We start from the raw sequence: 57,671 nt of genomic DNA on the forward strand, positions 1-57,671 counted from the left end.
ATTAGCAGGTCACTTAGTTTCAAGAAGTGCTTACTATATGGGCGTTAGACCTAGTGAAAGAACAATACGTGATGATTTAAAAGATGCAAAATAACAAAATAAGAGCATGGGACAGTTAGTCCCATGCTCTTATTTTGTTTATCTTTTCTTTTTGATAGCAATTGTTGCGCGTATAACAGAGATGAGTTCGTCTTGTTCGTTCGTAACTTTGACGTCCCATACTTGAGTTGTACTTCCGATATGAAGGGCTTGACCTATTGCGCGTACTGTACCTGATCGAGTTGACTTTATATGGTTTGCGTTGATTTCTAATCCTAATGGAATTTCATCTTCACTTGAAGCATAATGAGCTCCCATAGATGCTGCTGTTTCAGCTAATGCTATTGTTGCACCACCATGTAAGAATCCGAATGGTTGTTTAACTTTATCCGTTACTGGCATCGTCATTTCGATATAACCATGTCTCGATTCGATTGTTTCTATTCCAAAGTTCTCTATTAAATCCATATGATTAATCCCCCTTAATCATACTATAATACCATTGCTGCAATAAATCCAAAAATAATTAGCGGGATATTATATATTAAGAAGTTCGGTATACACGTATCTCTAATATGATCGTGTTCACCATCAACATTTAAACCAGCTGTTGGCCCTAATGTTGAATCACTTGCAGGGCTTCCTGAATCACCTAACGCACCAGCTGTTCCGATAACGGCTATTAATGCCATAGTGCTAAGTCCAATTTCTTGTCCAAATGGAATAAATAAACTAGCAATAATCGGGATTGTCGCAAATGATGAACCTATGCCTAGTGTAACAACGAGACCAATAGCGTACATCATTATAATACTGAATGCTTTATTATCTCCTGTAATTGATGCAAGACTTTCAACTAATGAACCTACTTCGTTTGTGGCACTCATCACACCTGCAAATCCGTTTGCTGTTAAAATTACAACACCAATGTATGCCATGATTTGAATACCTTCAACTAATTTAGCATCTAAATCTCTCCAGTTATATAATCCTGAGAAGAAGAATATTAAAATCCCTGCTAATGCACCAAAAATCATAGATTCCGTTAATGTTTGAACAATGAATGTCCCTAAAATCGCTAAGCCAGTCACAATTAATGGATATGGCTTTAATGTTTTCATTGCTTCGTCTTCTCCCACTTTAATTGTTTTATATGTTCTAGGTTTCCAGTACATAATAATTGCAACGATTAATCCGAATACATAACCCATTGAAGGAATTAACATCGCTTTCCAAATACTATTGAATTCTATATCTACGTCTGCTTTTCCAAATGCATCAAAGATAATAGATTGGAATATGTGACCATAGCCGTATGGGAATAAAATATATGGAAAAGATAGTCCGAAGCCAATAACCGTAGCAATTAATCTTCTATCCATCTGTAGTTCATTAAATAAGCTTAATAATGGTGGTATAAGAATAGGTATAAATGCGATATGGACAGGTGTAATATTTTGACTGAGCACTGATATGACTAGTAATACAGCTACTAATATTATTTTTATTTTTACTCTACTTTTTTGTGAATTTTCTTTTTTCATTGATGTAATGATTTTTCCAACGATGTAATCAGTTATACCACTATATGAAATCAGTGCTGCAAATCCTCCTAATAATGCATAAGATAATGCAACTTCTGAACCATCAACGATTGTTTTACCAAATGTGGAAATGACTTTATCAACAGACATTCCACTTAATAAACCGCCTGTTAATGCACCTATGAATATACTTAGTACAACATTTAAACGCATTAAACAAAGTATAATCATCACAATAACAGCTACTAATACTGCATTTATTTCCAAAAAGACCCTCTCCATTCTTTAGCTCTCTACCATGATAAAGTGAAATAATGAATTTATCTTATCAGTTGAGAAATATCATGTCAACATCTCAAGAATTAGTCCGAATATTCTGAATCAAATTTCGTCATAATTAAAGCGGGATCTAAACCTAGCATTTTACATAGATTTTATATCCCGCTTTATATGTGATTGATTTTATTTATTTTTTAAGAAATGTAGTATTGTTGGTATCATAGCACCTGTCGCACCCTTTGGTCCTTTGAATGAATCCTTTTCTGTTTCCCCTGAACCTGCAATATCAAAGTGTAAGTGAGGTATTTCATCACTAAAATGCGTTACAAATGCTGCTGCAAATAATGCTTTACCGTTTTTATTTAAAATACAGTTAGTTAAATCTGCCACTTCTGAAGATTTAATGTCTTGTTTCTCTTCATCTGTTATCGGTAATTCAAAACTTACTTCATTTGAATATTTTGCAGCTTGTTTCACATCATCAATGTATTGATCAGCATCGCTTGAGAATATCCCCGTTTTACCTAAACCTAATGCTGCAACAACTGCTCCTGTTAATGTCGCAAAGTTCATAATAAGCTCTGGCTTATATTGTTTAACGAATGAAACAGCATCACCTAATACTAATCTTCCTTCAGCATCCGTATTAGTTATTTCAACTGTTTCACCACTTAATGCTGTATATACATCATCTGGTTTCATTGCATTATTTGAAATCATATTTTCAGCTAATGGTAATACGGCCACTACATGAATTGGTAATTGTAATTGATTGATAGCATGCATCATACCAACTACGTTACTTGCACCACTCATGTCATATTTCATCGTTAGCATACCTGTTTTAGATTTAATTTGGTAACCACCTGAATCATATGTTACACCTTTACCTACAAGTGCAATTGGATCTTGAGTTGAACCTTTATATTCAAGCACGACTAAACGTGGTGGGTTTATAGATCCTTTACCAACTGCATCTAATAAACCAATACCTTCTTCTCTAATTTCATCTTCATTTTTAATCGTGACTTTTACTTGTGAATCTTTAAAGTGTTGTTCAATTTGGTTTGCGAAATAATCTGGCGTTAAAATATTCGGAGGTGTTTGTGAATATGTTCTCGCTAAATTAACACTCTCTCCTAAAATTTCACCTTGATTAATAAATGTCGTAACATCTTCATTTGTCGTTGTAACATAATTAATGACTGTATCAACATTTGCTGATTTGTTTGATTTATACGTATCAAATACAAATGTAGCTTGTGTGAATAACCAGCCAAAACGATAAGCACGTTCTTGATGAGATACATTTTGTGATACAAACGTATCATCTAATAAATGTACTTCTTCAATTCTATTACTTTGTAAATATCTGCTTAAGTTTCCGTACACAACTTGATAGTCATTTTCTTTAATTTCTTTTAAGTTACTTAACCCTACAGCAATTAATTTAACGACCTGTCCATTTACGATAATCGCTGTACTAGTGATTTTACCAAGTTCGCTACTAATAATTTGTTGTTTTTTTAAATTTTCAAGTTGTCCGCCTAAAATTTGATCAATTTCATCAAAATTGTGCATTTGATTTAAATGACTTGGACAACCGATTACAATCGGATGTTCATTATTAGAATATGATTCTTTAATTTTTATATTCATCATTATTATCCCCCTTTTGTTAAAACATTGAATAACCGCTTCTTCGTAAATTCCTTATAACAAATCCTGCGACAATTGCGCCAATCCATCCTGAACCAAGCATTAATATATCCGCAGTATGTATATGTGTTAAACCTGTAATAAGTTTTGAAAATGCAGTTGCTGAATCTGTAAAGTACATAGCTGTGGAAATTTTATCTACAATTGCAAAAATAACAAATGGATAAAGCACGACCATTAACCAAGTACCTTTTAATAGCATATTTAATATAAAAGCGATTCCAAAAAACAGAACAAAAAATAATGCCATTGATATGATAACTTGCGGTAAAGATATCATAGCTAACCTCCTTTAAAAAAAGAGACCCGCCTAATAGCAGGTCTCTACACTTAATAATGAATCAATTAGAATTTACCTTTTTTATAGGCTAATCCGATACCACCAATTTTGAAAATTGCACGAGTATCGATAACTTTTTTCATGAATGCTGCTTTTTTACCAGTAATTTCACGACCCATAACAACACCAACACCATCATGGCTACCTAATGAACATACAGTACCTTTGTCATCGTATACGAATGGTTCTGTTTTCTCACCATTGAAGATGTTTTTGATGTTTTTAGCAAGGTGTTCACCTTGTTGCATAGCAATTTGTGCTGTTGTTGGAAGTGGACGTTTGTTGTCTCCTTCACCAGCCATAACAGCTGAACAGTCACCAATAACGAATATATCATCATAGTTGTCGATTGATAAATCATCTTTAACTACGATACGACCACGTTTAACGCCGTCAAATGATTCTTCCATTAATTTGCTACCTCTAACACCTGCAGCCCAAATAGCTGTGTTAGCTTCTAAAGTTTGTTCTTCGTCATTAACTTTAACTACGAAACCTTTTTCATTACAAGCAACGATTGGAGTAGAAATTTTGAATTCAACACCACGGTCTTCTAAATATTTAACAACGTAGTTCACTAAGTTTTCTGAGAACATAGGTAACATTTTTGGAGCAGCTTCAACACAAGTGATTTTAACTTTAGATTGATCTACACCGTATTTTTTACATAATTCAGGAATGCGTTCTGTTAATTCACCTAATAATTCAACACCAGTGAATCCAGCGCCACCTACTAAGATTGCTAAATCATTTTCATCTTTTTCTTTAGATGCAGCATAATTAGCAAATTTATCTTCGATGTGTTTAGCAATACGACGAGAAGTGTTAATGTTTTCGATTTGTAAAGCATGTTCTTTCATACCTTCAATACCGAATGTTTCACTTTCAAATCCTAATGCAACAACAAGGATATCATACTCGAAAACACCGTTAGATGTTTCAACAGTTTTAGCATCTTTGTTGATTTTTGTTACTTCTGCTTTAACGAAGTTTACTTTATTTCTATCGATTACATTTGTAATTGGGTATAAAGCATCCTCATAGTTTAAAGTACCAGCAGAAGCTTCGTGTAACCATGTAGCTTCGTAGTGATAATCGTTTTTGTTGATTAATGTAACATCAACGTCTTGGTTTGAAACTAATTTTTGCAATTTAGTTACTGTTTGTAAGCCAGCGTAACCTGCCCCTAATACTAGAACTTTTTTACGTTCAAATCCCATTATTTTCACCTATACTTTCTAAATTTTGTTTGACACTTATAGGAAAGTTGTGTCACTTTGTGTTTTTCCTCACAAATAAAGATAATACTATTTACATACAAGTTTTATTGTATATTTTTATAAAGATAAATTCAAGTGTGACATATCAATTCCTTAGCATTGTTCTGGTGTACCAGAAACATCTCTAGTCTTAAATGAGCTTCCGCAACCACAAGCTGCAATCGCATTAGGGTTGTCAATCGCAAATCCGCCACCCATTAAAGATGTCTTAAAGTCAATTGTTGTCCCATTTAAAATTGGTGCATCATTCTTATCTACTAACACTTTCACACCATAAAACTCTAAAACTTCATCATTCTCTGCTGGTTCTTCTTCTGCTGACATCCCGTAAGAAAGTCCCGTACAACCGCCACCTTTAACAGATACTTTCAAATAACCATTTGGCATATCGTTATTTTTCATCATATCTTTAACTTCATAAGCTGCTGCTTCAGTTAATATAACAGTTGACATATTTATTCCTCCTAAAAAATCCAATTTTCTTCTATATGACTATATATATTTTCAAGTAATTCTTCTGGTGTTTCTCCCTTGACCATATCTCCATTGACTAATGCATATAACCCTCTTGCACATGGTCCACAATTTTGTAGACAACCGTATTCCAATACATCTACTTCTGGATCATTGTCGAGCTTGTTAAACACTACATCAGCACCTTTGGCCAAGTTTGAAATACAAAATTCGACAATTGGGTTCAATGTGTTCACCTACTCACTTTTTATTCATTAAACTATTTTAACATTCATTGTAGTTTATGCCAAAAACGATTATACTAAAAGTATACTTATATATTATAAAATATATACATACAAATTTGTAGAAATTTGATTTATGGACAAAGGAGAATAACGATGAAAAGCTTAGTATTATTAGGGGGCGGATACGGTAATATGCGCTTAATGAAAGAAATCTTACCTAGCGCATTACCTTCCGATTATTCAATTACGCTGATTGATCGTATGCCATTTCACGGTTTAAAAACAGAATTCTACGCATTAGCAGCAGGCACAAAACCAGATAAAGATATTCGAGTTCAATTTCCAAAAGATAAAAAAATTAATACAGTATATGGGGAAATTACTGATATTGATTTAGACAATCAAATTGTTTCAGTTGGAGATACACGAGTTGATTATGATGAACTTGTAATAGGTTTAGGTTGTGAAGACAAATACCACAACGTACCTGGCGCAAAAGAATATACTTATAGTATTCAAACTGTACAAAACGCACGCAAAACATACCAAGCAATATGTGACTTACCAAGCGATGCAACTGTTGGTATCGTTGGTGCAGGGTTAAGCGGTATAGAACTTGCAAGTGAATTACGTGAAAGTAGACAAGATATCAAAATTAAACTTTTTGATAGAGGTGCACGAATCTTACCTGCATTCCCAGAAAAATTAAGTAAATACGTAAAAAAATGGTTTGATAAACATAATGTAGAAGTTGTACCAAATTCAAATATCACTAAAGTTGAACCAGGACAACTTTATAACAATGAAGATATTCATAACGTTGATTTAGTCGTATGGACTGCCGGTATACAACCAGTTGAAATCGTTAGAAATCTTCCAGTTGATACAAATGACGGTAGAAGGGTTATCGTAAATCAATATCATCAAATTCCAACATATCCAAATGTATATATTGTAGGCGATTGCGCAGCATTACCACATGCACCAAGCGCATATTTAGCAGAAATACAAGCTGATCAAATCGCTGAAGTCATGAAATTACAATGGGCAAACAAACTACTACCTGAAAAGATGCCAGAATTGAAACCACAAGGATTTGTAGGTTCACTTGGTGAAAAACAAGGATTCGCATATTTAATGGAACAAACCGTAACAGGTCGTTTAGCAAGAGTCATTAAATCAGGCGTCTTATGGTTATATAAATATCATAACGGATAAGAAAAAAGTAGCAGATTACTCTGCTACTTTTTCTGTTGTATGCGAGGGTGGATGGAAGTGAAGATGTGAGTTTGTTGTGGTTTTTAAGGAACGGGATAACTTTAGTATTTTCTTGGCTTTATTCAGGCATTAAGCCATGACTTCAACCATTTCTGTACTGAACCCAAAAATCTAAACCTTAATTAGTATATTATTTCAAAGGTTTGTCTCCTGTAATTTTTGGGAGATAAGCCTTTTAATTTTGATTTGATTCTTTCGTTATTATAAAAATCGATATATCGATGAATAGCTTGTTCAAGGTCCTGAAAATCTTTAAATTCTTGGCCATAATACATTTCTTGTTTAAGTAACCCAAAAAAGTTTTCCATAACTGAATTATCTAGACAATTACCTTTTCTAGACATACTCTGAAATATTTTATGGTCTTTTAATAATCTAGTGTATTGTGAATATTGATAATGCCAGCCTTGATCTGAATGAATCGTTAAACGATGATCTAGGTTTGGACGACGCTTTATCATTTCTTTTAATGGATTGATGACTATATCTAATGTAGGACGACTTGAGATTTTAAAGCTGATAATCTCTGAACTATATAAGTCCATAAAAGGTGATAAATATAATTTCTGACCATTCATTAATTTGAACTCTGTAATATCTGTTACGACTTTTTGAAATGGGAGACTTGTTTTAAATCTACGATTTAATATATTTTGAGCTACTTTACCAACTTTACCTTTAAAGGAACGATACTTACGACCTCTATGTGTGAACTTTGTACAAGTTAGATTATGTTCTTTCATAATTCTTAGTACTTTTTTATGATTTACGATAAGACCTCTATTTCTTAGTGCTTGTGTAACACGACGATAACCATAGGTATGGTTTGATTCTTCACATATTTCTTTTATTACTTGAATCAATGTTTCATCTTTATCAGCTTTACTAAATTTATTTATCCAATAATAGTATACAGATTTAGCTATTTGAGCGACTTTAAATAAGATACTTAATCGTATATTATATGTTTCATTTAGTTCCTTAATGACCTTTACTATTTCTGATTTTTGCTTCCGTAAATGTCGGTCAAGGCTTGTAACTTTTTTTGATAAGCTATACCTGCCTTTAACGTCTCATTTTCATTTCTAAGTCTTTCAAGTTCTTCACGTTCATTTTCATTTAAAGGTAAATTTTTATTATCTGATTTAGATCGTTTTTTAGTCATAGTGTGAGATCGTCCCTTTTGTTTATTATCTATATCAAGACGACACTTTTCATCAAATTGATGTTGCCAATTGGCAATGATAATAGGATTAATAATTCTAAAGTGATTCGCAGTATCTTGATAAGACAACATATTTTCTTGTCTAAATTTTAAAACAGATAATTTAAATTCGCTAGTATAAACAGTATTTCTACTTTTTATTTCTAAACCTTCTTCTCCAAACTCTTTATATTGATTGACCCAAATCCGAAGGACAGACCAACTTGAAATACCATATTTTAAAGCAATTGTTCTATAACTTTGATGTCCTTCTAAATATTCTTTTACAAGTTTTAGTTTGAATTTAAATTCATATTTTTTCCTCATTAGAATGCACCCCAATATTTTGATTTGTTTAGTTCAAATATTTGGGTTCACATCATTCTTGGCTTTACTCGGACATTAAGCCACAACTTGGACGATCTCTTGGCTTTACTCGGATATTAAGCCACAACTTCAGCTATCTCTTGGCTTTACTCGGACATTAAGCCACAACTTGCCTCATATCTCACATCTACACTCTACTCAACTCACCTGACCCAAATAATCTTCACAATATTATTCATTTTTATTGTTCTACTGCTACGTGTTCATCTATAAATTTTGTTACTGGTTTTAATTGTACATAACCATCTGCTACGTATTCATCATTTATTGTTACAAGTGGATAGAATAGTTCGTCTTCGTTTATTCTTTCTATAAATTGTTGGTCGTGATCTGTTAAATTTTCAGTTTGATTCATAATATCAATATATGTGTATTCAAGGGTTAACTCTGGATATTTTCTTCCTAAAATTGCTTGTAACCACTCAAATGTATCTTTTGATGATGGTGCATTTACACAACTTGCACATACTACATCGGCCCCATAAATTACTATACTTGCCTTGGACATTTTAGCATCCCCCTAGTTTCATGAATAGATTTTTTACCTTATTTCTATTATAATAGATAAATAAGATTAATGTATCTAATAACACTTGATGAGAGGAGTATTAATATATATGGCTACCGAACAACAAACAATGTTTGATCAAGTTAGTGATGTACTCGAAAAGTTAAGACCATTCTTATTACGTGATGGCGGCGACTGTGAATTAGTAGATGTTGATGACGGGATTGTTAAATTACGTCTACTTGGTGCTTGTGGTACTTGCCCAAGTTCTACTATTACGCTAAAAGCCGGCATAGAACGTGCTTTATTAGAAGAAGTACCTGGCGTAGTGGAAGTAGAACAAGTATTCTAATTTCATAATTAATAAAAAGCAGGACATCGTTTCTAAGACGATGTCCTGCTTTTTTATTTCCTAGGTAATATTAATGATACTGTCTACTCACTTTTCCATCATATGTTCCATTGATGTGTTGTATCATTTGTTCATTAATATATACCCAGCCTTTCCATCCTATATGAACGGCATCTGTTATAACATATGGTTCATATTCTTTATCCGTTAAATCATATACTTTCATATCGTTCTTTTGAATCATATGATTAATTTTCTCATATACCGCTTCACGTCTTTCTTTATCAACATGGATATGATCATACCATTTTCCATTTGCTGGAATAACGATAAATAATGGGTCTGATTTGGCTTCTTTTAAAGTATCAATTAATAATTGTAAATCATCAAATTCTTTCGAATGAATATTAAACTCATAATTACGATTATATCTTTTACGTTGCTGCTTTAATAAGTGCCAATATTTATCATTCATACCAAATTTATTTGTTCTTGAATGTTGTGCGCCATATTCTGAAGCGTATAACTTCAAATCATTCCAATTCATATGATTAAAATGATGCTGTTCTTTTCTATGTAACTTTGCTTTTTCTTGTCCAAAAATTGATTTTAAAGCGTCGTGTTTTTCATAGATGTTTTTTTCAAAATCATTCATAAATGTACCTTCATCATAATGATGATTTTCTTTTTCTATGACTGATTTTAAGTATGGGTCTGATTTTAATTGTTTAAATTGCACTAACCTTTTAGCAAAACGACCTTTAATTTCTGGACTTAACACTTTATTTTTAAATAAGTGATCAGCTTGTAACGGAGAAAATCGGGCACTAAAATTATCATTAGTCAGTCCATGATTTGTAAACCATTGTGGCGAAATAATAATCGCTATTTTTTTGCCTTTCAGATTATGTGCTTGGCTCCCCATATTAATTGCATGAATTAAATCAGTGGATCCACCCGTACCTATTAGATATGGTTGCAATTTCGCTTTTTTATCATTCAAGATATATGCTGGATGAAAGATGTCTTGTTTCTCTAATTCACTTGATCCAAAGATTGGATAGAAATTTTTACTTAATAACATTTCTTCTTGTGAGTGCACACCTTTTAGTACTGTATCATCTAAAGATATCGCTTCGTTATTAATACTGTCATACTTTGAAAATGATTTAATCCATTCTACAGGTACGAGTAAAAATAAACCGAATAATAAACCACTTATTAATAATGGTAACAATAACTTTAATTTCATTGTAAATCCTTAAGTACTTCTATAATTTTATTTGGTGTTGCCCACTCATCTCTATCAAAATCAGTAATTGTTACATCAATGCCTAAATTATTTTGAATTTCTAATAATAATCCAACTGTCGCAAATGAATCGATAATACCTTCTTCAAATATTTCAATATCAGGATTTTCTTTAACGATATCATTTTCTGCAACTTCTGCTAAAATATTTAAAACACTCTCTTCAAAATTCATAATATAACTCCCTTATTTAATGTATTAACTTGCCTGAGAAAAGTAAAAATCCAAACGCTATACAATGGAATGTAATAAGAATTGCTACTATGTTCATAATGCTTGGATTCATCTTTATAGGATGTTTTTTACGCCATTGTTCATAATAGCCATATCCAATAAATAGCATTGCATGATATAAACCATACAAAATATAATGCCATTCAATACCGTGCCAAATACCCATAATAAAGAAATTTAAGAAAAATCCTAAATTAGATATTAATAATTTATCTTTTAATAATTTTTCTTTAGATACCCAGAATACAAATCGCATATATACACAATCTCTAAACCAAAATGATAAACTCATATGCCATCTATTCCAGAAATCTTTAATATTTTTAGCTTTAAATGGTTGGTTAAAGTTAACTGGTGTTTGTACACCAAATAAATAACTAAATGCAATAGCAAATAAACTGTATCCTGCAAAATCAAAGAATAAATAGAAACTATAACCATACATATAATATAAGTAATTTAAAAATGTCGGATCCGTATCTATAGGTACAAGTTTTATCACGTATTCATTTATGTAATAAGCAATAATATATTTATACAAGAATCCCATAAAGACCATATGTATTGCTTTGATAAGCATGTCATAGTACTTTTCAGGTTCTATTGTCTTCTCTTCATCTTTAATAAATCGTTTATATCGATCTATTGGACCAGATGAGATGGTTGGAAAGAACGTAATAAAATCTATTAATTTCAACGTATCGATAGATTTAATACGACTATCACGAATTTCCATAATGAGTTGAATACTCTTAAATGCAATATAAGAAATTCCTAAGAATCCAATAAATTCAATAACTCTATTACCATGTATTGTAAGTTGATGTGTTCCAAGCCAACTACTTTGTAATACTTTGACAACAATTAACGGTAATATAGATAACAATATTGCACTTAAATATAACTTAAAGTTATTCATTTTCTTCACGAGCGTATTATAAGTTCTAATCAATACAACTTGGTAACATACGTACAATGCAAAGAAAATAAGTTGATAACTCAAATATTGATTATCGAATAAATTTTTACTGTCATCCGAAAAAATTAAAACAAGCATAATTAAGGTTATTAACCTATTGTATATAAGACTTTTCTTACCGATTAATCCTAAAATAATAACGGGTAACATTAAGATTAAACAGATGTAGAAATAAGTAAAATCGCCATATGGTGTCATGAATTTAACCTCTCTAATACTTTGTTGCGATCTAATTTACCGTTAGCTGTTAAAGGTAGCTGTTTAGCATAACTGAATTTTCTAGGAATCATATATTCTGGTAAATGTAATTTCAATTCATGTTTCAAATGCATTGTCATGTCATTTTCACTATCTAGCTCATCAGCTACTAATACAATTGTTGCATGTAAATATTGGATTTTCTCACCATGTTTAATTGGTGAAATGACAGCTTGTTTAACGTCTGGTAAATGTTCAAGCACGCTTTCAATTTCTTCAAGTTCCATGCGATAACCATTAATCTTAATTTGGAAATCAATTCTTCCGTTAATGAACCAATAGCCATCTCGATAAGATGCCTTGTCACCTGTATGATAATTTAATTGGCCATCAATGATTTTAAACACTTTATTATGTTTTTCTTCATCTTTTAAGTAACCTTGGCTCACACTTTTACCAATAATAATTAATTCACCTTCATCTGTTAACCTCAATTCACTATTTGGGCGTACTTTGCCTATTGGTAAAGGTTTAAATTGATCCAATATTTCTTGCGTGATTTGTATACTCGTTACAGCAACTGTAGCTTCAGTTGGTCCATATGTATTATAAATAGTTGATGTCGTAAACAAATCATGTAATTTCTGTGCTGTTTTATGACTTAATATCTCTCCACAGAAGAAGAACTGCTTTAATTTCGGATGATGTGTTTCATTAAAATTAGGCAATAACAGACACATTTCTAAAAATGAAGGTGTAGACACCCAGCTTTCTACTGCTTTATGTTCAAGTAATTCATATAATTGTTTAGGCTTTTCAATCATTTTCTTATCAACAAGTTGAAGTGTACCACCAGTCATTAAACATGGATAAATGGCCATTACAGACAAGTCAAAAGAAAACGGTGCTTGATTTAACCACATTTTGTGATCGCCTATTTGATTTAATTCCAACATCCATTCTGTAAAATCAATAAGACTTTCATATCTAATTTGTACACCTTTAGGGAACCCTGTAGAGCCAGATGTAAAAATTGTATAAACAATATCTTTATCAGATATTCTGTCGAAGTCTTGCTCCACTGATTCAACAGCAAGTATTTCTTCTATCGTTATTTGCTTTACATGTAAATTATTCAATAAACTTCCAGTTGTGTTCAAAATAAAAACAGGCTCAACCTTCTCAATGATATGCTCTATTCTTTCTAATGGAATAGAAGTATCAATTGGAACGTAACCAATGCCTGCTTTCATACTCGCAATCATTCCCACAATCATATAAGGTGACATATGACCATAAAGTACTATAGGCTTTTCAGAACCTTTAATTAAAGTAGCTAATTTATTAGAATAAATATCTAATTCACCATAAGTCATTACTTCATCTCTATAGTTTATAGCAACCTTATCAGCATGCCACTTATTCATAAATGTTACTTTTTCTAAGATGTCCCTCATAAACTTTCTCCTTCATTAAAATTCATTATATATAAAATCATTACTTGCACTTCCACCAGCATAAATCCAAAATAACACAATCATGATTAGTAAATAGAAAATCGTCAAACCAATCAGTTTAAAATTTTCAGAGTTTATAATATCCCTAATTTTTTCCATTGTTAATCTCCTTGTGTTTTAATTTTGTAATTATTCTATTTCATCATTATATTCTATACATAATCGAATATCAAGAATTATATGTAAAAAAATTAGCAATATATGTAAATAAAAAGGGGGTAAATCAGAAATCTACTGCCAAGAAACTAAAACAGGCTGAGACATTTCATTATGTCCCAGCCTGTCTTTTCTATTTATTAATTTAGTTTGATTATTTTAACTTAACCGGTGTAATTGGATCTTGGTTCGACATAATTTGTTTAGCATTATCTACGCATAGTTGCACCATTTTATCTCGCGTTGCAATTGAACTACTACCAATGTGTGGCACAACGATCACTTGATCCATTTTTAAAAATGGATGATCACCTGAAATAGGTTCATTTTCAACAACATCTAATGCTGCACCTAAAATTTCTTGTTGCTCTATTGCTTCAATTAAATCAGATTCTACGATGTGACCACCGCGTCCGATATTAATTAAAATTGCTGAGTTTTTCATTTTTTTAAATGTTTCTCGATTGAATATACCTTTTGTTTCAGGTGTTAATGGCGCTGTACAAACTACGAAATCACTCTCATTAAGCAATTTATCCAATGTACGATATTCAACGTTTAATTGCTGTTCAGCTTCTTCTTTTCTAGAGCGATTATGATAAAGTACTTTGCAATTAAAGCCTTTCAATCTTCTAGCAAAAGCTTCTCCAATTGAGCCCATACCATAAATACCGACTGTTGAGCCGTGGACATCTTTTCCTGCTAAAAGATATGGACCCCAGCTTTTCCATTCACCATTATGTACATATTGAACCGCTTCAACAATTCTTCTTGCTGCTGTCAACATTAATGTAAAGCCTAATTCGGAAGTCGTTTCCGTTAATACTTCTGGTGTATTTGTTACAACAACACCTTTTTCTTCAGCAAGTTTCACATCAATATTGTCAAAACCAACAGCCAAATTGACGACACCTTTTATGCGCGTTGCATTGTTAAAAAATTCATCATCAATTTGCTCGCTTAATGTCGTAATCACAATTGTAGCGTCTTGAGAACGTTCTAAAAATGCTTCTCTAGGCATTGGTTCTAATTCGCTGTTCCAAACATCTACTTCTGCATATTCTTTAATCTGATTGATAAACTTTTCTGGTAATTGTCTTGCAACAAGTACTTTCTCATTCATGTTCTCAGCTCCTTATGTGAATTTACTTAATAACTTCAAATAAATTCTTAACGCTATATGTTGGTAATACTTCTTTTTTATTAATTTCTTCTAATAATGTTACACCAGTTTGTACATGTAATGTATCAATGCCACTATTGATTCCAGCTAAAATATCAGTGTCATATAAGTCACCAATCATGACACAATCTTCTTTAGCATGACCAATTTTTTCAATAGCTTGTTCCATAATAATTGTTTCAGGTTTACCGATGAATACTGGCGTCTGTCCAGTCGATACACTCACAACGCTTGTCAATGAACCATTTCCAGGCAAAAATCCTCTTTCATTTGGAATAGATACATCTTTATTTGTAGATATGAATTTCGCACCATTTCTAACGGCTAAACATGCTACTGAAAGCTTTTCATATGAAATATTCACATCTAAGCCCATTACGACATAATCAACATGTTCATCTTCTTTCACAACTAAGCCAGCATCTTTTAAAGAAGTTTCTAATCCACTTCCTCCTACCATATACACTGATGCGCCAGGAGAAGCTTCACTTATATATCCAGCCGTTGCCATTGCAGAAGTAATCACATGTTCACTTGAAGTATGAAAACCCATATTATTTAATTTTTCTGCTACTTCAGCAGGTGTTTTTGAAGAGTTATTTGTAACGAATAAATAATCTTTATTATTTTCATTTAAATAATTTATAAATTCGATTGCACCTTCAATAACTTCCGTACCTTTATACATTGTGCCGTCTATATCAATAAAATAACCTTTATAATCTTTCATTTTTATCTCCTTCACCAAAAGCTGTTACTGGAACATTTTCATTCACTAAAAAATGTTTTGTATCTTCAATTGCTTGTTTATAAAATGGTGTCACAATTTCAAAAGCTTTTCTTAATTGATCATGATCAAGATTTTCATAATTTCGAATAAGTTCTTTTCTGTAATCAATAGATGCTCTAATCGCTTCAGCAGTTGAAGGTTGGAATACTTTTTCAAGTTCCATAATATCAATTACATCTTTATAATTACCAGGATCTCTTAAAATAAATGCATCAATAATCAAATTCCCAATATCGACTACAGATTCAATCATCATATGTGCGATTCTTTCTAAAGCATATGGAGAATTTTTCTCGCTTTCAAAATCTACCGTCAATTTTTCTAAATAATTTAATTTTAAAGTTAAAGTTTTGCTATCTACGAAATACATGTAGAAGACCTCCTATCCATATATCATCATATCATAATTTTGAATTGTAGGGCATTGCTCTGTATACTATACAAGTAAAGAAAGATTTTTAAAAAGGAGTCGCTAAACATGATAGATATGTTCTTATATGATGAGCAAGATGAAGCGAAAATACAATTTGTAGGATTTGTCGGTGAACACAGTCGCTATGACTTAACACTGATTTATACAGATAGACATTATGGAAAAACAATGGTACTCAATACTCAAAACAATACATTTGGTATTATTGGTAAAGATGACTTAGAAGAAGAAGGCTATATTAGTCACATACTCGGTTTAACAGAAGAAGAAGGCGAAGAAGTAACAGAATATTTACATGATGTTATAGATATATAAGTTTGTATTAAGTATGTATTTTTAGTGCGTTCGTTATTAGCAAGTTTGGCCTAAAGTGCAAATAAGAAGTCCAGTAATTACATTTCTTAGTAGTTTTGTAAATAAGACACTCCATAGTAACACTTCGACCGACTTTTGTAACTAACGCACCTAAATTATACAAACAACTTCATACAATAGTGTTCACAATACTCGCTATAGCTCAATTAAAAAAAGAGCCCGGAATTTTCCGGGCTCTTTCGTTTATAAATAATCTTTTAAAGTATTTTTAGATGTAGTTTGTTCTTCTATTACGTCTTCTTCTATTACGTCTTCTTCTATTTCTACTGCTTCAGCTTCTTGTTGTTTGTTCTGCTGCTCTTGTTTAGTGTTTTGCTGAATTGTTGGCTCTATTTTAACATCTTCTAATTTATGTTCTTCGTCTATGAAAGTTGCTTCTTCTGCTGTTAATTTAGATATCTCAGATTTAGATAATCGTCTCAACACAAAATATTTACATCCAAAATTACAATATTCTAATATATAATCTTGAATGGCAGAGAATCGCTTATTTGCATCACTTTTTTTATTAGAATCATGATAAAAGCCTTTTAAACGAAGTTGCTCGTACCCAAAGTCACCAACAATAAAATCATATTTATCTAGAATTTCAGAATAACGTGATGTAAATTGTTCTTCATTGAAAGATTTCTGATCATCTTTAATCACTTCAAAATAGTTATTTTCTATTTTAGTTAACATTCAATCACCTTATTAGTTATTAAGTGCTTGTTCACCTAGAATATGTTTTTGTTTAGCAGCTTCATTAACTTGTTCATCTGCGTGATAAGAACTACGTACCATTGGACCAGCTTGGCAATGTTTAAAGCCTTTTTCCATCGCTACTTTTCTTAATTTACCAAATTCTAAAGGTGTGTAGTATTTTTGAACATTTAAATGTTTACGTGATGGTTGTAAATATTGACCGATTGTCATAATATCTACGCCGTTTGCACGTAAATCATCCATTGTTTCATAAATTTCTTCAACTGTTTCACCAAGTCCAACCATTAAGCTAGATTTTGTAGGAATATCTGGGTACATTTCTTTAGATCTTCTTAAGAATTCTAATGTACGGTCATATTTTGCACGTGCTCTAACTCTTGGTGTTAAGCGTCTAACTGTTTCGATATTATGGTTTAAAATATCAGGTTTAGAAGCCATTAATGTTTCTAATGCTTCATAACTACCACCCATATCTGATGGTAAAATTTCAATCGTTGTATATGGATTTAACTCTCTTACTTTACGTACTGTTTCTGCATAAACGTTAGAACCAGCATCTTTCAAGTCATCTCTTGCTACAGCTGTAATTACAACATGTTTTAAGTTCATAAGTTGAACTGATTCTGCTACACGTTGTGGTTCATCTAGATCTAACTCATTTGGAAGACCTGTTTTAACAGCACAGAAACGACATGCTCTCGTACAAACTGCACCTAAAATCATAAATGTAGCCGTACGTCTTTCACCCCAACATTCGTGAATATTTGGACATTTAGCTTCTTCACAAACTGTATGAAGATTCTTCTTACGCATCATTTTCTTCAAACCTGTGTAATTCTTATTCGTGTTTAACTTTATTTTTAACCAGTCTGGTTTACGTAATATTTCTTCATTTTTAGTAGCCATATACGTGAACACCCTTCTATTATTAATTTTCATCTTTATATATTATAACGAATATAAGTATAAATTTAAATGCTCATTACACTTTCTTTTCATGTTGTAATAACTTTTGTTCAAAAATATTTCTTAAAAAATCTGGCATAATATAATTTATATTCATATCTTTCAATATTGGGAAGTATCTTCCGAATGTGTACATATCAATTGTACCGAGCTTATATTGTTCGTGATCTTCAATTTCTTTACCATTCACAAAACATTGACCTGTAGACTCAATATAGCCGATATTTTTAAATACATATCCTCCAAAAATATCTCCTCTAAAACCAAATCCAAATGCTACTTCATCCATATAGGACTGTTCCATCGCTTTATATATAATTTGTTTAAGTTCTACGCCTCTTAAATCAACTGAAACAGTGTTTATAGGATGCGGTAACATTTGATGAATATCGTATTCTGTTAACTCATTACCCGTTTTACCTTTCACAATAAGACCTGCATTAATAATTGCACAGTCTCCTCCTGTAAATTCTAATACACTTTCGCATAATAAATCCGTTGTATAACTTGCACTGTTAAGACGACGTGGTAATGAAAAATGACCTTCAAGAATCGGTTTATTTAATAACGCCTTACCTTTTTCTTCATAATCATTTGGTACTTCTTCAATTAAGTCAGAATTAATAATTTCCGCTTCTTTATGAATAACTTTTTGATTTTCAATAACTAAATCTACTTTACCAACATAATGCCCATATTTACCAGCTGCAGCCATCAACACACCATTTTGTTCTTCGCCATTCTCAAAGTAATGATGTGTATGTGCACCGAAGATAACATCTACTTCTGGACATTCTTTGCAAATTTGCTCATCAAAGAAGATACCGACATGACTTAATACGAGCAGTACATCATATGATTCTTCCACTTGTTCGATTTCGTTCTTTAGCGCAAGTAATGGTGACGTCACTTTCCAATCAAGTCTTTCATAAATATGATTAAAAGGTGCTGTCAAACCAATCATACATAATTTAATACCATTAATATCTTTAACAACATGAGAAGTTATATGATTTGGTAAATTTCCTTCTAAATCAAATAAATTACAACAAGTAACATCGAACTGAGCTTCATCATATAAATGGTTCAAGGCATCATGAGATATTGTCATACCTTCATTGTTACCAATTGTTACAACATCTACGTGACTGTCATTTAAAATTTTAACATTTTCTCTACCTTGTGATGCTTCTGTTAAAGGATGAAATAAATCTATATGATCACCTATATCAATATAAAGTGTATCATGCTGACAACGACTTCTTTCATCTTTAATATACTGAGATATTTTGGCATATGTATTTAAATGACTGTGTATATCATTTGTATGAAATATCGTGAGCTTCACAAATCCAACTCCTTATAAAACACTTTTTATAATCAAATATATACCTAAGATTAACATTGTAAATCTTAAAATTAAAACGACAGTGTCTGACTTCATTCTACTATTTATTCTTACACCAATTTTTGCACCAAAATAACTTGAAATAATCAATATAATCGCATGTACCCATAGTACATTACCTTGCACAATGTGGCTGACAGAACTTGATAAACTTGAGAAGAATATCATCATCATACTTGTACCAACAGCAACATGTGGTGGGAATCTAAATACAATAATCATCAATGGCGTCATCAGTGCACCACCACCGATACCGAATAAACCAGTCGTTATACCAACAATAAATGATGAAACAATAGCAACAAACGGTGGTAAACCGTATTTATGATGTTCGCCATATCTATCTGTAAAAGATTTTAAATACTTTTCTTGTTGGAAATACTTTATTGGTTTCACATGATTACGTATCATTAATACGATAGAAATTAAGATTAAGAAAATACCAAAGTACAAATTAAATGAATCTAAAGTAAAATACTTACTTAAATATGCACCGAGTAAAGCACCCGGAATGATACCAACTAGGAATATTAATCCATTTTTCACATCAACTTGCTTCGTTTTCAAATAGCCTAATGTTGCTGTTAAACCCGTCGTAATTAAAATGACTGATGATGTACCAATCGCTCTTTGTGGAGTCATACCAGACAATAATTGATGGTCTATACCAAAGTATACGAGTGAAGGAACAATACTAATTCCGCCACCAATTCCGACTAACGCCCCTAATATTGCAGACGATACACCTATAATAATTAACACTAAATATGCCATACCTGTCACCTCTAAAATAATTTAAGTTGCTTAGGCGCTAAACCTTCGTATTCTATATCTAATAACTTTTGGTAAGTTTTGGCATTTTGTGCAGCATGTCCACCAGAATTATTATTAAATACTACATAAACATCTTTCGCTTTATGCTCTAAAATTTTAACTTTATCAGCTAACTCTTTAAGTTCTGCTTCATTATAATCATATAAATATCTGACATCACGCCACTCTTGATCTGTCATATCTTTCTTCGTCCATCCGTTTACATTTCTACCATGATAACGGACGAAAGCAACATCATGCGTAATACGATTAACAAGTGGTATAGACCCTTCTCCACTCTGCGGTTCATCACAAACACTGTGAATAAATTTCATTTCGGTTAAAAATTCCAACGTAAACTCTTTAACATCTTCTTTAAACCAAGTACGATTACGGAATTCGATACAAACGTCAAAATCTTTTAATTGCTCACGTACATAACGCAAATAATTAATATTTTGAGGTTGTAAATCAAACCAAGGTGGAAACTGTACGAGAATCATCGCTAACTTTCCTGATGCTTTCAACGGTGCCATCGAATCTTTAAATAAATTAAATAATGTCATTTTGTCCTCAGCAAAATCAGTAACCTCAGCATGACCTGTTAACGCCTGATGAATCTTAACAACAAACTTAAAATTATTAGGCGTTTCCCGAATCCATTTTTCAATATTTCGTTGCGGTTGAATCGCATAATAAGTTGCATCTAATTCCACAATAGGAAAATGAGCAGCATATGCTTTTAACTTATCTTTTTTATTAGACAGGTCCTCATATAAAGAATCATGATCTCCCCATCCAGTTAGGCCAATTTTTATCATATCTCATCACCATACTCATCTTACCACACAGAGTATTTATAGTTCAGTTTGTTTGATTAAAATTATGTAAAACTATGAATGAGCAGTAAAGAATTGTATGTCGTTCGTTACACTTCTAATACGTTTTGTAATTATAGGCCGTCTTAGTTACACTTCCTACGACTTTTGTTACTAAACCCACCATTCTTTTCAACTCATAAAAATAACGGCTATGACAAACTATAATGTCCTAGCCGTTTTAAATATTGTATTCCAAAAATATTATTTAGTAACTTGTTATCTTAATGCATTTATATGATTTATTGTTTAGTCACCTTTTCATACTCTGATTTACTGATATATTCTATAAAATAAACCCATTTACCTTTGTGATCAATTTTTACATATTTTTCAGAAGGACTATATCCTTTAAAGTCCAATAAGTAGTTATTTTTATGACCATTTTCATCATAAGATTCTATATCTTTATAATCTTGGATATCTATTATTTCTTGTTTACTTAGATGTTCTGCATCATTAGTACTTGGGACTACAGCATAACTCCAACCTCTTTTAACTAATGGATTAATTACATCTATTTTTTCATCAATATTTTTCATCGTAAATAAAATTATACAAATGACCATAATGCTTACTATTAATGTATAAATTAATTTTTTCATTATTGAGTTCCACCTCTTCTTGCATCTTTCAACAAATAATATTTATACGAGTTAATAAGTATCTCGATAGAGCGTAATTTGAATGAAATAATTAAATTCAATACGTCTTAAGAATAATATATTTAATTCATAATATTCTGTCAATTACTTTTTATACAGTTTTTTACATTTAAAACCCTCGCTATTTGTTTGTTGATAGCGAGGGTTTTGTGGTATATTTAATTTATTCGGATACCTTACATAATTTTATTTAATGATGGCCGTCATTGTATAATTTTTATGGTTAAGGTATTTTTTTCTGCGTTTTTATTCATTGTTTTGTCTCCTATTTTAATTTCAATACTTGTCCGATTTGTATGACATCTGATGTTAATCCGTTCAATTTCTTTAATGTTGCTACGGTAACGCCTGTTTTTTGACTGATACTCCACAGTGTATCTCCTGCTACGACTGTATATGTTGTTGGCTTCGTATTAAGGTCACCGCCGTTAATGGCTTCTGCTAGTGATTTTGTATATGCATTTAAATTATTTTTAATGTAATTCATATCTTTTGTTGAGGTAATAAATCCTAATTCTACTAATCGGTAATTGATATATTCTGCTTTAGCTACGTTACAATGTAATAGGTCACTTCTTTCTGTAATGCATCTAACAGTACCTACATGTTTTTTCACGGCTGCTTGTAATGCTGTATCAATACTGTCTGCTGCTAATCCACTTGGAATAATAATATGACCTCCTGTAGCTGATACGGCTGCTGAATCTAAATGAAATTCTACTACAATTTCATAACCTTGTGATTTAACCCAATATAATCCGTAATCTGTTTTATTTCCGACTTGTTCGCCGTATGCTGTGTCTTGATACATATCTTGGTCTTTACCATATATTCCAACTGTATGACCTGCTTGTTTTAAATAATTTGCTACTCTATCTACAATATTTGCTCTAATAAAATCTCTTTCATTTGTTCCATTGCCTACTGCGCCTGGATCATTATATCCATGCCCTGCTACAATCATAATTTTTCTACTCAATTTAACGGCTCCTTTATTGTTAGATTGATCTAATTTTTGATTAATTTTGGATATGTCATAATTTTCAATTGGCATACCACTGCACACTCTTGTTACTTCTTTAGAAATGTCTTCACCTTTTTGACGTAATTGAATATGCAAATGTTCACTCATCGGATTATTGTCATAATTACTATTGCCTTGTAATCCAATGATGTCGCCTTGAATGACTTTATCACCTTTAGAAAATTGCAATGTATCTCTTTGCATATGCCCATAAATCCAATCATTGCCATTATTATCTCTAATTTCAATTGTGCCTCCGAAATTACCAAATGGTTCACTTAAAATAACTGTTCCACTAGTAACTGCTGGAATTTGATTCGTTTCATTACTATAGACATCAAATGCTCTATGATAACCACTACAATAGGCATCATAATTTATGCCATCTTCTCTGTAATTTCTATATCCATAATTTTTCGGATATTGATCATACGTTCTCGGGTCTGATGAAATTTTCCATCCTTTTTTAGTTAAATATTTTATAGCTGTTAACATTCAATCATCCTTTCTCATTTTTATTTTTTACCAGATTGTTTTAAGAACTTTTCTTGTTCACGTGATTGATTTGTAAAAATGAATGTATTTTTCCAAATACCATAAAGCACAAATACAATAGGTATTCCTGTGTTTAATACATTCATCCACGCATTTAACTTTTGAGGATTCAACCATTCTACCGAAATACCAGATGCATTCAATGCTAAATATAGTGCACCTAAGAACCCACCTATCATTGCGATAAATTGTTTAACTTTGTCTGGATCAATTGGGATTCTGTTATCTTCTTCGGAATAATTCAAATTTACTTTATCTGTTTTGAAGTTCATTTTAACCATGTGTATCACCTCCTTGGTTACACTATAATGTAACTTTTGGTTGACGTCAATAACTTTTAGTTATATTTTTCTGCAAAATTATTGAAAAAATATAACTATAGGTTATAATAATAGTATCAATCATATAAGGAGCGGGAAACTTATGGTGTCTCAAAATAAACTCTCTGAACAAATAAGTTTATTAAGAACGAAAAATGGATGGACGCAACAAAAATTAGCAGATGCGTTACAAGTTTCAAAACAATCCATTTCATATTGGGAAACAGGAAGAAAAGCACCAAAGATGAAGAAAATAGAAGAAATGGCAAAGTTGTTTGACGTGAGTGTCAGTTACATTTTAGACGGGGAAACTAAACAAACTTATAACTCTACAGCAGAAACGATTGCCGCACATTTAGATGGAGAATTAACAGAAGAAGAATTGAAGAAAGTATTAGAATATGTTGATTTTCTAAAGCATCAAAACAAATGATTTATTAAACGGATAATATGGTGGGGATAATTTGAATAGATATGAAAAAACACTTATCAATAATGAACACATCGTAATTAAAGAAACAAGTAACCTTCCGAATCAACTGAAAGGTTTATATGTAGATGGATTAATTTTATTGAAAGATGATTTATCTAACAAAGAAAAGTTAGAAGTGCTAGGAGAAGAGTTAGCCCATCATGATATATCTTATGGAGATATTCTCGATACAAGCGAATTATGGAAATGGAAATTTGAGCATAAAGCAAGAAGATTAGGATTTGAAAAAATTATACCTCTAAAAAGTATTGTGCAAGCATACCAATCAGGTGTCCATAATAAATTTGAACTGAGTAATTATTTAGACGTATCTGAAGGTTATATAGATGAACCTTTAGAACATTACAAACAAAAATATGGATTAAGCACATGGTATGATCATTATTTAATAAAGTTCAACCCACTTCAAGTTTATGAATATAGAGAAATCAATTAAAGGCTGAGACGTCATTGTCTCAGCCTTTAATCATGTTATGACCATACGTTATATTTACCATTCTGCAATACTGCCATCTTTATGTCTCCAAATTGGGTTATGCCAATCATGCCCGACTTCCGCCATTTTTCTGACATGTGCTTCATCTATTTCTACACCAAGGCCAGGCTTTTTAGGAATATCTACATATCCATCTTTAAATTCAAATACTTCTTTGTTTGTAATATAGTCTAGAATATCACTGTCTTTATTGTAATGAATGCCTAAACTTTGTTCTTGAATAAAAGCATTGTGACAAGTTGCATCTACTTGTAAACATGATGCTAAAGCGATAGGTCCAAGTGGACAATGAGGTGCAGCACCTACATCATAAGCTTCTGCCATAGAAATAATTTTTTTACATTCTGTTATACCACCAGCATGTGATAAATCAGGTTGAATGATATCGACAAATCCACTTTCTAAAATAGGTTTGAAATCCCATCTTGAAAATAGTCTTTCCCCAAGTGCTATAGGGATAGTAGTCGTTTGACTAATTTCTCTAACCGCTTCTATATTCTCACTTAACACAGGTTCTTCTATAAACATTGGATTGTATGGCTCTAATTCTTTAGCTAATATTTTAGCCATTGGTTTATGAACACGCCCGTGAAAATCAATTCCAATACCTAATTGATTGCCAGCTGCTTCTCTAATACCAGCTACACGTTGAACAACACTTTCTATCTTGTCATAACTATCTATATACTGTAATTCTTCTGTTGCATTCATTTTGATTGCTTCAAAACCATTTTCAAGAGCTTTTTTAGCAGCGTTTGCAGTATCTTGAGGTCTGTCACCACCAATCCATGAATATACTTTCATAGATTCTCTACATGCTCCTCCTAATAATTCATGAACAGGCGCGTTATAATATTTACCTTTAATATCCCACAATGCTTGGTCTATACCCGAAATGGCACTCATTAAAATTGGACCACCTCTATAAAAGCTACTTCTATACATCATATTCCAGTGATCTTCAATATTTAAAGGATTCTTGCCAATCAACTGTTGCATAAATTCATCAACCGCTGCACCAACAGTTTGAGCTTTACCTTCAATTACAGGTTCACCCCATCCGACGATACCTTCGTCCGTCGTAATTTTTAAAAACAACCAACGCGGTGGTACTTGAAACAACTCATAGTCTACAATCTTCATGTTAGCACTCCTCTTTAATGTACTTTGTTATAAAATGCTTGTGCTTTTTGTTCTAGTTCTTCAAAATACGCTTTATTCGTTTCTACTTTCGTATTTACTAAAGCACTTCCTAACCCAACGCCAACAGCTCCCGCTTCAATAAAGTCTGTAACATTGTCTATACTCACACCACCTGTTGGTAAAAGTGGGATATGTGGTAATGGACCTTGTAAATCTTTGATATATTCAGGACCTAAACTTGTTGTTGGAAAGACTTTAATAATATCTCCACCGTATTCATAAGCTTCTAAAATTTCTGTTGGTGTTAAAGCACCTGGTATACTTACGGCACCATATTTTTTTACTCATACGAATCGTATCTTTATCTACCGTTGGAGACAATATAAACGTTGCACCACTTAAAATAGCTAACCTTGCCGATTCTGCATCTAAGACTGTACCTGCTCCGACTACAACTTTACCCTTCATTTCATTAGAGATCAGTTCAATAGATTCTAACGCTTTAGGTGAATTCATCGTAACCTCAATCGCACGAATCCCTGCTTTATATAACGTTTCTACGATTGGTAAAATATCATTTGGATTTGCATTTCGTAAAATTGCGATTAATTTAGTTTCTTTGATTGTTTGTAATGTATCTATTTTAGACGCCTCCTTATCTAATCACATCATCTACATGACCTGTATGTTTCATTTGTTCAATTTCTTCTTTAGTTGGTAAGCCTTCAACATCACCTTTAACTGTTGTCACGAGTGCACCAGCATTACAAGCCTGTTCTGTCGCTTCATGAATGGATAATCCTTCGATAATACCTGCGATTAAACCCGCCGCAAAGCCATCTCCAGCACCAACAGGATCAACGACTTCTATTTCTTTTGAAGCTTTTGCATAACCTGAAATATCATTATGTACATAGTAAGCACCTTTACTTCCTAATTTAACAACTACTGTTGATGCACCTAAATTTATAATCTCTTGAGCGATTTCTTCTTCAGATTGTGTATTGAATAAAAATGCCCCTTCACTCGTTCCTGGCAACACAATATCACTTAAAGCGATTAATTGTTTTAATGTCTCTTTCGCTTCATCTTCAGACCATAATTTGAGTCTTAAGTTTGGATCGAAAACAATTTGTAATCCTAATGATTTTGCTGTCGAAATGAGTTTAAATATTGTTTGTTTACAAGATGCACTTAAAGCAGGCGTAATACCTGTTACATATAAATATTTAAATTGAGCGACATAACTTTCATCTATATTTGCTTCAGACATTAGACTAGCTGCTGAACCTTTTCTATAATAATGGACGCGTGTTTGATCTTGTCGAAATTTCTCTTTAAGAAAGATGCCAGTTGGTGCCTCAGATATTAATTTTACAGAATCTACATTAATACCTTCACCACGAACAAAATGATGTGAACCCAAATATTTGAACTAAACAAATCAAAATATTGGGGTGCATTCTAATGAGGAAAAAATATGAATTTAAATTCAAACTAAAACTTGTAAAAGAATATTTAGAAGGACATCAAAGTTATAGAACAATTGCTTTAAAATATGGTATTTCAAGTTGGTCTGTCCTTCGGATTTGGGTCAATCAATATAAAGAGTTTGGAGAAGAAGGTTTAGAAATAAAAAGTAGAAATACTGTTTATACTAGCGAATTTAAATTATCTGTTTTAAAATTTAGACAAGAAAATATGTTGTCTTATCAAGATACTGCGAATCACTTTAGAATTATTAATCCTATTATCATTGCCAATTGGCAACATCAATTTGATGAAAAGTGTCGTCTTGATATAGATAATAAACAAAAGGGACGATCTCACACTATGACTAAAAAACGATCTAAATCAGATAATAAAAATTTACCTTTAAATGAAAATGAACGTGAAGAACTTGAAAGACTTAGAAATGAAAATGAGACGTTAAAGGCAGGTATAGCTTATCAAAAAAAGTTACAAGCCTTGACCGACATTTACGGAAGCAAAAATCAGAAATAGTAAAGGTCATTAAGGAACTAAATGAAACATATAATATACGATTAAGTATCTTATTTAAAGTCGCTCAAATAGCTAAATCTGTATACTATTATTGGATAAATAAATTTAGTAAAGCTGATAAAGATGAAACATTGATTCAAGTAATAAAAGAAATATGTGAAGAATCAAACCATACCTATGGTTATCGTCGTGTTACACAAGCACTAAGAAATAGAGGTCTTATCGTAAATCATAAAAAAGTACTAAGAATTATGAAAGAACATAATCTAACTTGTACAAAGTTCACACATAGAGGTCGTAAGTATCGTTCCTTTAAAGGTAAAGTTGGTAAAGTAGCTCAAAATATATTAAATCGTAGATTTAAAACAAGTCTCCCATTTCAAAAAGTCGTAACAGATATTACAGAGTTCAAATTAATGAATGGTCAGAAATTATATTTATCACCTTTTATGGACTTATATAGTTCAGAGATTATCAGCTTTAAAATCTCAAGTCGTCCTACATTAGATATAGTCATCAATCCATTAAAAGAAATGATAAAGCGTCGTCCAAACCTAGATCATCGTTTAACGATTCATTCAGATCAAGGCTGGCATTATCAATATTCACAATACACTAGATTATTAAAAGACCATAAAATATTTCAGAGTATGTCTAGAAAAGGTAATTGTCTAGATAATTCAGTTATGGAAAACTTTTTTGGGTTACTTAAACAAGAAATGTATTATGGCCAAGAATTTAAAGATTTTCAGGACCTTGAACAAGCTATTCATCGATATATCGATTTTTATAATAACGAAAGAATCAAATCAAAATTAAAAGGCTTATCTCCCAAAAATTACAGGAGACAAACCTTTGAAATAATATACTAATTAAGGTTTAGATTTTTGGGTTCAGTACAAAATTTAAAATCTTCTGCCCTAATTCATCATTTCCTAATTGACTGATCCAACCAGTTTTAACACCAAGCTTTTCTAACCCAATTAGCGTATTTGTTTCAGCCCCAGCTATATGCGTTGAAAAGTCTTGAGCATAACGCATTGGTCCTACTTCTTTAGGTGCAAACACAACCATCGTTTCTCCAATAGACAATACATCCATCTTCATGACCCTCCTTATAACTTAATAGCCGTCTGCGTTGTATAAACGTCCAGATAAACCACCATCAATGACTAAGTGTTCACCTGTCATCATTTCAGAATCATCAGATGCTAAATATTGCGCTAATTTACCAATATCTTCTGGTTCATTAATTCTTGATGTCGCGTGTAAATCTAAGACCCCTTTTCTCACTTCATCTTCGTTTTCCATTGAATCGAACCAATTTTTTAAATGTGATGTGTTCGTAAATCCTGGACATATTGCATTTACACGAATATTGTATTTACCTAAACTTAATGCCATACCTCGTGTCATCGCATTAACGCCACCTTTAGCCGCAGCATACATATCAGTGTCTGGTAAAGTCGCGATTGAATGGTTTGAAGAAATATTGATAATTGAACCGCCACCTTGTTTCTTCATTTCTGGGATGACATGTTTCGAACATAAGAACGTTCCTCTCAAATCAATATTGATAATAGAGTCCCAATCTTCAACTGTTGCTTCTTCAATTGATTTAAACACTGTGATACTTGCATTATTAACGAGTGTGTTGATTTTCCCATAATGATTCACTGTTTCGTTAACCATATTAATAATACTTTCTTCTTTAGATACATCTGTTTCAACAAACTATGCATCGCCACCGTTATCGATTATTTCTGCTACTGTTTCTTTACCAAACTCTGGATCAATAGTAGCAACAACAATCTTTGCACCTTTACTGCCAAGTTGTTTTGCAATACCTTTACCGATACCTTTTCCTGCGCCAGTTACAATAATGACTTGTTCATTTAATTCACTCATTTATAATTCCTCCTTATATTCATTTATTTGGTTTAGGTAATGAGAATATTTCTTCTACTATTAAAGATGCTGCACCAATCGTATATAAATCGTTTCCTAAAGCAGAAGTTAAAATTGGTGTCTCTGTCGCATCTTCACCCATTACTTTTAACCGAATGATTGCTTTAATTTCTGGTAGTAAGAGATGACTAATTTTTGTTAAACTACCACCTAATACAATAAATTTCGGTCCAAATAAATTGATTAATATTGCAAAGCCTAAACCAAGGTTCCTACCAACTTCTTTAGCAATTTGGACACATAATTCATCGCCTTGATTCACGGCCTCATAAAAATCTTCAATACTTAATTCATCAATTTCAGACTGTGGATTTAATATTTGACTTTTACGACCAATTTTTAATTGACGCTTAATCATTTTTAAAATTGCTGTTTCTGAAGTTAATGTTTCTAAACAACCATAATTACCGCAAGAACATAATGGACCATCTGGATCTATAGTGACATGTCCAATTTGACCTGTAATATGATGATTGCCTCTTAAAATCGATCCATTATTGATAATACTTGCTCCAACACCATAGTCTACGATGACCGATATAAAGTTTGTTTCTTCTTTACCCTGACCAAACCACATTTCCGCAAGTGCTGCACTATTACAATCATTATCAATTAAGACCATCAAGTCTGTTTCAGATTCTAATATCGATTTAATTTCGATATTTCTCCACCCTAAGTTTGGTGCAAAGATATTTGTACCATTTTGAGTATCGACCAATCCGTGCATGCCTACTCCAATACCAAGTACTTCAATTTGTTGTGCTGAATATTCCGCAGCAATTAAATGAATTTCTTGTCCTAAATAAACAATCATGTCATTCAGATCTTTTTGTAAATCCATTTCTATTTGTTTCTCAAATAAGATTTCCGCTCTCAAATTGCTAACAATAATACTCGTTCTATATGCACCAATTTCTAAACCAATCATCACTTTCTTCTCTTTATTAATATCAAGTGGTATCGGTTGTCTGCCTCTAACTTTTCTTTCCATTGCCTTCTCTTCTATCCATTGTTCATCAATTAATATTGAAACAATTTCTGAAACGGAAGGTCTTGATAAGTCAATTCTACTCGCAATTTCTACTCTAGAGATTGGTCCATACTTTTGAATCGTCCTTAATACAAGTTGCTTATTATAATCTTTCATTAAATTAATATTGATCCGAGATGACTGCTTCACGACACCCCTCCTTAACTTTAAGTAAATTAAAATAACTAAATAGAATATATTTATTCATATATTACTTGTTTTTCCATTCGAAAAGGCTTACATTAATAATTAAATCAGATTCAAAGTGTAATTACAACTTTTTTAGTTATCTTAAATAATTAAATATCATCAACGAGCTACAAACTTTTATTTTAACTAAAGTTTCTGATGGCTTTATTCAAATTACATGGGGGTAATAAAATGGAAGCAAGCAATTATAGAACGAAATTAATTTTCTTCCTAGGTGCTTTAGGTGGATTGCTTTACGGATATGACACAGGTGTTATATCTGGCGCGTTGCTTTTTATAAAAAATGATATACCACTCACAAGTTTCACTGAAGGTTTAGTCGTGAGTTCAATGTTAGTCGGTGCAATATTTGGCTCAGGGTTCAGTGGACCACTATCGGATAAACTCGGTCGAAGGAAGCTCGTATTTGTTATTGCGATTGTCTTTATCGTTGGCGCATTAATTCTATCATTTGCACAATCAATGGTTATCCTAGTCATAGGTAGATTTATAATCGGATTAGCAGTCGGAGGCTCTACAGCGATCGTGCCAGTCTATTTATCAGAAATGGCACCTACTGACACGAGAGGTTCTTTAAGTTCATTAAACCAACTGATGATCACAATAGGTATTCTAGCTTCATATTTAGTCAACTATGCGTTCGCAGATATGGAAGCTTGGAGATGGATGGTTGGATTAGCAGTTGTACCTTCTGTCATCTTAATGATTGGTGTTTACTTTATGCCAGAAAGCCCTAGATGGTTACTTGAACATAAAAGTGAAAAAGCCGCTAGAAAAGTTATGGCAATTACAAGAAAACAGTCAGAAATTGATAAAGAAATTGATGAAATGAAAGAAATCATTCATATATCAGAAAGTACATGGACAGTCTTAAAATCCGTTTGGCTAAGACCCGTACTTGTTATAGGCTGTATATTTGCACTACTCCAACAAATCATCGGCATTAATGCCATCATTTACTATGCACCAACAATCTTTAGTAAAGCAGGTTTAGGAGATGCAACAGCTATTCTTGGAACAGTCGGCATCGAATCAGTCAATGTAATTGTAACGATATTTGCAATATATATAATGGATAAAATCGACCGTAAAAAACTACTCATTACAGGTAATATCGGCATGGTTTGTTCATTACTTATTATGGCGACACTCGTTTGGACAATCGGATTACATTCAACAGTCGGCGCATGGATCATTGTCGCATGTTTAACATTATTCATTGTCTTCTTCGCATTCACTTGGGGACCAATCTTATGGATTATGTTACCAGAACTATTCCCAATGAGAGCAAGAGGCGCAGCAACAGGTATCGCGACATTATCATTATCAATAGGCAGTTTATTAGTCGCACAATTCTTCCCACTTCTCACATCAGTTATGGGAATCGAACAAGTATTTCTAATCTTTGCAGTTATCGGTATACTCGCAATGATATTTGTCATTAAATACTTACCAGAAACAAGAGGCAGAAGCCTTGAAGAAATCGAAGTAGACTTAAGAAATAGAACATCATCCGTTACATTATCTAAAATAGATTAAAGTATTGAAAAGCCCCGTAGAATTTCTACGGGGCTTTCTTTATCTAGTAGTATTATAAATCCAAAATTCACTTCTTTTCTATTATCATATTACTTGTTAGCTTTATTCCTTTTATAATCTTTGATTAAACAAAATAAATGCGAAGCACCTAAGCAACAAAAAAATGACTATAACTATATTAACAATTATACATATGATATTTGAATTGGGTAAATACGAAAACAAAAACATAAATGGTATAAAGCATATAATTTCTAGTATTGTTATATTTTTAAAAATTTCTTTTAAGTTATTCAACATTGACTACCTCATTATGATAACCTTGATAGACTTTATTTTCTATTTCCTTAATTTGTAAAAATAATACCATAAAAACATAAAACGGTATATATTTTCTATATTAAAATATATACCATCGATTTTGTTAAGTGCTGACGCCTGAGGGAATAGTATGCGTGAGAGACTATAGGCTCGAACCATACCCTAGGCAAGCCTGCACGAACAAAATCGAAGATTACTTTATAAACACATTATCTAAAATAGATTAAGAAATAGAAAAACCCTGTATAAGTTCTTACGACTAAGAACTTATACAGGGTTATTTTATCTATAAATATTGTCTTACACAGTTTAATTGGTATTATCCAATTGAACCTTCCATTTCGAATTTGATTAGTCGATTCATTTCTACTGCGTATTCCATTGGTAATTCTTTTGTAAATGGTTCGATGAAGCCCATTACGATCATTTCAGTTGCTTCTTCTTCTGAAATACCACGGCTCATTAGATAGAATAATTGTTCTTCAGATACTTTAGAAACTTTTGCTTCGTGTTCTAATGAAATGTTATCGTTCATGATTTCATTGTAAGGAATTGTATCTGATGTAGATTCGTTATCCATAATTAATGTGTCACATTCAATGTTTGAACGTGCGCCAGTTGCTTTACGTCCGAAGTGTACTTGACCACGGTAAACAACTTTACCACCATTTTTAGAAATTGATTTAGAAACAATTGTTGATGACGTATTTGGTGCTTTATGAATCATTTTTGCACCAGCGTCTTGAACTTGTCCTTTACCTGCAAGTGCGATAGATAAAGTCATACCTCTAGCGCCTTCTTCAAGTAAGAAACAAGATGGGTATTTCATTGTTAATTTAGATCCTAAGTTACCATCAATCCATTCCATCGTACCATTTTCATATACGAAAGTACGTTTTGTAACTAAGTTATAAACATTGTTAGCCCAGTTTTGGATTGTTGTATAACGGCAGTACGCATCTTTCTTAACGACAATTTCAACAACAGCTGAGTGTAATGAATTAGTCGTATAAACAGGTGCTGTACAACCTTCTACATAGTGTACTGAAGAACCTTCATCAGCAATAATTAATGTTCTTTCAAATTGGCCCATGTTTTCAGAGTTAATTCTGAAGTAAGCTTGAAGTGGTGTTTCTAATTTTACGCCTTTTGGTACGTAAATGAATGATCCACCAGACCAAACTGCTGAGTTTAATGCTGAGAATTTATTATCTGCAGCTGGAATAACACTTGCGAAATATTCTTTGAATAATTCTTCATTTTCACGTAATGCTGAATCAGTATCTTTGAAGATAATACCTTGTTCTTCTAAATCTTGTTCCATGTTATGGTATACAACTTCTGATTCATATTGCGCAGATACACCTGCAAGATATTTTTGTTCTGCTTCAGGAATACCTAATTTATCGAAAGTATTTTTGATTTCTTCTGGTACTTCATCCCAAGAACGCTCTGAACGTTCTGATGGTTTAACGTAGTATGTGATTTCATCAAAGTTTAACTCTGTTAAATCGCCACCCCACATTGGCATTGGCATTTTGTAAAATTGTTTTAATGATTTCAAACGAAAATCAAGCATCCATTGTGGTTCGTCTTTCATTTCAGATATTTTTTTAACGATTTCTTCTGTTAAACCTCTACCTGAACGGAAAATAGAAACGTCTTCATCATGGAAGCCATATTTATAATCTCCAACTTCTGGTGATTTTTTAGCCATTTTCTTCACTCCTCTTTTATAATAGCGTTCGCCCATTTTTCAAAAGTTACGCATTATTTTGCTCTTTTGTTCCTTTTTCAAATGCTTTCCATGCTAAAGTAGCGCATTTGATTCTTGCTGGGAATTTAGATACACCTGATAGTGCTTCTATATCGCCCATTTCTTCTGTAATTTCGTAGGATTCACCAAGCATCATGTTTGAGAATTCTTGACTCATTTCTAATGCTTCTTCGATTGTATGACCTTTAACCGCTTCAGTCATCATAGATGCGCTAGACATTGAAATAGAGCAACCTTCACCTTCAAACTTAGCATCTTTAATAACATTATCTTCTACATCTAATGTTAAGCGGATGCGATCTCCACATGTCGGATTGTTCATATCTATTGTTAGAGAGCCATCTTCAAGAACGCCTTTATTACGAGGATTCTTATAGTGGTCCATAATGACAGAACGGTATAGTTGATCTAAATTGTTAAAATTCATAAGAGAAAAACTCCTTCGCGCCATTTAGTGCCTGAATGAGTTGGTCAACATCTTCAGTAGTATTATAAATATAGAAACTTGCTCTTGCTGTTGATGATTGGTTTAACCATTTCATTAATGGTTGTGCACAATGGTGACCTGCTCTTACAGCTACGCCTTCAGAATCTAATGCTGTTGCTAAATCATGTGGGTGAACACCTTCTACATTAAATGTAATTAATCCAGCTCTTTTATCAGGAGTAGGTCCATATATTTCAAGTCCATCAATTTTAGACATTTCATTGTAAGCATAATTCACAAGATCATACTCATGTTGATGAATGTTATCTAAACCGATAGCATCAATATATTTAATCGCTTCAGCTAAAGCAATTGCTTCAGCAATAAGCGGTGTACCAGCTTCGAATTTCGTTGGTAAGTCTGTCCATGTTGCATCTTCTAATCCAACAAAATCAATCATATCTCCACCAAATTCGATTGGTTCCATCTTATCTAATAAATCACGTTTACCATATAAGACACCTATACCAGTAGGGCCTAACATTTTATGGCCACTAAAGCTAAAGAAGTCTACATCTAAATCTTGAACATCCACTTTCATATGTGGTGCTGACTGTGCACCATCTACTGCTATAACAGCATTATGACGATGTGCGACTTCTGCAATATATTTAACATCATTGATTGTACCTAATACATTAGACACATGAGCGACTGCGACAATTTTAGTTCGATCATTGATCGTACTTTCAATTGCCTCTCTTTCAAGTTCGCCACCTTCTGACATTGGAATAAATTTGAGTTTAGCACCTGTTCTTTTAGCAAGCTGTTGCCATGGCACGATATTCGCATGATGTTCCATTTGTGTGACGACAATTTCATCACCTTCAGAAACATTTGCATCACCGTAACTATGCGCAACTAAGTTGATTGCTGTTGTAGTTCCTCTTGTGAATACAACTTCTTCAAAATATTGTGCATTTATAAATCTTCTAACAGTTTCACGTGCTTTTTCATAAGCATCCGTAGCAAGTGTACCTAGTGTATGCACACCTCGGTGAACATTAGAGTTATAACGGTTGTAGTAATCTACAATGCTATCAGTGACTTGAGTAGGTGTTTGACTTGTGGCTGATGAATCTAAATACACGAGTCTACTACCGTTAACTTGTTGTTCTAATATCGGGAAATCTTTTATAATTTTTTCTACATTAAATGTTGATTCGGCCACATTATCAGACCTTTCTGTGCCTTTTTTATATTTGTGTTGTTACTTTTAATTCAATAACTTCACGTAATTGACGTTTAACGTCTTCGATTGGCAATGCAGATACAACTGGGTCAAGGAAACCGTGAATAACTAAACGTTCTGCTTCTTCACGAGAAATACCTCTACTCATTAAGTAATAAAGTTGAGTTGGATCTACTCTACCTACTGAAGCTGCGTGTCCTGCTGTTACATCATCTTCATCAATTAATAAGATTGGGTTTGCATCTCCACGTGCTTTTTCAGATAACATAAGAACACGAGATTCTTGTTGCGCATCTGCTTTAGTACCACCGTGTTTGATGTATCCAATACCATTAAAGATAGAAGAAGAACTATCTTTCATAACACCATGTTTCAATATGTGACCATTAGATTCTTTACCATATTGAATGATTTGTGTTGTGAAGTTTTGTTTTTGTTCTCCACGACCAACTACGACTGTTTTTAAGTTACAGTTTGAACGGTCACCCATTAAATAAGTCGTGTTGTCGTTAATTGTACTACCGTCATTCATTAAACCTAAAGCCCAATCGATTGTCGCATCAGCTGCTGCTGTACCACGACGGATAATGTGACCAGTAAAGCCTTTATCCATGAAATCAACTGTACCGTAAGTAATGTTTGAGTTTGCACCAGCAATTACTTCAGAAACGATGTTTAATTGACCTTCGTTTGAAGATACTGTAGATAAATAGTTTTCAACGTATGTTAATTCTGCACTTTCTTCAGTTACGATAATCACATGGTTGAAGAAACTTGCATCGCTATCATCATGTAATACAACGTATTGAACAGGATTTTCTACAACAACATTTTTAGGTACGTATACAAATACACCACCGTTAACTAGTGCTGCGTGTAAAGCTATTAATCTATGTTCATCAACTTTAACTGCATCTGTCATGAAGTATTTTTGTACTAAATCACTATTTTCAATTAAAGCTGTTTTTAAATCTTTAATTACAACGCCTTGTTCGACTAATTTTTCATCTACTTTAGTAAAAGCAGGTGTATTATTATGTTGAACAATTAAGTTTGTAGCATTTTCAGTATCGATAATTTTACGAACTGATTCTGGTAAATTGTCGATAGTATCAAATGTTTCACTTGTAACAGCATGTGTTTTGAATGAATCAAAATCCCATCTGTCAATTTTTGTTTTGTCTGGTTTAGGCATTTTTAATGTATCTAATTTTTGAAAACTTTCTTTTCTTAAATCAGTCATCCATTGTGGTTCATTTTGAGATGCTGAATAATTAACTAAGTCTTCTACGTTAATATTTAACTTTGTTTCAGTTGCCATTTATACTCCTCCTACTTGACTATCATGATCATATATTATTCAGCGTTAATTGTTTCGTCTTTAATGTTAAGTTCTTCTTTAATCCACTCGTAACCTTCTGCTTCAAGACGTTTTGCTAATTCTTCGCCACCTGATTTAACAACTCTACCTTGCATCATAACGTGTACAAAGTCAGGTGTAATATAGTTTAATAATCTTTGATAGTGAGTAATAATTAAACAACCAAAGTCTTCTCCACGCATTTTGTTAATACCTTTTGATACAACTTTTAATGCGTCAATATCTAAACCTGAGTCAATTTCATCTAAAATTGCAAATTTAGGTTCTAACATCATTAATTGAAGAATTTCGTTACGTTTCTTCTCACCGCCAGAGAAACCTTCGTTTAGGTATCTTTGAGCCATATCTTGGTCCATTTCTAATAGATCCATTTGTTTATCTAATTTCTTAATGAATTGCATTAAGTTAATTTCGTCGCCTTCTTCACGTTTAGCATTGATAGCAGAACGTAAGAAATCAGCATTTGTTACACCAGAAATTTCTGATGGGTATTGCATAGCTAGGAATAAACCAGCTTGCGCACGCTCGTCAACTTCCATTTCTAATACATTTTCACCATCAAGAAGTACTTCACCTTGTGTTACTTCATAACTAGGATGGCCCATGATTGCAGATGATAAAGTTGATTTACCAGTACCGTTAGGTCCCATGATTGCGTGGATTTCACCTTGTTTAATAGTTAAATCTACACCTTTAAGAATTTTCTTACCTTCGATTTCTACGTGTAAATCTTTGATTTCTAATATTGATGCCATATTATTTTTCCCTCCAGAGAATTTATTCACATTTAAAAAAGATAACCCTACATTATCTTTTCTAGTTTATAATAATTTTAATGTAACGTCAAAGTTTGCTGTGAATCTTTACCCTTAATATTATAACGTAGTTACACGGGCAAATAAACATTTTCGCTTTATTTATATAGAAGAAACTCTTCATATAAACTATTTTTCTGAAATGTTTTTCAAATGATAATCATTTCAATTAATTCTCAATTTATAAATATTCTATTTCAACGTCTTCCGAATGCCTTTCTATCTAATATATACTATAATGAAGATAAATAAATATGCAATTTATGAAAGGAAAATTACATGAAACGCTATGAACAATTTGCATTCGTTATAAGTGCAATATGTGCATTTATACTTTTATTAAATTTAGTCAATGTTATTAATTTGAGTAGTCTTTTAAACACATTATTAACAGCTGCTACAATTGTTACAATTGCTACATTCAACGTTAGAAATTACAGATTTGTCGGTATCATTTTATATGCCATCGCCGTATTTATGCTCATCATTTATTTCTTTAACGGATATATTTAAGAATTGATTAGCGCACGATATCTCTCAGTGAACATAACCCTGTCAAGTAGACACTAAAAAAAGTAATCAATATGTTGGCTGTGCTTTTATAAGCGCAGCCATTTTTAATGAAATTCTTTTAGAATTATAAAATTTTATATATTCATTTATTTGCTTTGTGGCGCGTTTTATATCATTGAATGTTTGAGATTTGTCTTTGAATACCTCTGATTTGAGTAACCCCCAAAAGCCTTCCATAGGACCATTATCAATACATCTACCTACACGAGACATGCTTTGCTTCATAGAAGCATTTTTAATCATCTCTCTAAATAGAACACTCGTATATTGGAATCCTCTGTCGCTATGAAATATAATGCCTTCGGTATTTCTTTTAATTATGGCTTTGTTAAAGGTATCGTATACAAGCTTATTATTGTTTTGAGATGAGACTACATGGCTGATGACTTTCTTAGCACCTAAATCATAAATAGCGCTTAAATACACTTTAAATCCATTTTTCAATTTAAATTCTGTCACATCTGTTAACCAGACCTTATTAACTTTACTTGTTGTAAATTTTCTGTTTAGGATATTTTGAGAAGTGATTTCTGGCTTACTAAGTTTATATTGCCTTCTCTTTTTTCTAATGACAGCTTTTAATCCATACTTCTTCATAATTCTATATACGCGTTTATGATTAACCTGGAATTTAGTATATAATCTCAGATAAATATAAATTCTTCGATATCCATATATGCCATCATGTTCATGATAAATCCTGAAAATCTCATCTTTTAATTCGTTATTGAATCTTTCAGATTCTGAAACCTCTCTGTTTTTCCATTTATAATAACTTGCTCTCGATATTTCAAGTGCGGCGCATATCCATTTGATTGGATACTTATCTTTTAATGCTTCGATTGTCTTGTATGCTGCTATTTGCTTGATTTTCGATTCATCAACTGCCTCTCTATTTCTTCCTGCTTTTTTAATACCTCATTCTCCATTTGGAGAAATTTATTTCTTTGTTCAAGTGCTTTTATTTTTAATTCAAGTTCTTCTTCTCTAGTTAAAGCTTCAACTGGTTTTCCTTTACCTCTACCATCTACTAAACCAATATCACCATGTTTTTCATACTTTTTTACCCAATTATAGACTTGTGAATAGTTAACTTGGTACTTTTCAGCTGTCTTATTAAAGTCTCTATTATTTTCAATACAATATTTAGCTATTTCAATTCTCTCTTCAAATGTTGTTTTTCTAGTATTCATAGTGTCTACCTCCAGATATGGAAAATAAGATTTATTTTCCTTTCCTTCAGTATACTTTACCACCCAATTTTTTAAAGTAGCATGATGTGAAATATTGTAATAGGATGCTAGATCTGAATACGTCTTATTAGTCTCTAGATATTCTTTAACAACTTTTTCTTTAAATTCGCGTGTATAGATTTTATTTCGTTTCTTATTTATAAGTGCTGTTATACCATGTTGCTTATACACTTTATATTTAAATCGAATCACACTATCACTAATATCTAAATTTAACTTATCAATTACATTTTGAAAGGAATAACCCTTTTCATGCAAATCGAAGATTTCCTGATACAGTTTAACAGGTAGTCTAGTTTTATACATAAAAATACCCCCTATAGAGTTTTAGTTTTTTTAATGTCTACTCTATAGGGAATAATACACAATCTTCGTGAGTTATACACTATTTTTATACCCTATCGCACGATATCTACCAGTCTTCGTGCACCTTGACCATATTTTCATCTCTACTAAAACAAAGAGCAGTCGACTCTCCGTTTACAAAGGGAGATCGACTGCTTTTTATCAAATATTATTCATAAACTCGGTATGTTTGACCGGAATGAATACCTTCTACACTTTTCAAGTATGCTTTAGCGGCTTTTTTAGCTGGGACTGCTTGATAACCTTTAAAGAAATCACCATAATCTTCGAGTGCTTCTTCAATTACATTTGGACTTACATTATTAATTCTTAAATCACGTTTTAATTCATATGCAGCTGATTTCACAAATGCTTGAATACCACCACCAGCCATTGCTGATGAAACGCCACCTTTGATTGGTTCGTCCATAATCACACCAGTTGTTAATGTGAAACTTCCGCCATCATTAATATAATGTTGTCCGATCAGTACTAAGTTGATTTGTCCAAGTAATTTACTTGTAACAGCAACTTCATTTGATTCAGGTGTTAAGTCAGATAAATCATCAAAATTCGCTGCACCTGCAGTAGAAACAACTGCATCTACATTTTGAATTTGTTCAAACATTAATTTAATATCTTCTATATTAGACATATCCATTTGATAGTCACCTGAATTACGTCCAACTTTCACAACTTCATGTCCGTTTGACGCAAGTTCTTCTGCCACTGCTGACCCAATAGTACCATTAGCACCAACTAATATAATCTTCATAATTTACCACCTTTTCAATTAATTAAATAAATTTTATCTATAAATGAAAGCATACACAAACATAATGCCCAAAGATGAGTAATAATACAAAAAACATCTAACCTTATGGCTAGATGTTTTTATAATTTCTTATTTCGCTGGAATTACAGCTCCGTCATATTTCTTGTTGATGAAGTCTTTAATTTCTTTAGATTGTAAGACTTTCATTAAAGCTTTAATTTCTTTGTCATCTTTATGACCTTTTTGAACTGCAATTAAGTTTGCGTATGGTGAATCTTTTCCTTCAACTGCAATTGAATCTTTAAGTGGATTTAATCCTTGTTCGATTGCAAAGTTAGAGTTGATGATTGTAGCGTCACCTTCGTCTGCTTGATAAGATTTAGGTAAAAATTCTGCTGATTGTTTATTGTTGAATTTAATATTTTTCTTGTTTTCTACGATGTCATCAAATGTTGCGTCAACTGGTTTAACGCCGTCTTTGATTTTGATTAATCCTTCTTTAACGAAGAATGATATGAATCTACCTTCTTCTGCTGGATTGTTCGATACATAAACTGTTGCATTTTTTGGTAAGTCAGATAATTTTTTGTATTTTTTAGAGTAAACTGCCATTGGCTCTAAATGTACGTTACCTGCTGATTCAATTTTATATCCTTTTTCTTTTGATTCAGTTTTTAAGTATGGTGTATGTTGGAAGAAATTTGCATCAAGTTCACCTTTGTCTAATAATTTGTTAGGTGTTGTGTAATCATTGATTGTCTTGATTTCTAAGTCATAACCTTCTTTTTTAAGAAGTGGTTTAGCTTCTTCTAAAATTTCAGCATGAGGTGCTGGTGATGCACCAATTTTAATTGTTTCGTTCTTTTCTTTCTTGTCGCCACTACCGCCACCACAAGCTACTAGCACGACTGTTAAAATCGAAATAAATAATAACCCAAATACTTTTTTCATTTAAAACACTCCTTAACGTTTATCAATTCTTTTTACAATTAAATCTCCAATAAATTGGATAATAAAAACAATAATTAAAATAAAGATTGTTGAAACTAAAATGACGTCATTTTGATTTCGTGTAAATCCAGTTAGGTAAGCTAAGTTACCTAAACCACCTGCACCAATTACACCGGCTATAGCAGTTGATCCAACTAAAGCAATGGCTGTAACTGTGATACCCGATACTAAAGCAGGTAATGATTCTTTTATTAATACTTTTCGAACGACTGTCCAAGTAGTAGCACCCATTGAAACTGCCGCTTCAATAACACCTTTATCAATTTCTTTCATGCCGATTTCAACAAGTCGCGCATAAAATGGTGATGCACCAATAATCAATGCTGGTAAAGCGCCTTTAGGTCCACTAATTGTACCTAGTAAAATGTCCGTAAATGGTAGTAATAATAATATTAATATGATAAATGGAATAGCTCTAAATAGGTTCACGACAAATGAAACGATTGAATAAAATACACGTGAACTTTTAGATGTTCCTCTTGATGTTAAAAATAGTAAAGTTCCTAAGATTAATCCAAATACTAAAGTAAATACTGTAGAAATAATCGTCATATATAACGTTTCATACAATGCTTCCCATACAGCATCCCATCGTACGTTAGGCATCGTGACCATTTCTGTTATGATATCTCCAAATGATTTATTCACCTACGTTCACCTCTACTTTCACGCCTAGATTATTCAATTCTTGCTTAATTGTTTCTTTAGAATAATCTCCTTGAGGTAAATGAACGATCATATGTCCAAATGTACCGTTTTGAGTTAATTTAACGTCACCTTCGATAACGTTAATATCGATATTATAAGTTTTTATAATTTTCGCTAATACTGGATCAGAACTTGTTCCACCAACGAAGTTTAACTTCCAAATTTCACCATTTGGTTGTTCTTTCTTAAAGTCTTGTAAAGTTCTTTGTAAATCATCTGCTTTAAGATCATCTTTAACAAATCGTTGTGTAACATAAGTTTGAGGGTTATTAAATACGTTAATAACTTCTCCCTCTTCAACAAACTTACCGTTTTCCATGACTGCTACATGGTCACAAATTTTTCTAATGACATGCATTTCATGTGTAATCAGTATGATTGTTAAATCCAGTTCTTTATTAATATCTACTAACAAATCTAATATTTCATCAGTAGTTTGCGGATCGAGTGCACTTGTTGCTTCGTCACATAATAAGACATGTGGGTCATTAGCAAGTGCACGGGCAATACCTACTCTTTGTTTTTGCCCTCCTGATAGTTGTGAAGGATAGGCATTTTCGCGTCCTTCTAAACCAACTCTTTTGATGAGTGCTTTAGTTCTCTCATCAATTTCACTTTTAGATACACCAGCGATTTCTAATGGAAATGCGATGTTATCTTTAACTGTTCTAGACCAAAGTAAGTTGAAATGTTGGAAAATCATGCTTACTTTTTGTCTTTTTAATCTAAGGTCTTGTTTCGATAATTGTCCAATGTTTGCACCGTCTACAATTACCTCTCCCTCAGTAGGTGTTTCTAGGCCGTTAAACATACGTATAAGTGTACTTTTACCTGCACCAGAAAATCCAATTACACCATATATACTTCCTTTATCTATTTTTAAGTCAACATGGTCAACAGCTGTTATGTCACCTTTTTTTGTTTTGAAAGTTTTAACAACTTTATTTAACTCGATCAAATCTGTTGCCTCCTAATCTCTAAATTAAAAACGCCTCACTCTTAAAATAAGAGAAAGGCGTCAAAAATTTGTCTTTCTCTCATCTCCAAAAGTTAACACTTTTTGTGAATTGGCACCATTTCATATTTATATGACGGTTGCCGGGCTTCAAAGGGCACATCCCTCCACCACTCTTGATAAGAGTTATTACGTATTTAATTAAATTCATACTATCATGATAAGTTTTTATCGTCAATAACTTTTTGAATATTCTCTAATATATACGGAACAGACTGAAAGGCATAGATTCGACGGATAACTTGATCTTTATGCATGATAAAAAGTACGGGTACTGACATGATTTCAAATTCTTTACAGAATTCTGGATAAAAATTTAAGTCACACTTATTAATAGGTAATTGTGAAACTTCGTTTGCAATATCTAACATGCGTTCTGATATTTTGCACGTTCCACATGTTGGCGTATATCCAAATAATAAATGGATATCTTTATCAAAATGCTTGTATATATCGTTCAATATTTCTGTGTGTTTCATGGTAACGATACTTCCCTTTCAATACAAAATCATTCTTAACTATAAAACCATGATAGTTTAACACATTCGCTAAATATTGTCTTGGACAGCGCGCTACTTCAGAAAATGTAGAATCAATATAAATATGCTGGCTTTCACTCACAAATTTCTTAAACCATTTTCCAATTTTCTTACCTTCCTTATCTTGATCTACTAAGACATACACTTGAGAACCGTATATTTCTTCTAGTAGCTCATCCATTTTTTCGACCCCCATCGTTCCATGGGTACAAATAATATGAACATGATCATTTAATACTTCTTCCACTCGTTTTTTATCAGAAATACCTTCTACGATTATAATCTTTTTAATCATCGCCATGAATATCACCTTCTACAAATGAGATAGTATTACAGTTCAGTTTCATGATAAATATTTTAAAAAAACTCCATGACACATCAGTATCGTGGAGTTTAATGTTATGTTATTCACCTATCATTTCGCTATAAGCGTCTGCATCTAATAATTCATCTAATTGAGCTTTATCAGATAGTTCAACTTTGACCATCCAAGCTTTATCATATGATGATTCATTAACAAACTCAGGGCTATCTTCTAGTTCTTCGTTTACTTCAACGACTTTACCAGAAAGTGGTGCATATAGTTCAGAAACTGTTTTAACAGATTCTACACTACCGAATGAATCTCCACTAGTTAATTCGTCACCTTCTTCTGGTAACTCAACAAACACGATGTCCCCTAATTCTGATTGAGCAAAATCAGTAATACCGATTGTTACGATATCTCCATCTACTTTTACCCATTCATGTTCTTTTGAATATTTTAACTCACTAGGCACTGTCAAAGTAATCCCCTCCTATATGTAATTCAATTATAATCATGACATAAAGCCATTATTCAAGCAACTATTTTTATAACCAAGTTTGACGATATTCGTCTTCTTTAAATCCAAGTGTCACTTTATTTCCTAAAACGGCTAAAGGTCTTTTAATTAACATGCCATCAGATGCTAATAAATCAAACTTTTCGTTGTCTGATAAATCATCCATTTTATCTTTTAATCCCAATTCGCGATATTTAGCGCCTCGAGTATTAAATAATTGATTAACATTGATGTCTGTCCCATCAATGATATCTTTTAATTCTTTAGCTGTTGGTGTTAATTGAGTAATATCAATCGGTTCAAAACTGGCACCGTTCATTTCTAAGAACTTTGCTGCTTTTTTACAAGTTGTACAATTAGGATATTGATAAAATTTTATCATGTCTTTACCTCCATATGTCTATTTAATTTCATTATAACAATATTAGTACAGAACATGTAGTAATGAGTTAAATATTTTTTTAAATATTAGAAATAAGATATACTTACCTTATAATCATTATTTCTAAGGAGCAGAATAAATATGAGAACAATAAGTCAATATACTGAATTTGAAGAAATTACACAAAGCGATGAACCAGTTGTCGTTAAATTCTTCGCAGATTGGTGTCCAGATTGCACAAGAATGAATCAATGGATCGATCCTATCATCGATGAATACAATCAATACAATTGGTATCAAATCAATCGTGACCAAGTTCCAGAAGCAGCAACCGAAAATGATGTAATGGGAATACCAAGTTTATTAGTATTTAAAAACAACGAAAAACTTGCACACTTACATTCAGCAAACGCAAAAACACCAGAAGATGTTAAAGCGTTCTTAGCTGAGAACTTAAAATAATCATATTAAAGCCCACAATTGAGTATAAGATCTCAGTTGTGGGTTTTGTTATTACCATTCAGTGATTAATGATTTATTTTTTCTTTCGGCAGCTTTTACACTTGAGTCTTTTTCAGTTAAATATAAAAATCCACATACATCTTCATCATCCTGAGCGCCGACTGTTTTTCTAAATGATGGATTAAATATAAATGCAGGTGTTTTCCAACATGAACCCATTCCCTCATCATGCATCAATAACATTAAATTCTGTACAAATGCGCCGATTGCCATTTGATTTTCAAGATTTTCTTTTTGTCTTGAGTCTCTTTTTGACAAGATGACAAACATGCCACCAACTTTAGTCACTTTATTGATATATTTTTCTTGTTTAGCTGGATCATTAACAAATGCTGATTGTGCAACTTCTTCTGCAAATTCAGGAATTTGTTTTTTATTGATATACACTAGTCTCCAAGGTTCTCTCATACCATGGTTAGGTGCGTATGTTGCTAAATCAACTAAAGAAAATACTTTTTCTTCGTCTATATACATATCATAATCATATTTTTTGACGCTTCTTCTTTCTTCAATCGCTTTCTTTAATTCCATTATTTACACTCCTAATTCATTGATAATTATTATCAATTGTATCATAAAATAAAGAAGCGAGATAGAAATCTAGAATTATCCTAAAGATTTCTACACTCGCTTCATCATTATTATGCATAATACAGTGATTAATTTTGATATAAAGCTAACTGTTCTTTAATATCTTTAACATGAATTTGACCTGGTGCTGCTTCTTTACCTACGAAACCATAAGTAAATTTAGATCCAAACATACCACCAGTTATTCTTGTCATCTTACCTAATTCACCCATAGATATACCAATTACATCAATATCTAACTTATGAAAAGCTCTATTCATAGCATTTAACATCGATAATAAATGGCGTTCGTTCTGTGGCATCACAGCTAGTTTACCAATATCTGCACCTAATTCTGCCATTTTCTCATATGTGACAAACATTTCTTCAACGTCTGGTGTTGATTTAAAGTCATGATGTGAAATAATAATTTTAACATCATTATGCTGAGCTTTCGTAATGCAATTCATAAGATTATCTTCATACGTATCGAGTTGAATATCGACGTATTCAGCTTTTTTGTTACATATAATATCTTGCATAATTTTGTAATATGTTTCATGATCAAAGTCGCCATGACCACCTTGTCCTACTGAACGATAAGTGAACAGAATTGGCGCATCATGATATGCACTTTTAAATTTCTCTAATGTTTCATTAATATTTTCAATTGAAGTATTTTTTAAAGTATCTGCTCTAAATTCAACAATATCTATTGAATCCTTATGAGCATTGAGTTCTTGCACTGTTTTTTCAATATCATCTTGAGTTTCTAATGAAATCGTTGCAACGATATACGGAAACGCTTTCTTTTGTCCATCAGTCATAGTCATTCCTCCAATATGCTTCTATTTTCATTTTACATGAGTCGAGGACTTTTTTCTATGAAACGATGCATGATGATTCAAGAAATCTATTACTTAAATCAATATGTGCTTACTACTTAACAATTAATACAGGAATTTTAGCTCTTTGTACTGAACCCAAAAATCTAAACCTTAATTAGTATATTATTTCAAAGGTTTGTCTCCTGTAATTTTTGGGAGATAAGCCTTTTAATTTTGATTTGATTCTTTCGTTATTATAAAAATCGATATATCGATGAATAGCTTGTTCAAGGTCCTGAAAATCTTTAAATTCTTGGCCATAATACATTTCTTGTTTAAGTAACCCAAAAAAGTTTTCCATAACTGAATTATCTAGACAATTACCTTTTCTAGACATACTCTGAAATATTTTATGGTCTTTTAATAATCTAGTGTATTGTGAATGTTGATAATGCCAGCCTTGATCTGAATGAATCGTTAAACGATGATCTAGGTTTGGACGACGCTTTATCATTTCTTTTAATGGATTGATGACTATATCTAATGTAGGACGACTTGAGATTTTAAAGCTGATAATCTCTGAACTATATAAGTCCATAAAAGGTGATAAATATAATTTCTGACCATTCATTAATTTGAACTCTGTAATATCTGTTACGACTTTTTGAAATGGGAGACTTGTTTTAAATCTACGATTTAATATATTTTGAGCTACTTTACCAACTTTACCTTTAAAGGAACGATACTTACGACCTCTATGTGTGAACTTTGTACAAGTTAGATTATGTTCTTTCATAATTCTTAGTACTTTTTTATGATTTACGATAAGACCTCTATTTCTTAGTGCTTGTGTAATACGACGATAACCATAGGTATAGTTTGATTCTTCACATATTTCTTTTATTACTTGAATCAATGTTTCATCTTTATCAGCTTTACTAAATTTATTTATCCAATAATAGTATACAGATTTAGCTATTTGAGCGACTTTAAATAAGATACTTAATCGTATATTATATGTTTCATTTAGTTCCTTAATGACCTTTACTATTTCTGATTTTTGCTTCCGTAAATGTCGGTCAAGGCTTGTAACTTTTTTTGATAAGCTATACCTGCCTTTAACGTCTCATTTTCATTTCTAAGTCTTTCAAGTTCTTCACGTTCATTTTCATTTAAAGGTAAATTTTTATTATCTGATTTAGATCGTTTTTTAGTCATAGTGTGAGATTGTCCCTTTTGTTTATTATCTATATCAAGACGACACTTTTCATCAAATTGATGTTGCCAATTGGCAATGATAATAGGATTAATAATTCTAAAGTGATTCGCAGTATCTTGATAAGACAACATATTTTCTTGTCTAAATTTTAAAACAGATAATTTAAATTCGCTAGTATAAACAGTATTTCTACTTTTTATTTCTAAACCTTCTTCTCCAAACTCTTTATATTGATTGACCCAAATCCGAAGGACAGACCAACTTGAAATACCATATTTTAAAGCAATTGTTCTATAACTTTGATGTCCTTCTAAATATTCTTTTACAAGTTTTAGTTTGAATTTAAATTCATATTTTTTCCTCATTAGAATGCACCCCAATATTTTGATTTGTTTAGTTCAAATATTTGGGTTCACATCACTTTTAGCGACTTTATGGCTAACACTTCCTAATACCATTTTATCTGTGTCTTCTGCTTTTCTATTACTCAACACAACGATATCAAAATCACCACTATTAGCTCTATGCACTAATTCCGTTTTAGGATTCCCTTTCGCAAATTCAATTTTATATTTAATGTTTTGCTCATGGAAACATACTAAGATTAGTAGCGAAGTAATCTACGACGGTAGATGAGCTTCGCTACTTTTTTATATTCTTTATCTTACCGTTGGTAGTTATTTTAAGAATATGAAATAGTAGAAGAGAGAAGTACTCCGAATAGATTTTAGGGTCAAAGAATCCGTAATAAAAACTGGAGAACTTCACTCTCCTTATGAATTCGATTTTAGTATGTTGGGTCCCTTGAGATCGTGTACAGGAAAATGAACTAAGTAAGGTTCAGTGAAGTTAAAACTTCTTAAATTAGAAGATTAGGAGTGGTTTTTATCGAATATTTTGGAATAGATGTTGGAAAAGGAAAGAGTTTTATTGCACATTATTCAAACAATGAATTTGTTAAAGAATTTGAAATTACCCATGATAATAATGGTTTTGATTCACTAAAGAAATATATAAAGAATTTCTCAGGAGTATATTTCTTGTTTGAAGCTACTGGTATATATTCAAAAGTATTGGAGAAATTTTGTACCGTTAATAAGATTTCGTTTTGTGTAATTAACCCTCTAGAGGCAAAATTACTAACTAATTCTTTAAGAAACTGGAAAACAGATAAATCTGATGCACATAAACTTGCTGTTTTAGCTAAAAATATAAACAAAAAACCTTCTAGAAATTTATTGGAAGAAAAGTATGTAAAAATTAGAGAGCTGACAAGATACTATGAAGAAATTAACAATCAACAAAATTACTTAAAAAACCAATTGATTCAGTTACTAGATATGACTTTTCCAGAATTACAAAACCTATTTAAGGACAGATATTCAAAATTGGCTTTACAAGTAGCTAGTAAGTTCCCACATCCGGACTTTGTTGATTCTAATGATATAGAAGAACTAAAAAAGATAATTAATAGTTGTACAGAAAAAAATCTATCAGAGAAAAAGAAAGCACAATATGCAAATAAACTCGTAGAGTTCTCTATGGTCAGTTATCCTTCTGTTTCTAAAGATTCATTTTTAACAGATAAATTAGTTTATGTGATTGAAGATTTATTAAGCCTAATGAAACGGCATGCTTCTATAAAACAAAGATTATTAATGTTAGCTGAAGAATTTGAAGAATTTAAAATAATTAAATCTATTCCTGGCATTGGTGATTTAACTGCCATAATGATTATTGGCGAATTAGGTGATATCAAATCCTTTGATTCTCATAAGCAATTGAATGCATATGTAGGTATTGATATAAAAAGATATCAGTCTGGTAAAACGCATTTTAAAGATAAAATAAACAAACGTGGAAACAAACATGCTAGATCATTATTTTACTTAATCATTAAAAATTTTCTGTTGGGTCAAAGGTTATTTAAAAATCATATTATCGACTATTATTACAAATTAAAAAAGCAGCCTAATGGCAAAGGCCACAAGACTGCATCAGTAGCTTGCATTAACAAACTACTTAAAACCATTCATTATCTCGTAATAAATAATAAAGAATATGATTATCACTTGTCTCCACACGGATAATCTATTCAAATAAATCATAACATATTGAAAAAATTATTAAATAATAAAGGCTTATTTAGTGATGCCAATTTTAAATATTTTTTACTACGTAGTAGTTGACAAATCGTAGGAAATAATCTAAGACATGTTTCATAGCTTCTTGGCGTTTTTCTTGAATTTCATCTAAATGAACACCCATTCTAAATGAAGCTTGAAGGTCTTTATCAGCGACAACATTAAGTAATGTAACTTCAGATCCATCTCCTGCGAGGTGATTAATTTGTTCTAAAACCTTTTGATTTTTCATTTCTGTATCAATGCCAAACAAAATATTTTTATACATATTTATCCCTCCTTTATTACTATATTACCCCCTTTTGCATAAAATTTACAAACATTCATATTCTACAAAATCATTAAATATTAAAGTAATATAAATTTTTTATAAATTTAATAATAAGTCTATATTTATTTCCCAGTTTACTATAAATTAAAAATAATTAATAAATAACACAATTGTTTATCATTAGTTGAAAACTTATACACAAGAATTTCGATTAAGTGTAAACAATAATTTTTTATTAAAATAAAGTAATGAATAAGGGGGAAATATTATGGCTAATTCTAATCAATCAGATCAGAATCCTTTTAATCAGAACACCTCAGAACAACAAAATAATCCATTTAACGAAACAAATGGTAACAATCAGCAACAACAATCGGGAGACGGTAATGGCTCTAGTATGAAACCTTGGTTATTCGGCTGTGGTGGATGTTTAGTTATATTCATTATTTTAGCTGTTATTTTAGGTGCATGCGCTGCTGGTCCAATTAAAGACCAAATCGATGAGTTCACGAACAAAACAGAAGAAAATTCAACTGAAGAAAACTCAACAGAAGAAGAAACAACTGAGGAGTCTACTGAGGAAGAAACGACTGAAGAGTCTACTACTGAAGAATCTACTACTGAAGAATCTACTACTGAAGAATCTACTACTGAAGAAAAAACAGATGAAGACGATAACGATTCATCTACTATCGAAAGACAAACATCAGTTGGTAACGGGATTAGTGTAATCGGAACAAAGATTACAGTTGAAAGAGCTGAATTTGTTACTCCGCCATCTGACGGTACTAAACCATTAAAAGATAAAATATTAAAAGTTAACTACAAACTTGAAAATATTAATAACTCTAGCTTAATCGTTGGAGATACTAACTTCGGTGTTACTGCTGATGGAAGCAGAGTTTCAAAATACTATGGTATGAATAACAAAAATGATGGATTCTCATTCAGTCTAAAACCTGGAGAATCTGATACTGGATATGTTTACTACGATGTTCCTGAAGTGGATCAATATGACGTACAATTACAATTGCGTTCATCTGATAAACGTTACAAAATGAAATGGGAAATCGATAAAGACGATATAAAGTAAATAAAAAGCCATTAGACAGTCATCGTGTCTAATGGCTTTTCTTATCTTATCTGAGAAGTTAAATATGTATTATTTCTTAAATTTATCGATAACTTCGTTCGCTTTATCTTTAACATTTTCTACTGCTTCTTTAGCTTTACCTGAAGCTTTATCTTTTTTACCTTCAGTTTCTAAGTCTTTGTTATCTGTTGCATTACCAACTGTTTCTTTAATGTTACCTTTTGCTTGTTCGAATTTGCTTTCGTCTGCCATTTTATATCACCCTTCATTAAACTTTATTGAATGATTGACCATTCATGTATGTTTTACCCTGTGAAAGGATTTTTAAACATCTCACTTCATGATTTTTTGAAAATTTTACCAAAAGAAATATGATCGATAAAACTATATATACACATTCCAATTATAATGAGTGCTACACCTATCATACTTAAACCATTTGGTAACGGTAAACCTAGGAGAATCATTTCACCAATTATCGCAAATACAACTTCTAATGACTGTGTTGCTTCAACTGCTGCTAATTGTTCTTGGTTATCCTTCACAATGTTTGTAGCATAGAAAAATAGAATTGTTGCGATGATGCCTGAAAATAGTGCGACGATAAATGCTTGTACAACTTGACTAGAAGAAGGTAATCCTTCTTTAAGTACCCCCACAATAAAAATGACTACCCAAATAGGCAATGTGACTAATGTCATACCAAACACACGTTCAATTGTTCCGAGCTCACCGTTCACAACTTGCATCATTTTTCTATTTCCTAAAGGATAACTAAAGGCTGCCATTAAAATCGGTAAGAAACCTAATAAAAATAAGTTCAGTTTAATTTGACTTGCTTGAGGAATTTGGATAATGATAATACCGATAAACATAATGCTTGAAATCAATAATGAACGCCATGGAATTTTATGTCTAACGATTGTTTCTTTACCATTTATAACAACTGTTTCTACAAATAATGGCGCGAGTATCATGCCACTAATAATTGTTATTTGCCAAGTACCTGAAATTAACCACCCCAGACTATACTCTGCTGAAAAAGTTATCGGCACATAAAACAATACAAACCCAACTGCACTCCAAATGAACCAAGCCTTTTTCTCTTGTTGAATATGCTTTAAAACAAATTTTGTTCTTCCTTTAATGAGTACAAATAAATATAAAAATGGCAGCATAAAAATAAAACGTAAAGAGGAACTGAAATACCAACTTCCACCATCATTAGCCATCATATGATTAACGACAAATGTAACTGCAAAAAATAAAGCTGCCAAGACACCTATTAAGATTGCTTTCATGTTGTGACCTCTCTTATTTTGATATTGTATATTATTTCATATTTCCGACAATTTATATATGAAAATTTATAATTTATAGATGATTTAAAAAATAATATACGGGTAAACAGATAATATACTTTAAAGGAGGTATTTTTTATGGCAACTCACTATGAAACAAAAGCTACAAACACAGGTGGACGTAAAGGTCATGTTTACACTGACGATAAAGCAATCGATGTAGATGTATTACCACCACAACAAGCAGATGGTAATGCCACTAATCCAGAACAACTTTTCGCAGCAGGTTATGCTTCATGCTTCAATGGTGCTTTTGATTTAATTTTAAAACAAAACAAAGTACGTGATGCTGAACCTGAAGTTACGTTAACAGTTCGTTTAGTGGATGACGAAAATGCTGAAAGTCCTAAATTAGAAGTAGATATTGCCGCTAAAGTAAAAAACGTATCTCAAGAAGACGCAGAGAAATATTTAAAAGCAGCGCATGATTTCTGCCCATACTCTAAAGCAACACGTGGAAATATTGACGTGAATTTAGAAGTAGAAGCTGTTTAATTGAATATTAGTCACATAAATAAAGACTGAGACAAAATTTTGTCTCAGTCTTTATTCTTTTATGATTTATTTAGTTCTTCGTGATTCCACCATAATGCATCTTTCGGATTTTCATATACTTCTTGTAAGTCTTCTTTATTATCAACATTAGGATATGATCCTCTTAATGACTTATTAGATGTTGTCTTAAACATAAATAAGAAAATGACAAGACCAACGACATTAATCAATGTTAAATAATAAGATGGTGCAATTTTTTGACCAGTTGTTTCGACTAAAGTTGTTAAAATAAATGGTGTTAAACCACCAAATATCGCTGCACCAATATTGTAAACAAGTGATAATGTTCTTAGTCTAACTTTTGTATAGAAAATACTTGGTAATACAGATGGCATAACACCTTCAAATGTAGACATAAACAGTGCAATGATAAACAGTCCTAAAATAACAATTGGTATTGAAGGAATGCTCATTAACCAGAAGGCTAATACTGAGAATAAACTAAATCCTATTAATCCAAATAAAATGGTATTTTTATTCCCAACTTTATCACTGTACCAACCAAAGAAGAATACTGCTGGAATCATTGCTGCCATCGTTAACGTACTTAATATACTACTCATCGTACCACCTAAATCTAAAGTGCCATTTAAGAATGACGGCATATATGATAATACCATGTAATTAGCAACGTTTAAGAAAGCTACACCAGCGAAACAGACGATGATATCTCTCCAATATTTTCTGAAGATATCTTTATAAGAGTATTCAAGCTCTTCTTGCTCTTCAAGTGTTGTTTCATAAGCTGGACTTTCATCTAAACTATTTCTCAAATACACACCTATAATACCAAGTGGTGCAGCTACAATGAAAGGAATTCTCCAGCCCCAAGCTGCCATTTGATTATCACTCAATAGTGCATACATAATCCCTACTAATGCAGCAGCTAAAATACTACCTGATAAAGTACCAATTTCAAGTCCACTACCGAGTCTACCTCTCGTCTTATCTGGTGAAATTTCTGCAATATATGTCATCGCACCGGCATACTCACCACCAGTAGAGAATGATTGAATCATTCTAATAATTAATAATAATATTGGTGCCCAAATACCGATTTGTTGTTGTGTCGGTAATAGTCCTAAAGCAAGCGTAGATAATGCCATCATAATAATTGTAGTTGAAAGGACAACTTTACGACCATGTTTATCTCCTAAATGACTAAAGAATATACCACCAATCGGTCTTACTATAAATGCAAAAGCAAATACCGCAAATGTTGACGCAAGTTGAATTTCTTTTGGCATATTACCAAAGAAATTCATACTGATAATGACGGCTAGTTGAGCGTATAGACCGAAGTCAAACCACTCAATCGCATTACCAATACCTGTTGCAACGACCGTTTTTTTCGTTTTACTGGCGTCGACAACATTAACGTTCTTTCTTTTAAATTTCATTATTATAAACACTCCCCATTTTGTCTATATAATCATATAACCTAATAAAATGCTTTTAATCAGAAAAATCACTATTTTATGAGTTAAACAGTGTTGAGGCCTATCATTATGCAATTTAAAATTTTAATTTTTTCATAAAAAAACTTCATTCAGCTCGTTATTTTAACGTAACGACTCTGAATGAAGTGCTTATTTGTTATATTTTTTAGCTAAATCTGTCATGTAATCAAAGAAACCATCTCTATCAACATCATTAATAATATTAATCATTCTTCCTTCATCACTTTTGAATGTTCTACCTTGACTAGGTCCATCTGTAATGACAGATACTTTATGTGATTCTTTCTTAACGAGTTCAGGTTTCCCAACATAAGCTGTTGTTAATACATCCCATAAGAAATAAGTTGAATTTGTTACAAAATGCGTTAATGGAGGCACAAGCGCATAACATATACCTAAGAAATCAACACCTTCATATTGTCTTTCATTCGCCCATCGTTTACGTACATCAGGTGTTAAAGGTACTTTATTCGTGCTTTCTAATGCTACAGTATCAATCGGTAATTGCGTATCAAAAACAGTCTTCACTGCTTCTGGATCCCAAAAAGCATTCCATTCAGCTGTACCATCATGTTCAGGTTCTTCAACATTACCTTTATTCAGCAATGTGCCACCCATCCATACAACTCTTTCAATACGACTTTCAATTCTTGGTTCAACTTTCAAACTTTTAGCTAAATCTGTTAACGGTCCCGTAAACAGCATTGTTATCTTTTCAGAACTATTCATTACCTTTTCAATGATATCTTCATATGCTTCTTTTTCAGAAATTGTAGAATTTACTTCAACATCTTCATTTAACATTGGCATGGCATCTACAAAGAAGGCATGCATTCTCCAATCTTTAGGAAATGGATTTTTCCCTCTTTCTTTCGAAGCTGCAACATTTAATTTTTGTGATGAAAATCGATTAATGATTTTACAAGAAGCATTTGTTGCCGGTTCTACATAGCTATCTGCACCAATTGCACTTACACCTATCAAATTAACATCTTCCATTTGTAATAATAAAAATAATGAAATTAAATCATCTACGCCACCATCATGGTTGAAATATACTGTCGTCATTTGGTTACCTCTTTCTTATGTTACGCATAAATTGTTCATTTGATTAACTAACGTTCTTTTTGTTCATTTGAATTATTCTGAGATTGTCTTTGCTCTGTTGTTCTTTCTTTTGCTTTTTGTGCTGCATCTTGAGCTGCACGATCTTTCTCTCTTTGTGCC

Annotated in this window: 67 protein-coding genes, 5 pseudogenes and 1 riboswitch (2 of these 73 cut by a window edge); of the genes and pseudogenes, 14 read left to right on the top strand and 58 right to left on the bottom strand. The window is 32.0% G+C overall.

Annotation, left to right across the window (positions count from 1 at the left end):
* Positions 1–94, top strand: the 3' end of a protein-coding gene (gene mnhG, locus MUA60_RS11615; protein ID WP_025904690.1) for a monovalent cation/H(+) antiporter subunit G. Its footprint begins 248 nt before the window's first position; the window shows 94 of its 342 coding nt (coding positions 249–342); its start codon lies off the left edge, out of view; its stop codon occupies positions 92–94.
* Positions 95–138: 44 nt separating this feature from the next.
* Here the strand turns inward: mnhG and MUA60_RS11620 are convergent, their stop codons facing one another.
* From MUA60_RS11620 to MUA60_RS11650, 7 genes are all read right to left on the bottom strand, one after another.
* Positions 139–507 (bottom strand): PaaI family thioesterase, encoded by a 369-nt coding sequence (locus MUA60_RS11620; protein WP_025904689.1) that lies wholly within the window; start codon positions 505–507, stop codon positions 139–141.
* A gap of 23 nt (positions 508–530) precedes the next feature.
* Positions 531–1,814 (bottom strand): Na+/H+ antiporter family protein, encoded by a 1,284-nt coding sequence (locus MUA60_RS11625; RefSeq protein ID WP_262650622.1) that lies wholly within the window; start codon positions 1,812–1,814, stop codon positions 531–533.
* 231 nt (positions 1,815–2,045) lie between these two features.
* Positions 2,046–3,521, bottom strand: a complete 1,476-nt coding sequence (locus tag MUA60_RS11630) for a M17 family metallopeptidase (RefSeq protein WP_262650623.1) — start codon at positions 3,519–3,521, stop codon at positions 2,046–2,048.
* A 19-nt stretch (positions 3,522–3,540) separates the two neighbouring features.
* Positions 3,541–3,861 (bottom strand): YuiB family protein, encoded by a 321-nt coding sequence (locus MUA60_RS11635; RefSeq protein ID WP_262648359.1) that lies wholly within the window; start codon positions 3,859–3,861, stop codon positions 3,541–3,543.
* A 65-nt stretch (positions 3,862–3,926) separates the two neighbouring features.
* A complete protein-coding gene (locus MUA60_RS11640) occupies positions 3,927–5,141 on the bottom strand; it encodes an NAD(P)/FAD-dependent oxidoreductase (protein ID WP_037588845.1) in 1,215 nt (404 codons plus the stop codon).
* A 153-nt stretch (positions 5,142–5,294) separates the two neighbouring features.
* Positions 5,295–5,654 carry a HesB/IscA family protein gene (locus tag MUA60_RS11645; protein ID WP_025904684.1) on the bottom strand — a complete coding sequence of 120 codons (360 nt, stop codon included), beginning with the start codon at positions 5,652–5,654 and terminating at the stop codon, positions 5,295–5,297.
* A gap of 11 nt (positions 5,655–5,665) precedes the next feature.
* Positions 5,666–5,902 carry a YuzB family protein gene (locus MUA60_RS11650; RefSeq protein WP_025904683.1) on the bottom strand — a complete coding sequence of 79 codons (237 nt, stop codon included), beginning with the start codon at positions 5,900–5,902 and terminating at the stop codon, positions 5,666–5,668.
* 153 nt (positions 5,903–6,055) lie between these two features.
* Between MUA60_RS11650 and MUA60_RS11655 the strand changes: the two genes are divergently transcribed.
* The gene (locus MUA60_RS11655) at positions 6,056–7,120 is read left to right on the top strand and encodes an NAD(P)/FAD-dependent oxidoreductase (protein ID WP_262648360.1); all 1,065 of its coding nucleotides are present in this window, start codon (positions 6,056–6,058) and stop codon (positions 7,118–7,120) included.
* A gap of 182 nt (positions 7,121–7,302) precedes the next feature.
* On the opposite strand, the gene MUA60_RS11660 is transcribed toward MUA60_RS11655, so the two are convergent.
* The 3 genes from MUA60_RS11660 to MUA60_RS11670 form a co-directional block, all read right to left on the bottom strand.
* Positions 7,303–8,178 (bottom strand): IS3 family transposase, encoded by an 876-nt coding sequence (locus MUA60_RS11660; RefSeq protein ID WP_316964824.1) that lies wholly within the window; start codon positions 8,176–8,178, stop codon positions 7,303–7,305.
* Positions 8,175–8,711 (bottom strand): transposase, encoded by a 537-nt coding sequence (locus tag MUA60_RS11665; protein WP_262648361.1) that lies wholly within the window; start codon positions 8,709–8,711, stop codon positions 8,175–8,177. The genes MUA60_RS11660 and MUA60_RS11665 overlap by 4 nt, the downstream gene beginning before the upstream one ends.
* Positions 8,712–8,952: 241 nt before the next feature.
* Positions 8,953–9,279, bottom strand: a complete 327-nt coding sequence (locus MUA60_RS11670) for a YuzD family protein (RefSeq protein ID WP_262648362.1) — start codon at positions 9,277–9,279, stop codon at positions 8,953–8,955.
* Between the two features lie 109 nt (positions 9,280–9,388).
* Here MUA60_RS11670 and MUA60_RS11675 point away from each other — a divergent pair, with 109 nt between their 5' ends.
* On the top strand, positions 9,389–9,631 hold the full coding sequence (locus MUA60_RS11675) for a NifU family protein (RefSeq protein ID WP_025904405.1): 243 nt from the start codon (positions 9,389–9,391) through the stop codon (positions 9,629–9,631).
* Positions 9,632–9,701: 70 nt separating this feature from the next.
* Here MUA60_RS11675 and dltD read toward each other — a convergent pair whose 3' ends face one another.
* From dltD to MUA60_RS11715, 8 genes are all read right to left on the bottom strand, one after another.
* A complete protein-coding gene (gene dltD, locus MUA60_RS11680; protein ID WP_262648363.1) occupies positions 9,702–10,883 on the bottom strand; it encodes a D-alanyl-lipoteichoic acid biosynthesis protein DltD in 1,182 nt (393 codons plus the stop codon).
* The gene (gene dltC / locus MUA60_RS11685) at positions 10,880–11,116 is read right to left on the bottom strand and encodes a D-alanine--poly(phosphoribitol) ligase subunit 2 (protein WP_262648364.1); all 237 of its coding nucleotides are present in this window, start codon (positions 11,114–11,116) and stop codon (positions 10,880–10,882) included. The genes dltD and dltC overlap by 4 nt, the downstream gene beginning before the upstream one ends.
* Before the next feature lie 16 nt (positions 11,117–11,132).
* Positions 11,133–12,353 (bottom strand): D-alanyl-lipoteichoic acid biosynthesis protein DltB, encoded by a 1,221-nt coding sequence (gene dltB, locus MUA60_RS11690; RefSeq protein WP_262648365.1) that lies wholly within the window; start codon positions 12,351–12,353, stop codon positions 11,133–11,135.
* Positions 12,350–13,810, bottom strand: a complete 1,461-nt coding sequence (dltA, locus tag MUA60_RS11695; RefSeq protein WP_262648366.1) for a D-alanine--poly(phosphoribitol) ligase subunit DltA — start codon at positions 13,808–13,810, stop codon at positions 12,350–12,352. The genes dltB and dltA overlap by 4 nt, the downstream gene beginning before the upstream one ends.
* 15 nt (positions 13,811–13,825) lie before the next feature.
* Complete coding sequence (locus MUA60_RS11700; RefSeq protein ID WP_075577785.1) at positions 13,826–13,969, bottom strand: teichoic acid D-Ala incorporation-associated protein DltX; 144 nt, start codon at positions 13,967–13,969, stop codon at positions 13,826–13,828.
* A 211-nt stretch (positions 13,970–14,180) separates the two neighbouring features.
* Entirely contained in the window at positions 14,181–15,149 is a 969-nt protein-coding gene (locus tag MUA60_RS11705) for a 2-hydroxyacid dehydrogenase (RefSeq protein WP_262648367.1), read from the bottom strand.
* 22 nt (positions 15,150–15,171) lie between these two features.
* A complete protein-coding gene (locus MUA60_RS11710) occupies positions 15,172–15,939 on the bottom strand; it encodes a TIGR01457 family HAD-type hydrolase (protein ID WP_262648368.1) in 768 nt (255 codons plus the stop codon).
* Entirely contained in the window at positions 15,926–16,369 is a 444-nt protein-coding gene (locus MUA60_RS11715; RefSeq protein WP_262648369.1) for a DUF86 domain-containing protein, read from the bottom strand. The genes MUA60_RS11710 and MUA60_RS11715 overlap by 14 nt, the downstream gene beginning before the upstream one ends.
* A 108-nt stretch (positions 16,370–16,477) precedes the next feature.
* Between MUA60_RS11715 and MUA60_RS11720 the strand changes: the two genes are divergently transcribed.
* Positions 16,478–16,747 carry a DUF3055 domain-containing protein gene (locus tag MUA60_RS11720; protein ID WP_025904397.1) on the top strand — a complete coding sequence of 90 codons (270 nt, stop codon included), beginning with the start codon at positions 16,478–16,480 and terminating at the stop codon, positions 16,745–16,747.
* A 363-nt stretch (positions 16,748–17,110) separates the two neighbouring features.
* Here MUA60_RS11720 and MUA60_RS11725 read toward each other — a convergent pair.
* The 8 genes and pseudogenes from MUA60_RS11725 to MUA60_RS11760 form a co-directional block, all read right to left on the bottom strand.
* Positions 17,111–17,488 (bottom strand): annotated as a pseudogene (locus MUA60_RS11725) (YutD family protein); the annotation flags it as partial.
* Positions 17,489–17,500: 12 nt separating this feature from the next.
* Positions 17,501–18,418: a lipoyl synthase gene (lipA, locus tag MUA60_RS11730; RefSeq protein ID WP_262648370.1), complete on the bottom strand. Its 918-nt coding sequence runs from the start codon at positions 18,416–18,418 to the stop codon at positions 17,501–17,503.
* Between the two features lie 76 nt (positions 18,419–18,494).
* The gene (locus MUA60_RS11735; protein ID WP_262648371.1) at positions 18,495–19,826 is read right to left on the bottom strand and encodes a bifunctional metallophosphatase/5'-nucleotidase; all 1,332 of its coding nucleotides are present in this window, start codon (positions 19,824–19,826) and stop codon (positions 18,495–18,497) included.
* A gap of 12 nt (positions 19,827–19,838) precedes the next feature.
* Complete coding sequence (locus MUA60_RS11740) at positions 19,839–20,660, bottom strand: sulfite exporter TauE/SafE family protein (protein ID WP_262648372.1); 822 nt, start codon at positions 20,658–20,660, stop codon at positions 19,839–19,841.
* Positions 20,661–20,671: 11 nt separating this feature from the next.
* Entirely contained in the window at positions 20,672–21,520 is an 849-nt protein-coding gene (locus tag MUA60_RS11745) for a DUF72 domain-containing protein (protein ID WP_262648373.1), read from the bottom strand.
* 299 nt (positions 21,521–21,819) lie between these two features.
* Positions 21,820–22,182, bottom strand: a complete 363-nt coding sequence (locus tag MUA60_RS11750; RefSeq protein WP_204183753.1) for a YxeA family protein — start codon at positions 22,180–22,182, stop codon at positions 21,820–21,822.
* Between the two features lie 325 nt (positions 22,183–22,507).
* A complete protein-coding gene (locus tag MUA60_RS11755; RefSeq protein WP_262648374.1) occupies positions 22,508–23,761 on the bottom strand; it encodes an N-acetylmuramoyl-L-alanine amidase in 1,254 nt (417 codons plus the stop codon).
* A 20-nt stretch (positions 23,762–23,781) separates the two neighbouring features.
* Positions 23,782–24,102: a phage holin gene (locus MUA60_RS11760; RefSeq protein ID WP_025904389.1), complete on the bottom strand. Its 321-nt coding sequence runs from the start codon at positions 24,100–24,102 to the stop codon at positions 23,782–23,784.
* Positions 24,103–24,244: 142 nt separating this feature from the next.
* Between MUA60_RS11760 and MUA60_RS11765 the strand changes: the two genes are divergently transcribed.
* Positions 24,245–24,574 (top strand): helix-turn-helix transcriptional regulator, encoded by a 330-nt coding sequence (locus MUA60_RS11765; RefSeq protein ID WP_262648376.1) that lies wholly within the window; start codon positions 24,245–24,247, stop codon positions 24,572–24,574.
* Positions 24,575–24,605: 31 nt separating this feature from the next.
* Complete coding sequence (locus tag MUA60_RS11770; protein ID WP_262648377.1) at positions 24,606–25,070, top strand: toxin; 465 nt, start codon at positions 24,606–24,608, stop codon at positions 25,068–25,070.
* 54 nt (positions 25,071–25,124) lie between these two features.
* Here the strand turns inward: MUA60_RS11770 and dgoD are convergent, their stop codons facing one another.
* The 3 genes and pseudogenes from dgoD to MUA60_RS11785 all read right to left on the bottom strand — a co-directional run bounded on the left by dgoD (position 25,125) and on the right by MUA60_RS11785 (position 27,699).
* Entirely contained in the window at positions 25,125–26,273 is a 1,149-nt protein-coding gene (gene dgoD, locus MUA60_RS11775; RefSeq protein ID WP_262648378.1) for a galactonate dehydratase, read from the bottom strand.
* Positions 26,274–26,287: 14 nt separating this feature from the next.
* A pseudogene (locus tag MUA60_RS15570) lies at positions 26,288–26,915 on the bottom strand (bifunctional 4-hydroxy-2-oxoglutarate aldolase/2-dehydro-3-deoxy-phosphogluconate aldolase).
* A 13-nt stretch (positions 26,916–26,928) separates the two neighbouring features.
* A complete protein-coding gene (locus tag MUA60_RS11785) occupies positions 26,929–27,699 on the bottom strand; it encodes a sugar kinase (RefSeq protein ID WP_262648379.1) in 771 nt (256 codons plus the stop codon).
* A 41-nt stretch (positions 27,700–27,740) separates the two neighbouring features.
* Between MUA60_RS11785 and MUA60_RS11790 the strand changes: the two genes are divergently transcribed.
* Positions 27,741–28,277, top strand: a complete 537-nt coding sequence (locus MUA60_RS11790; protein ID WP_262648361.1) for a transposase — start codon at positions 27,741–27,743, stop codon at positions 28,275–28,277.
* A gap of 8 nt (positions 28,278–28,285) precedes the next feature.
* Positions 28,286–29,149, top strand: coding sequence for an IS3 family transposase (locus MUA60_RS11795; RefSeq protein WP_262650549.1), 864 nt, complete (start codon positions 28,286–28,288; stop codon positions 29,147–29,149).
* A 25-nt stretch (positions 29,150–29,174) separates the two neighbouring features.
* On the opposite strand, the pseudogene MUA60_RS11800 reads toward MUA60_RS11795, so the two are convergent.
* The 3 genes and pseudogenes from MUA60_RS11800 to MUA60_RS11810 all read right to left on the bottom strand — a co-directional run.
* Positions 29,175–29,378 (bottom strand): annotated as a pseudogene (locus MUA60_RS11800) (PfkB family carbohydrate kinase); the annotation flags it as partial.
* Between the two features lie 21 nt (positions 29,379–29,399).
* Positions 29,400–30,185: pseudogene (locus MUA60_RS11805) on the bottom strand (SDR family NAD(P)-dependent oxidoreductase).
* A gap of 19 nt (positions 30,186–30,204) precedes the next feature.
* On the bottom strand, positions 30,205–31,425 hold the full coding sequence (locus MUA60_RS11810) for an ROK family transcriptional regulator (RefSeq protein WP_262648380.1): 1,221 nt from the start codon (positions 31,423–31,425) through the stop codon (positions 30,205–30,207).
* A gap of 231 nt (positions 31,426–31,656) precedes the next feature.
* Between MUA60_RS11810 and glcP the strand changes: the two genes are divergently transcribed.
* On the top strand, positions 31,657–33,024 hold the full coding sequence (gene glcP, locus MUA60_RS11815; protein ID WP_262648381.1) for a glucose transporter GlcP: 1,368 nt from the start codon (positions 31,657–31,659) through the stop codon (positions 33,022–33,024).
* A 111-nt stretch (positions 33,025–33,135) separates the two neighbouring features.
* Here the strand turns inward: glcP and MUA60_RS15575 are convergent, their stop codons facing one another.
* The 6 genes from MUA60_RS15575 to sufC form a co-directional block, all read right to left on the bottom strand.
* Positions 33,136–33,324 (bottom strand): DUF6007 family protein, encoded by a 189-nt coding sequence (locus tag MUA60_RS15575; RefSeq protein WP_394812724.1) that lies wholly within the window; start codon positions 33,322–33,324, stop codon positions 33,136–33,138.
* A gap of 340 nt (positions 33,325–33,664) precedes the next feature.
* Entirely contained in the window at positions 33,665–35,062 is a 1,398-nt protein-coding gene (sufB, locus tag MUA60_RS11820) for a Fe-S cluster assembly protein SufB (RefSeq protein WP_262648382.1), read from the bottom strand.
* 46 nt (positions 35,063–35,108) lie between these two features.
* Positions 35,109–35,549 (bottom strand): Fe-S cluster assembly sulfur transfer protein SufU, encoded by a 441-nt coding sequence (sufU, locus tag MUA60_RS11825; protein ID WP_048540200.1) that lies wholly within the window; start codon positions 35,547–35,549, stop codon positions 35,109–35,111.
* Positions 35,539–36,780: a cysteine desulfurase gene (locus MUA60_RS11830; protein WP_262648383.1), complete on the bottom strand. Its 1,242-nt coding sequence runs from the start codon at positions 36,778–36,780 to the stop codon at positions 35,539–35,541. The genes sufU and MUA60_RS11830 overlap by 11 nt, the downstream gene beginning before the upstream one ends.
* A 25-nt stretch (positions 36,781–36,805) precedes the next feature.
* Positions 36,806–38,122, bottom strand: a complete 1,317-nt coding sequence (gene sufD / locus MUA60_RS11835; RefSeq protein WP_262648384.1) for a Fe-S cluster assembly protein SufD — start codon at positions 38,120–38,122, stop codon at positions 36,806–36,808.
* A gap of 35 nt (positions 38,123–38,157) precedes the next feature.
* Positions 38,158–38,937 (bottom strand): Fe-S cluster assembly ATPase SufC, encoded by a 780-nt coding sequence (gene sufC, locus MUA60_RS11840; RefSeq protein WP_025904375.1) that lies wholly within the window; start codon positions 38,935–38,937, stop codon positions 38,158–38,160.
* Between the two features lie 339 nt (positions 38,938–39,276).
* Here sufC and MUA60_RS11845 point away from each other — a divergent pair, with 339 nt between their 5' ends.
* Entirely contained in the window at positions 39,277–39,510 is a 234-nt protein-coding gene (locus tag MUA60_RS11845; RefSeq protein WP_025904374.1) for a hypothetical protein, read from the top strand.
* A gap of 66 nt (positions 39,511–39,576) precedes the next feature.
* On the opposite strand, the gene MUA60_RS11850 is transcribed toward MUA60_RS11845, so the two are convergent.
* The 9 genes from MUA60_RS11850 to MUA60_RS11890 all read right to left on the bottom strand — a co-directional run bounded on the left by MUA60_RS11850 (position 39,577) and on the right by MUA60_RS11890 (position 46,422).
* Positions 39,577–41,129, bottom strand: a protein-coding gene (locus MUA60_RS11850; protein ID WP_262648385.1) for an IS3 family transposase whose coding sequence is annotated in 2 segments (ribosomal slippage) — positions 39,577–40,452 and positions 40,455–41,129 — 1,551 coding nt in all. Because the reading frame shifts where the segments join, the coding sequence is not laid out codon by codon here.
* Positions 41,130–41,337: 208 nt separating this feature from the next.
* Positions 41,338–41,943, bottom strand: a complete 606-nt coding sequence (locus tag MUA60_RS11855) for a short chain dehydrogenase (RefSeq protein WP_262648386.1) — start codon at positions 41,941–41,943, stop codon at positions 41,338–41,340.
* A gap of 129 nt (positions 41,944–42,072) precedes the next feature.
* Positions 42,073–42,894, bottom strand: coding sequence for a MetQ/NlpA family ABC transporter substrate-binding protein (locus MUA60_RS11860; protein ID WP_262648387.1), 822 nt, complete (start codon positions 42,892–42,894; stop codon positions 42,073–42,075).
* Positions 42,895–42,906: 12 nt separating this feature from the next.
* Positions 42,907–43,602, bottom strand: a complete 696-nt coding sequence (locus MUA60_RS11865) for a methionine ABC transporter permease (protein WP_262648388.1) — start codon at positions 43,600–43,602, stop codon at positions 42,907–42,909.
* Complete coding sequence (locus MUA60_RS11870) at positions 43,595–44,620, bottom strand: methionine ABC transporter ATP-binding protein (RefSeq protein WP_262648389.1); 1,026 nt, start codon at positions 44,618–44,620, stop codon at positions 43,595–43,597. Before MUA60_RS11870 ends, MUA60_RS11865 begins: the two co-directional genes overlap by 8 nt.
* A gap of 76 nt (positions 44,621–44,696) precedes the next feature.
* A riboswitch (SAM riboswitch) is annotated at positions 44,697–44,803 on the bottom strand.
* Between the two features lie 29 nt (positions 44,804–44,832).
* On the bottom strand, positions 44,833–45,156 hold the full coding sequence (locus MUA60_RS11875; RefSeq protein WP_025904369.1) for a thioredoxin family protein: 324 nt from the start codon (positions 45,154–45,156) through the stop codon (positions 44,833–44,835).
* Positions 45,113–45,517, bottom strand: coding sequence for a toprim domain-containing protein (locus MUA60_RS11880; protein ID WP_262648390.1), 405 nt, complete (start codon positions 45,515–45,517; stop codon positions 45,113–45,115). Before MUA60_RS11880 ends, MUA60_RS11875 begins: the two co-directional genes overlap by 44 nt.
* A 103-nt stretch (positions 45,518–45,620) precedes the next feature.
* Positions 45,621–46,001, bottom strand: coding sequence for a glycine cleavage system protein GcvH (gcvH, locus tag MUA60_RS11885; protein WP_025904367.1), 381 nt, complete (start codon positions 45,999–46,001; stop codon positions 45,621–45,623).
* A gap of 67 nt (positions 46,002–46,068) precedes the next feature.
* The gene (locus MUA60_RS11890) at positions 46,069–46,422 is read right to left on the bottom strand and encodes an arsenate reductase family protein (protein WP_025904366.1); all 354 of its coding nucleotides are present in this window, start codon (positions 46,420–46,422) and stop codon (positions 46,069–46,071) included.
* A gap of 141 nt (positions 46,423–46,563) precedes the next feature.
* On the opposite strand from MUA60_RS11890, the gene MUA60_RS11895 reads away from it, so the two are divergent.
* On the top strand, positions 46,564–46,884 hold the full coding sequence (locus tag MUA60_RS11895; protein WP_262648391.1) for a thioredoxin family protein: 321 nt from the start codon (positions 46,564–46,566) through the stop codon (positions 46,882–46,884).
* Positions 46,885–46,935: 51 nt separating this feature from the next.
* Here MUA60_RS11895 and MUA60_RS11900 read toward each other — a convergent pair whose 3' ends face one another.
* From MUA60_RS11900 to MUA60_RS11920, 5 genes and pseudogenes are all read right to left on the bottom strand, one after another.
* A complete protein-coding gene (locus MUA60_RS11900) occupies positions 46,936–47,475 on the bottom strand; it encodes a nitroreductase family protein (protein ID WP_126476604.1) in 540 nt (179 codons plus the stop codon).
* Positions 47,476–47,603: 128 nt separating this feature from the next.
* Positions 47,604–48,341, bottom strand: coding sequence for a type I 3-dehydroquinate dehydratase (gene aroD, locus MUA60_RS11905; protein ID WP_037588809.1), 738 nt, complete (start codon positions 48,339–48,341; stop codon positions 47,604–47,606).
* Between the two features lie 175 nt (positions 48,342–48,516).
* Positions 48,517–49,392, bottom strand: a complete 876-nt coding sequence (locus MUA60_RS11910; protein WP_316964792.1) for an IS3 family transposase — start codon at positions 49,390–49,392, stop codon at positions 48,517–48,519.
* Entirely contained in the window at positions 49,389–49,925 is a 537-nt protein-coding gene (locus MUA60_RS11915) for a transposase (protein ID WP_262647992.1), read from the bottom strand. The genes MUA60_RS11910 and MUA60_RS11915 overlap by 4 nt, the downstream gene beginning before the upstream one ends.
* A gap of 33 nt (positions 49,926–49,958) precedes the next feature.
* Positions 49,959–50,147 (bottom strand): annotated as a pseudogene (locus MUA60_RS11920) (universal stress protein); the annotation flags it as partial.
* A gap of 291 nt (positions 50,148–50,438) precedes the next feature.
* Here MUA60_RS11920 and MUA60_RS11925 point away from each other — a divergent pair.
* Entirely contained in the window at positions 50,439–51,650 is a 1,212-nt protein-coding gene (locus tag MUA60_RS11925; protein ID WP_262648055.1) for an IS110 family RNA-guided transposase, read from the top strand.
* A 70-nt stretch (positions 51,651–51,720) separates the two neighbouring features.
* On the opposite strand, the gene MUA60_RS11930 is transcribed toward MUA60_RS11925, so the two are convergent.
* Positions 51,721–51,972: a universal stress protein gene (locus tag MUA60_RS11930; protein WP_262648392.1), complete on the bottom strand. Its 252-nt coding sequence runs from the start codon at positions 51,970–51,972 to the stop codon at positions 51,721–51,723.
* Positions 51,973–52,243: 271 nt separating this feature from the next.
* Here MUA60_RS11930 and MUA60_RS11935 point away from each other — a divergent pair, with 271 nt between their 5' ends.
* On the top strand, positions 52,244–53,068 hold the full coding sequence (locus MUA60_RS11935) for a DUF4352 domain-containing protein (protein WP_262648393.1): 825 nt from the start codon (positions 52,244–52,246) through the stop codon (positions 53,066–53,068).
* A gap of 69 nt (positions 53,069–53,137) precedes the next feature.
* On the opposite strand, the gene MUA60_RS11940 is transcribed toward MUA60_RS11935, so the two are convergent.
* Both MUA60_RS11940 and MUA60_RS11945 read right to left on the bottom strand, forming a co-directional pair.
* Positions 53,138–53,320, bottom strand: a complete 183-nt coding sequence (locus tag MUA60_RS11940; protein WP_037588806.1) for a CsbD family protein — start codon at positions 53,318–53,320, stop codon at positions 53,138–53,140.
* 86 nt (positions 53,321–53,406) lie between these two features.
* Positions 53,407–54,369: a DMT family transporter gene (locus tag MUA60_RS11945; protein ID WP_262648394.1), complete on the bottom strand. Its 963-nt coding sequence runs from the start codon at positions 54,367–54,369 to the stop codon at positions 53,407–53,409.
* A gap of 138 nt (positions 54,370–54,507) precedes the next feature.
* Here MUA60_RS11945 and MUA60_RS11950 point away from each other — a divergent pair, with 138 nt between their 5' ends.
* Complete coding sequence (locus MUA60_RS11950) at positions 54,508–54,924, top strand: organic hydroperoxide resistance protein (RefSeq protein ID WP_025904358.1); 417 nt, start codon at positions 54,508–54,510, stop codon at positions 54,922–54,924.
* A gap of 59 nt (positions 54,925–54,983) precedes the next feature.
* Here MUA60_RS11950 and MUA60_RS11955 read toward each other — a convergent pair whose 3' ends face one another.
* The 3 genes from MUA60_RS11955 to MUA60_RS11965 all read right to left on the bottom strand — a co-directional run.
* Positions 54,984–56,384, bottom strand: coding sequence for an MFS transporter (locus MUA60_RS11955; protein ID WP_262648395.1), 1,401 nt, complete (start codon positions 56,382–56,384; stop codon positions 54,984–54,986).
* 189 nt (positions 56,385–56,573) lie between these two features.
* Entirely contained in the window at positions 56,574–57,512 is a 939-nt protein-coding gene (locus MUA60_RS11960; RefSeq protein ID WP_262648396.1) for a nucleoside hydrolase, read from the bottom strand.
* A 47-nt stretch (positions 57,513–57,559) separates the two neighbouring features.
* Positions 57,560–57,671, bottom strand: partial view of a DUF4352 domain-containing protein gene (locus MUA60_RS11965; protein ID WP_262648398.1) — the 3' end only. Its footprint extends 1,073 nt past the window's final position; only the last 112 of its 1,185 coding nucleotides appear in the window; its start codon lies beyond the right edge, outside the window — the gene reads right to left on this strand; it ends in the stop codon at positions 57,560–57,562.

This window comes from Mammaliicoccus sciuri (assembly GCF_025561425.1).
Taxonomy (GTDB): Bacteria; Bacillota; Bacilli; order Staphylococcales; family Staphylococcaceae; genus Mammaliicoccus; species Mammaliicoccus sciuri_A.

What these genes read in the sequence shown, in the direction of transcription:
- MUA60_RS11620 (WP_025904689.1), bottom strand. Translation starts at nt 507, where the DNA reads ATGGATTTAATAGAGAACTTTGGAATAGAAACAATCGAATCGAGACAT.
- MUA60_RS11625 (WP_262650622.1), bottom strand. Translation starts at nt 1,814, where the DNA reads ATGATTATACTTTGTTTAATGCGTTTAAATGTTGTACTAAGTATATTC.
- MUA60_RS11630 (WP_262650623.1), bottom strand. Translation starts at nt 3,521, where the DNA reads ATGAATATAAAAATTAAAGAATCATATTCTAATAATGAACATCCGATT.
- MUA60_RS11635 (WP_262648359.1), bottom strand. Translation starts at nt 3,861, where the DNA reads ATGATATCTTTACCGCAAGTTATCATATCAATGGCATTATTTTTTGTT.
- MUA60_RS11640 (WP_037588845.1), bottom strand. Translation starts at nt 5,141, where the DNA reads ATGGGATTTGAACGTAAAAAAGTTCTAGTATTAGGGGCAGGTTACGCT.
- MUA60_RS11645 (WP_025904684.1), bottom strand. Translation starts at nt 5,654, where the DNA reads ATGTCAACTGTTATATTAACTGAAGCAGCAGCTTATGAAGTTAAAGAT.
- MUA60_RS11655 (WP_262648360.1), top strand. Translation starts at nt 6,056, where the DNA reads ATGAAAAGCTTAGTATTATTAGGGGGCGGATACGGTAATATGCGCTTA.
- MUA60_RS11665 (WP_262648361.1), bottom strand. Translation starts at nt 8,711, where the DNA reads ATGAGGAAAAAATATGAATTTAAATTCAAACTAAAACTTGTAAAAGAA.
- MUA60_RS11670 (WP_262648362.1), bottom strand. Translation starts at nt 9,279, where the DNA reads ATGTCCAAGGCAAGTATAGTAATTTATGGGGCCGATGTAGTATGTGCA.
- MUA60_RS11675 (WP_025904405.1), top strand. Translation starts at nt 9,389, where the DNA reads ATGGCTACCGAACAACAAACAATGTTTGATCAAGTTAGTGATGTACTC.
- dltD (WP_262648363.1), bottom strand. Translation starts at nt 10,883, where the DNA reads ATGAAATTAAAGTTATTGTTACCATTATTAATAAGTGGTTTATTATTC.
- dltC (WP_262648364.1), bottom strand. Translation starts at nt 11,116, where the DNA reads ATGAATTTTGAAGAGAGTGTTTTAAATATTTTAGCAGAAGTTGCAGAA.
- dltB (WP_262648365.1), bottom strand. Translation starts at nt 12,353, where the DNA reads ATGACACCATATGGCGATTTTACTTATTTCTACATCTGTTTAATCTTA.
- dltA (WP_262648366.1), bottom strand. Translation starts at nt 13,810, where the DNA reads ATGAGGGACATCTTAGAAAAAGTAACATTTATGAATAAGTGGCATGCT.
- MUA60_RS11700 (WP_075577785.1), bottom strand. Translation starts at nt 13,969, where the DNA reads ATGGAAAAAATTAGGGATATTATAAACTCTGAAAATTTTAAACTGATT.
- MUA60_RS11705 (WP_262648367.1), bottom strand. Translation starts at nt 15,149, where the DNA reads ATGAATGAGAAAGTACTTGTTGCAAGACAATTACCAGAAAAGTTTATC.
- MUA60_RS11710 (WP_262648368.1), bottom strand. Translation starts at nt 15,939, where the DNA reads ATGAAAGATTATAAAGGTTATTTTATTGATATAGACGGCACAATGTAT.
- MUA60_RS11715 (WP_262648369.1), bottom strand. Translation starts at nt 16,369, where the DNA reads ATGTATTTCGTAGATAGCAAAACTTTAACTTTAAAATTAAATTATTTA.
- MUA60_RS11720 (WP_025904397.1), top strand. Translation starts at nt 16,478, where the DNA reads ATGATAGATATGTTCTTATATGATGAGCAAGATGAAGCGAAAATACAA.
- lipA (WP_262648370.1), bottom strand. Translation starts at nt 18,418, where the DNA reads ATGGCTACTAAAAATGAAGAAATATTACGTAAACCAGACTGGTTAAAA.
- MUA60_RS11740 (WP_262648372.1), bottom strand. Translation starts at nt 20,660, where the DNA reads ATGGCATATTTAGTGTTAATTATTATAGGTGTATCGTCTGCAATATTA.
- MUA60_RS11745 (WP_262648373.1), bottom strand. Translation starts at nt 21,520, where the DNA reads ATGATAAAAATTGGCCTAACTGGATGGGGAGATCATGATTCTTTATAT.
- MUA60_RS11750 (WP_204183753.1), bottom strand. Translation starts at nt 22,182, where the DNA reads ATGAAAAAATTAATTTATACATTAATAGTAAGCATTATGGTCATTTGT.
- MUA60_RS11755 (WP_262648374.1), bottom strand. Translation starts at nt 23,761, where the DNA reads ATGTTAACAGCTATAAAATATTTAACTAAAAAAGGATGGAAAATTTCA.
- MUA60_RS11760 (WP_025904389.1), bottom strand. Translation starts at nt 24,102, where the DNA reads ATGGTTAAAATGAACTTCAAAACAGATAAAGTAAATTTGAATTATTCC.
- MUA60_RS11765 (WP_262648376.1), top strand. Translation starts at nt 24,245, where the DNA reads ATGGTGTCTCAAAATAAACTCTCTGAACAAATAAGTTTATTAAGAACG.
- dgoD (WP_262648378.1), bottom strand. Translation starts at nt 26,273, where the DNA reads ATGAAGATTGTAGACTATGAGTTGTTTCAAGTACCACCGCGTTGGTTG.
- MUA60_RS11790 (WP_262648361.1), top strand. Translation starts at nt 27,741, where the DNA reads ATGAGGAAAAAATATGAATTTAAATTCAAACTAAAACTTGTAAAAGAA.
- glcP (WP_262648381.1), top strand. Translation starts at nt 31,657, where the DNA reads ATGGAAGCAAGCAATTATAGAACGAAATTAATTTTCTTCCTAGGTGCT.
- MUA60_RS15575 (WP_394812724.1), bottom strand. Translation starts at nt 33,324, where the DNA reads ATGTTGAATAACTTAAAAGAAATTTTTAAAAATATAACAATACTAGAA.
- sufB (WP_262648382.1), bottom strand. Translation starts at nt 35,062, where the DNA reads ATGGCTAAAAAATCACCAGAAGTTGGAGATTATAAATATGGCTTCCAT.
- sufU (WP_048540200.1), bottom strand. Translation starts at nt 35,549, where the DNA reads ATGAATTTTAACAATTTAGATCAACTATACCGTTCTGTCATTATGGAC.
- sufD (WP_262648384.1), bottom strand. Translation starts at nt 38,122, where the DNA reads ATGGCAACTGAAACAAAGTTAAATATTAACGTAGAAGACTTAGTTAAT.
- sufC (WP_025904375.1), bottom strand. Translation starts at nt 38,937, where the DNA reads ATGGCATCAATATTAGAAATCAAAGATTTACACGTAGAAATCGAAGGT.
- MUA60_RS11845 (WP_025904374.1), top strand. Translation starts at nt 39,277, where the DNA reads ATGAAACGCTATGAACAATTTGCATTCGTTATAAGTGCAATATGTGCA.
- MUA60_RS11855 (WP_262648386.1), bottom strand. Translation starts at nt 41,943, where the DNA reads ATGAAGATTATATTAGTTGGTGCTAATGGTACTATTGGGTCAGCAGTG.
- MUA60_RS11860 (WP_262648387.1), bottom strand. Translation starts at nt 42,894, where the DNA reads ATGAAAAAAGTATTTGGGTTATTATTTATTTCGATTTTAACAGTCGTG.
- MUA60_RS11875 (WP_025904369.1), bottom strand. Translation starts at nt 45,156, where the DNA reads ATGAAACACACAGAAATATTGAACGATATATACAAGCATTTTGATAAA.
- MUA60_RS11880 (WP_262648390.1), bottom strand. Translation starts at nt 45,517, where the DNA reads ATGGCGATGATTAAAAAGATTATAATCGTAGAAGGTATTTCTGATAAA.
- MUA60_RS11890 (WP_025904366.1), bottom strand. Translation starts at nt 46,422, where the DNA reads ATGATAAAATTTTATCAATATCCTAATTGTACAACTTGTAAAAAAGCA.
- MUA60_RS11895 (WP_262648391.1), top strand. Translation starts at nt 46,564, where the DNA reads ATGAGAACAATAAGTCAATATACTGAATTTGAAGAAATTACACAAAGC.
- MUA60_RS11900 (WP_126476604.1), bottom strand. Translation starts at nt 47,475, where the DNA reads ATGGAATTAAAGAAAGCGATTGAAGAAAGAAGAAGCGTCAAAAAATAT.
- aroD (WP_037588809.1), bottom strand. Translation starts at nt 48,341, where the DNA reads ATGACTGATGGACAAAAGAAAGCGTTTCCGTATATCGTTGCAACGATT.
- MUA60_RS11915 (WP_262647992.1), bottom strand. Translation starts at nt 49,925, where the DNA reads ATGAGGAAAAAATATGAATTTAAATTCAAACTAAAACTTGTAAAAGAA.
- MUA60_RS11930 (WP_262648392.1), bottom strand. Translation starts at nt 51,972, where the DNA reads ATGTATAAAAATATTTTGTTTGGCATTGATACAGAAATGAAAAATCAA.
- MUA60_RS11935 (WP_262648393.1), top strand. Translation starts at nt 52,244, where the DNA reads ATGGCTAATTCTAATCAATCAGATCAGAATCCTTTTAATCAGAACACC.
- MUA60_RS11940 (WP_037588806.1), bottom strand. Translation starts at nt 53,320, where the DNA reads ATGGCAGACGAAAGCAAATTCGAACAAGCAAAAGGTAACATTAAAGAA.
- MUA60_RS11945 (WP_262648394.1), bottom strand. Translation starts at nt 54,369, where the DNA reads ATGAAAGCAATCTTAATAGGTGTCTTGGCAGCTTTATTTTTTGCAGTT.
- MUA60_RS11950 (WP_025904358.1), top strand. Translation starts at nt 54,508, where the DNA reads ATGGCAACTCACTATGAAACAAAAGCTACAAACACAGGTGGACGTAAA.
- MUA60_RS11955 (WP_262648395.1), bottom strand. Translation starts at nt 56,384, where the DNA reads ATGAAATTTAAAAGAAAGAACGTTAATGTTGTCGACGCCAGTAAAACG.
- MUA60_RS11960 (WP_262648396.1), bottom strand. Translation starts at nt 57,512, where the DNA reads ATGACGACAGTATATTTCAACCATGATGGTGGCGTAGATGATTTAATT.